The organism is Tahibacter aquaticus, assembly GCF_004363655.1.
GTDB lineage: Bacteria > Pseudomonadota > Gammaproteobacteria > Xanthomonadales > Rhodanobacteraceae > Tahibacter > Tahibacter aquaticus.
The window spans coordinates 170,917-227,327 of the sequence record NZ_SNZH01000004.1 but is presented as its reverse complement, the minus strand read 5'-3'; the positions used below and the strand labels follow the sequence as shown (position 1 = coordinate 227,327).

Here is a 56,411-nt window from a genome sequence, read left to right as displayed (position 1 = left end):
GGTGCGGGTCGGTCTTGTCGCTCAGCGGTTCGGTGATGGTGTCGTCGGTGGCGAACAGCACGCCCAGGCGCGGCGCGCCGTCGGCTTCGTGCACGGTGTCGCTGAGGTTGTGGATCAGCGGCGCCAGGTTGGCGCCGGCAAACGGCGGCACTGGCCGGGTCTGGCGCAGTTCGGCGGCCAGGCTGTCGATCTGCGGGCCCAGGCCGGCCAGGCCGAGCAGGGTCGGCACGATGTCGACATGGCTGGTCAGCGCGTCGATCTGGCGCGGCTCGGCGCCGCTATGGATATGCGGTGCCTGGATCACCACCGGCACGTGCAGGGCTTCCTGGTAGGCGGTATGCCATTTTTCAATCATGTAATTGTGCGCGGCGCCGTACTCGCCGTGGTCGGCCAGGAACATGACGACGGTGTTTTCGCGCTGGCCGGATTCTTCCAGCGCCGTCAGCACGCGGTGGATATGCCCGTCGACCAGGTGCTGCAGCCAGGCGTAGTACTGCAGGAAGCGCTGCGCGGCCTGGTCGGGGTCGCGCGTGAGCTGGAACGGAATGCCCGACATCAGCGTCGCGGTGACCGCATCCAGGCCGGCCTGTTCCTGCGCGCTCAGGCCGGTCTTGCTGGCCAGGGCCAGGCCCATCTTGTAGGCGTAGTCGTACTGGCAGGACGGCTTGTTGTGCAGGGTTTCCGCCGTGCTGGGCGCAATCTGGGCGTTTTCCTGCGGAAACCCGAGCGGATTCAGATCCACGCGCAGGCTGCCGGCAGTCGGCGGATTGCTGCGCGCACCAGCGGCGGGTACGGCCAGGGGGCCGAACTTCGGTCCGTCCGGATCCACGCCGCGGGGCAGCGCCGGATACGTCGCTATGTCGTGCGGATTGGTGAACGAGGCGACGGCTAGCCAGGGCTTCTGCGTGGTCGCCGGCGGTTCGCCCAGCGGCTTGCTCTGGTCTTGCTGCGCGAGCTTGCGGTTGTAGTCCAGGCCCAGGCCCTGGCCGCGCAGGAAGCCGCAGACCAGGTCGGCGTAGCCGACGTCGCGGTATACGCCGAGGTTGTTGATGCTGGAGCCGTGCGGCTCGGGCCAGGACAGTTCCCAGTCGTCGAAGCCGTAGCTTTGCAGGCTGTGGTCCGGCGGGTTGCTCACATGCCATTTGCCGAAGTAGTGCGTGCGATAGCCGGCGGCGCGGAACCAGTGGCCCAGGGTGGGGATGCCGTCGGCGGCCAGCCAGGGAAACGCGGCGGCGTCGCCGTTCTTGAACAGGCCGTCGGTCTGGGTGACGCCGGTGCGCGTGCCGTATTGGCCGGTCATGATCGCGGCGCGGCTGGGAATGCAGGCCGACGAGGCGATCGTATGCTGGCGCAGCACCACGGCGTTCTGGCGCAAGGCCTGGAAGCCGGGGAAGAACTTGCGCCAGGGGTTGATGCCGCCGGCGTCGCCCTGGAAGCCGATGACGTCCTTCAGGCCCGGCGCGAAGCCGCCGTCGGGGCCGTAGCTGAAACGCGGAAAGCGCAGCTGGTCGACCAGGATCAGCAGGATGTTCGGATGGCTCGTCGGCTTTTGCATGGGTTGTCCTCCGCGTGAAGTGGATTTCGCCTGTGCGACTACTTGTGCAAAATGTGCGCGGCGTGTATTCAGCTCGCTCACGCTTCGGCTGGGTGCAAGTTACCTAAGCGCGGAGCAGCGCAAAAACCTATCTGCTGCGGAGCACATTCATGCCCAGTCTTGTCTTGCGCACGGCCACCCTGGACGACCTCGCCCTGCTGCAGCACTGGGACGAACAGCCGCACGTCTGGGGTGCCGACCCGCACGACGACTGGGGCTGGCCGGTGGAACTGGCGCGGCGGCCCGACTGGCGCGAGCAGCTGATCGCGGAACTGGACGGCCGGCCGATAGGTTTTGTGCAGATCATCGATCCGGAGCAGGAAGATTCGCACTACTGGGGCGACTGCGGCCCGCAGCTGCGGGCGATCGACCTGTGGATAGGCGAGGCCGATTGCCTGGGCCAGGGCTGGGGCACGCAGATGATGCAGCAGGCGTTGCAGCGCTGTTTCGCCGCGGCCGAGGTGATGGCGGTGATCATCGACCCGCTGCTCGCCAATACGCGCGCCCAGCTGTTCTACCAGCGCCTGGGCTTCGAAGCCCAGGGCGTGCAGCAGTTTGGCGCGGACGAATGCCTGGTGATGGGGCTGTCGCGGGAAGAATGGCAGCTGTCGCAAGGCTGACCTGAGCAGTGTACTTGTGCGGAATTCCTGTGCCGCGCTTTGGCTGCCATGTGTACGAGGCCGCTCGGCGGCGCAGGGGCAGGAATGTCCGCCGGGGACATCGACGGCGCAGATCCGATTCGCGATGGCCGTCACGATAGCGCGCGAACCGGCCGCTAGCATGGACGACCGGCGGACGGGGAATGCAATCATGCGCAGAATGGTATTTGCGGCGCTGGCCCTGACCAGCACGCCGCTTTGGGGTTTGACGGCCAGCGATTTCGTCTATCGCACCGGCTCGGTCGACGGCGGCAACGCGCTGCCGCTGCCTTATCGCATCCATGTACCGGCCGCCTGTGCCAGCCGGCGCTGTCCCGTGCTGCTGTTCCTGCACGGTGCCGGCGAGACCGGCAGCAACAACACGGCGCAGCTGGGCAATCGCGCCAACGGCGCGTTCCAGCTGGCGGAAGCTGCAGCGACCGCGGGCACGCCGGTAGTGATGGTGGCGCCGCAGACGCCGGAATGGTGGGGCAACGACAATCCCACCGCCGGGCTGGCGGATATTCTCGACGACGTGCAGCGCGAGTTCGGCTTCGATCCGGCGCGTGTGTACGTGAGCGGCCTGTCCATGGGCGGCGGCGGCACCATCGGCTTCCTGCAGCGCTACGACGCGGTGGCGGCTGCGGCGATTCCGGTCTGTCCGGCCGGCGTGATCAGCTCGACGATCGACCGCGACCGTCTGTGGAATACGCCGAGCTGGTTCTTCCACGCCGCCAACGACGGCACGGTGCCGGTGGACAATTCGCGCACCAGCGTCGCCACCTTGCGAGCCGGCGGCGGCGATCCGATCTATACCGAATACGTCAGCGGCGACCATGGCATCTGGAGCCAGTCCTACGCCATTGCGCGCCTGGTGCCGTGGATGCTGGCACAGCGCTGGCGGCTGCCCATGGTGGCGACTGCGCCGGCGCTGAGCCTCAGCGCGCCGACGACGCGCGCCACCTTGTATACCAATGCGGCGAGTATCAATGTCGCCGGCACGGTCAGCGCCGACGCCCAGGCCAGCGGCGTGGCCTACGGTTTCGGCGCGCTGGCCGGCCAGGCCAGCGGCACCAGCAGCTTCACCACGCCGGCGCTGGCGGTGCCGGCGAATACAGCGACGATTTTGCGCGTACAGGCCATGGGCACCAGCTATGTGGCCAACCTCGGTGGCAACAGCACGTTTTCGCGCAGTGTGCGGGTGGTGCATCCGGCGCCGGCCAACCGCGCGCCACGCATCGCCCTGTGGCTGGAGCCGGTGGCCCGCGTCGGCCAGCCGCTGCGCCTGCGTGCCCTGGTCGATGACGACGAACAGCCGCAGGCCGTGCCGACGGTGACGTTCCAGGTGCTGGAAAGCCCGGCCGTGACGGCGCTGGACGTGGATGCGGCCAGCCCGGCGCTGGCCTGGATCACGCCCGGCCAGCCCGGCCTGTATCGCATCCAGGCCACGGCCAGCGACGGCAGCCTGCAGGCCAGCACGGTCAGCAGCGTGCTGGTGCTGGCGGCTGGCGTGCCGCGCCCGGTGCTCAGTGCCGTGAATGCCGGCGGCGCCGCCTTCACCAGCAGTGAAGGCGTGAGCTACGCGGCCGACAGCGGTTTCAGCGGCGGCGCCGTGGAGAGCCTGGGCAGCGGCGTGACGACCCTGCTGGGCACGCAGGACGACACGCTGTACCGCGCCACGCGCCGCGGCAACAGTTTCAGCTATGCGCGGACGGTGCCGAACGGGCGCTACCTGGTCGCGCTGCATTTTTCCGAATGGCGCTGGTTCACCGCCGTGGCGCGCGGCATCGACGTGGCCATCGAAGGCGCGCCGGTGCTGGCTGGCTTCGACCTGTACCGCTGGGCCGGGCTGCGCCAGGCGCTGCGCATGGGATTTGTGACCAATGTTTCCGATGGAACATTGAACATCGCCGTGGCGAAAAGCGCCGGTGCCGCGGGCGAGGCACGCCTGGATGCGTTCGAGATCATTTCCCTGGGCGCCTCGGACGTCATCATGAAAGACGGGTTTCAACCCTGAACGGCAAACGTAGAACGTATCTGCAGCGCCGGGCCGGTCGAGCCGGCGGCGAATGCGGGCAGGGTGCCGCTGCTGTCGCTGGTCGCTAGCGCTGCGGCGTCGGCGTCAGGCCGGGAGAAGACGGTCCCGCTCCAGCTGTCCCTGGTGCCCGGCACCAGATCGAAGCCGAGTACGTGGCGGCCGGTGTAGCCTCCGCGGAAATTCACCTGCCTGATCTTGGCGTGCTCGCTGCTGTTGCTCAGCGTGAGCAGGGTGCTCTGGCGCGATTGCACGGTGTAATACGGAAACAGCAGCACCTGGCCGCTGCCGTTGGGGCTGACAGGGACCGCCTGGGCCTGGTTCGCGGTCAAGGCCAGCGCGAGCGCACTCACTCAAGAAAGGGTATGGCGCATGCAAGAACGCCGCGCGGTTGCAACGCGGTGTTGTATACGCAGCCTGTCGTGGCAGGTGTTAGTCGATTGCCAACGCCGCGCCGTGCCGGTTTCTGCGCACCGGAACGGTGACGGACCGAGCGGATGCGGGGTCTGCCAATGCGCAGCGTTTCAGCGGCGCCGCACGGCCGGCAGAAAGGCGACCTTGCCGCTGGTGGCGCATTCGGCGGCGCGCTGCTCCAGCCAGCTCAGCAGTGGGTTCCAGTCGTCGCGGTGGCTGCGCGCGGCGGCACTGTCGTCTTCGAACAGGCTGAGGCCGCTGCCGGCCAGGCGTACATAGGTCTGCGAATCGCGCACACGGATCAGCGCGGCCTGGGTCAGCCGGCCCAGCGTGGCATCGAGTTCGCGCGTGGCGACGGCGCGCTCGCGCAGGCGGTTGGCGATCAGGGCGACCCGCAGGCTGCCCTGGCGCACTTCGGGCAGGCGCCGCACGATGTCGAGAAAGCCCAGCGTGGCGCGCAGGTCCAGTGGCGAGGGCACCAGCGGTACCAGCAATACGTCGGCATGGCGCGCGAAGGGCACGAACTCGTGGGCGCGCAAGCCGGCCGGCGTATCGATGAGCAGCACCTGGGTATCGGCCGGCAGGCGCAAGACCCAGCCGGGGCTGAGGCCATGGGCAGGGTCGTTGCTGGCCAGCGCACGGATCGGCGGCCGATGGGCGGGACGCAGCTGCGACCAGGCCAGGGACGAGCCCTGCGGATCGCAATCGACCAGGGTGGTCTGGCGGCCGGCGCGGGCGAAATAGCCCGCCAGCGTGCTGGTGATGGTGGTCTTGCCGCAGCCGCCCTTGCTGTTGGCGACGAGGATACGAAACACCCTTGCTCCCCCTGCCGCCGCACCGCTTCCTGCGATGGTGGCGACTGTTGCGCCGGCCACTGCCGGCGGCACCGGCGTGCCATCGTGGCGGCGCCGGGCCTTTGCGCGGGCACAGTGTAGTCCGCCGGGCCGGGCCGTGCGCATATTTTGCCGCTGCCGGGCGCCGTGCGGCGCCGGCGGGCCTGGCACAACCCGGCCAAGTGCTTGAAAAACCGTCTGCTGCGCCGCCGCATTGTGCGGCACGTCTTGCACTTGTCCTGTATTGAACAAAAGATGCGTATTGAAGCTAAGTAACTTTGGCAATTTGTGCGAAAAGAAGCGTTCGCCATGGGCGCCGTTTCGCGTTGGGGAATTGGGGGGAGGCAGACGCGTCAGGGGCGCGGGCTGCTCCGGTCGCACGGCGCGGGGCCCGCCGTGTCATTCACGTTCGCAATGACGGAGAGCAACCAATGAGATCCCTGAATACCACGGCTGGCCGCGTGTCGCGGCTGTGCCTGCTTGGCTTGCCGTTGCTGGCGGTGGCGCCGCTGGCGCAGGCGCAGAACTTCGAAACCTATTACGGCGAAAGGCCGGCGCGCGACGGCAGCGAAGATGTGAAGTCGGTGCGCTATTGCCCGAACAAGGGCAGCATCCTGGTCGGCACGCGGGTGAACGGCAGCAATGGCGTCATCGAAGTGCTGGCCACGCGCGTGGACGACAACGGCGTGGCGATCTGGCAGCGCGCGTACAACATCGCCGGCAGCAAGAACAGCACGGCCAATGCGGTGGCGGAACTGCGCAGCGGTGCGGGCTTCGTGCTCACCGGTGCGGTGCAGCCCACATCCACGGTCGCCGATACCTTCCTCTACGTGCTGCATGTCAATTGCGACGGCAAGGTGCTGTGGACGCGGCTGCTGGCCAACCAGGGCACGGGCAGCCGTGCGGTCGGCTTCGACATCGTCGAATCGACCGGCCCGGTCATCGGTCCGGTGGCGCAGACCGAGCTGATCGTGGTCGGCGACGAGAACATGCCCGCGCCGGCCGGCGCGATCCACGGCCGCATCGCGCGCATCACGTCGCTGGGCGGGCTGGTGTTCAATTTCGCCTATAGCCAGCCGGCCAATCCGCAGGGCATCCGTTTCCGCGCGGTGACGGAGAATCGCTCCAGCTCGTCCAACCTGGCGGATATCGTTGTCGCCGGCTCGGCGGCGTGGAGTACCAACTGGGTCAACGACCGCCGCGCGCTGCTGTTCCGCACGCGCTCCAACGGCGCGCCGCTGTGCAATGTGGCGATGGGCGCGACCGACAGCAGCAGCGACGACTACTACGGCATCACCGCGCTGGCAGCGAACAATTTCGCCGGCGAAAGCGTGCTGGTCGGCGCCTCGCGGGCGAACACCGCCGCGCCGCTGGTCTATCTCACGCGCTTCAGCGCCGGCGGCTGCGCACCGCTGGTGCAGTCGCAGTGGCGCGATACAACCGACGGCGCCACCGCGTTCGATGTGGTGGAATCGCCGCTGCTGACGACCGGCCTGGCACCGTCCATCGTCGCCACCGGCACCATCGCCGGTGCGACCGTGCAGGGCGACGGTTTTGCGCTGACCGCGCAGGATGGCAACCTCGGTCCGCTGGGCGCGCAGTTCCGCTACAGCACGCAGAGCACGCGGCGCGAAACCCTGCTCGCCATCGACAACAAGGGCACGCGCTTCGTCATGTCGGGCAGCACCTTCAGCGACTGGGACGGGGTTGGCGACGGGCAGGATTTCTACTTCGTGCAGACCGACCCGAACAAGAAGACCCAATGCGTGCGCGAGTGGGATCACACCTGGTCGCCGGCGCAGCTGCCGCGGGTCGAGTTCACCCCGCCGGTGAAGTCGATGCCCAGCATCAAGGAAGCACAGACGCCTGAGTTCGACGCGTTCGACCAGGGTTATTGCTGCCAGTTCGATCCGGGTTGAGGTCGTTGTGCTGCGCCGCTCAGGGACGGCGATGAGCGCAGTTGCCTGACCCCGCCGCGGCATGCCTGGCATGCCGCGGCGTTTTACTTCTGTGGTGAAGTGGATATTTTCGTAACGAAGGCGGCCAGCTCCGCATCGCCGATCGGCGTGAGCGACAGCTGCGCCTGTTCGCGCAAGGTGTCGACCAGCGCCTGCGCCCAGAGCGCGTTCCAGGCCAGGCCGGAATGGCCGTCGGCCACGACGGCACTGGCGACATCGTCGCCGACCCGTGCCTGGATGCGGCGGCCATCGGCCAGCACGGCGGCATGGTAGTCCGCGCTGCCGTCGGCCTTGCGCCCGCCCCAATGCGCGGCAAACCAGCGGGTGTCGTCGAAGAACACCAGGCGCGCATCGGCCGCGGCCAGCGCCTTCAGTGAGTCGTCGTAGCGCTGCATCGCCGTGGCGATGCGCTGCTGTGGCAGCGCCTGCGGCCAGCGCTGCGCCAGCGGCGGCCAGTGCACATTGTCGAAAATGCCGACCAGCACGATGCGCGTCTGCGCGTGTGCGGCAAGGATCTGCTGCACGCTGGCCTGGATTTCCGCGATGCAGGCGTCCACGTCGGCATCGACTTCGCGGTGCTCGCCGCGGGCGACGGCGTCCAGGCTTTCCTCGTCGCCGACATCGTTGATGCCGATGCGGATCACCACCACGCCGTGGCGCCAGCGCAGCGGGTCCAGCGCCATCAGCTGCAGCAGGTTGCCGGTCTGCCGCTCGCCGCTGCGCAGCAGGTCGTCGCAGACCGCGCCGGACACGGCGAAGTTGTAGCGGTAGTCGAGCTTGAGCGGACGCCGCTGCACGGCACCGAACAGCGTGCGCAGGCGCGCGATGGCGCCGTTGCTGCCCCAGCGGTCCCAGCGGCCCGGATCGATTTCGCTGCCGCGCAGCCGGGCCAGTACTTCGGTCCATTGCAGGGTCTGCGCACGCTGGGCGCCGCCGCGGGATTCGCCGTCGTCGGCGATGGCGACGGTGTCCTGGTAGGAATGGCTGTCCGAATCGCCGAGCACCGCCAGGGCGAGGCGGCCGTCGGCGGGCGCATCGGCGCGGCCGTCGCTGGTCACGCTGCGGTAGAGCTGCACCAGGGCGACGACCAGCAGCGCGGCGGCAATCGCGGCGAGCCAGCGGGTTCGTGCAGAACTAGTGTCCTGTCTCGCCAATACCATTAACTAATTCCGGTGTCTTGACCAGCTTCGCTGTTGAAAACCGCCGCGATACGTCGTTGCGATTCGTTGCCGTAGCGCTGCTACGCCTCCTCATCGCGCCTGGTCTCCCGGCGAAATTCATCCGGAATTTCTTTAACGTATTTACGAGACAGGACACTAGCTGCCGGCGGCATTGCGCAGCTCCTGCGGGGTCAGCGAATGGCTGCGGGCCCAGGCCCGGCGCAGCTGGCGTGCAGAGCCGAAGCCGCTGCGTTCCGCCACGCGCTCCATGTCCAGGCGAGTATGCCGCAGCAGCTCCTGCGCCAGCGCCACGCGCAGGCGGTTGATGTAGTCCGGCAGGCTCATGCCGGCGTATTCGTTGAACAGGCGCGACAGATGGCGCGGGCTGGTATGTGCCAGCTGCGCCAGCGCGGCCAGGTTCCAGCCGTGCTCGGGCGCGGCGGCGATGGCGTCCTGCACGCGATGTACGGCCGGGTGGATATGGTTGCGGCCTTCCAGCCAGGGCGACAGCTGCGGATCGGTGCCGCTGCGGCGAAGATACACGACCAGGTGCCGCGCCACCGCGAGGGCGCAGGCCGGCGAGGTGTGCTGGGCCAGCCAGTGCAGCATCAGGTCGATGCCGGCGGTGACGCCGGCGCTGCTCCAGCAGTTGCCGTCTTCGACGTAGAGGCGGTTGTCGGCAATGCGCGCGGCCGGCGCCAGTGCGCGCAGTTCGTCCTGGCAGGCGTAGTGCGTGGTGCAATGGCGTCCGTCCAGCAGCCCGGCGCGCGCCGCCAGCAGTGCGCCGGAACAGATCGACAGCAGCTGGTGGCCCGGCGCGATGCAGCGGCGCAGCCAGGCGACGATACATGCCTCGTCGGCGTCGTCGCCGGCACGCTGCGGGGTAGTGGTAAAAGCGACATCGTCCACATTGCCGCTGATCAGCACGGCCGCCTCGGCGGGCAGCCCGGCAGGCAGGGCTCCCAGGCCCGCAAGACTCAGGCCGATGGAGCAGTCCAGCTGCGGCCGCGCCGCGACGTAGTGCACGGCGAAGCGCAGCTGGTCCTGTTCCTTGTTGGCCCGGCGCAAGACTTCCAGCGGGCCGGCGATGTCCAGCAGCAGGCAGCGCGGCGGTATCACCACCCAGACGTCGAGCGTGCGGGTGGCCGGCGTGCTCATGCGGCCTGGCGTTGTGCCGGGCCGGCCAGTGCCTGGGCCACCGTGGCGATGCGGGCGAAGCGCTGGTCGAGTACCAGTTCGCTGCGTGCCTTGATCTCCGCGGCGCTCCAGTCGCGGCCGTGGGCGTCGCGCATGGCGAAGGTGAGGGTGGCCTCGCTGACGAAATCGACGGCATAGCCGAGGTCGGAGGCGTGTCGCGTCGTGGTTTCGCAGCATTGTTCGGTGCGGATGCCGCTGATCAGCAGGCGGCGGATGCCGTGTTCGGTCAGCCATACGTCCAGGCCGCTGCCGACCAGGGCGCTGTGGCGGGTCTTGTGGAATACCGCGTCGGCTTCGACGCGCAGCGGCGCCAGCGCCTTGACGAAGCCCGAGTCCAGCGCGAAGACGCCCGCGGGCTCCACATGGAAGATCTGCACTACGGCGATGCCGGCCTGGCGCGCGCCGTCGATCAGGGCCTGCTGGCGGTCAAAATACGCCGCGGTGTCGGCGTCGCTCCAGTAAGGACGCTGGCGGAAGGATTCCTGCGCGTCGATGACGATAAGGGCAGTATCGGCAAGGGACATGGGCGTGCTCCGGTGGTTGATGGTAGCCCATCTTGCGCGGCGGCAGCGCCGCTCGAAATGCCGGTACAGGACGGCGGCAGGACAGAAAACGCCATCGTGGAAAATGCCACCGCCCGGCCCGGTCGTCGGCCGCGGCGATTCCGGTAGGATGCGCTCGCCGCCCCGCAGGAACTGCATCCTGGTGAATGCCGAATCCGCTACCGTTGCCGTGCACCGGCCGCCGCGCCATCCACACGCCTGGCTGTACGGGTTTGGCGCCAGCCAGCTGGCTGGACTGGGCCTGTGCTGGGGCGCCGGCTGGGCCTGGGGACTGCTCGTGCTGCTGGGCGGCCAGGCGCTGCTGTTCTGGGCCACGCTATGGCCACAGTCGCGCTTGTTCAGTCCGGTGCTGGTGCGGCTGCCGACGGCGGCGGTCTGGCTGACTATCGACGACGGTCCTTCCGACGACACGCTGGCGGTGCTGGATCTGCTCGATCGCCATCAGGCCAAGGCGTGCTTTTTTCTGGTCGCCGAGCGCGCCCAGGCGCGGCCGCAATTGCTGCGGGAAATCCTGGCGCGCGGGCACGAGGTCGGCAATCACAGTTTCAGTCATCCCGAGAAATGGTTCTGGGCCTTGCCGCCGGCGGCGATGCGCGCGCAGATCGACCGCGCGCAGCAGGTGCTGGCCGAACTCGGCGGGCGTGCGCCGCGCTGGTTCCGCGCCGTGGTCGGCATGGCCAATCCCTTCGTGGCCGCGGCGCTGAAGCCGCTGGGCCTGGCCCGCGTGGCCTGGAGCGCGCGCGGCTTCGACGCGCGCGAAGCCGACCCGGCGCGCGTGGTGGCGCGCATCCGGCGCGGCCTGCGTCCTGGCGCGATCGTGCTGCTGCACGAAGGCGCGCCGCACGGCAACAGCGTGGCCATTGTCGCTGCGGTGCTGCAGGAGATAGCCCGGCAGGGCCATGCCATGCGCAATCCCTGAGCTTTGCCCGTCGGTGGATTAAGCGTGTTTTGCCACAATGCGCCAATTGTTGAACGGCGTGCGGCCGAACAGCGGCGAGAATTCCGCGCTCAGGCCGGCAGCGGCAAAGCGCGCGCGCAGGTCGTCGGGATCGGGATAGCGGCGCGGACCGGCATTCATCCAGCGTGTCCAGCGCGAGAAGCGGTCGACGGCCCGGGTGGTGCGGGCGCGCCAGCTGCCGTCGTCCAGGCCGGTGCGCAGCAGCAGCACGGCACCGGGAGCGAGCATGCCGATGGCCGCATCGAGCAGGCGCGATTGCGCCACCGGCGGCAGGAATTGCAGCACGTCGAGCAGGGCCACGCTGCCGCAGTGGTCGGGCAGTTGCGTGGCCAGGTCGATGTGGGCGAATTCCACTGCGTCCAGGGCGCGCCGCCCGGCTGCCTGGCGCGCGCTGGCGATCTTGCCGGCATCGTTGTCGACGCCGCGATAGGGCAGGGCAATGCCTTTCTGGCGCAGGGCATGGGCGAGCAGGCCCAGGCCGCAGCCCAGGTCCAGCAGCGGCGCCCGGCTGTGCTGCAGCATGGCGCAAATGCCGTCGTAGAGCGGATCGCTGGCCAGCTTGCTGCGCACGTAATAGTAGTTGTAGCGATTGCCGAAGCGGCTCGGGGGCAGGAAGGCCTGGGCGATGGCCGTCGCCTCGGGCCGCGTCAGGCACGGCGTGGCGCTGCTAGCGGCCATGCCTGGCCTGCGCGGGGCGGCAGCGGGTGGAGCAGGCACGGACAGGCGACGCAGTCATGGGCATTGTTGGCCTTGCGGCAGCGCATCGGCACCGCGCCGGGGCGGTTGCCGGCCTGCAGGTGGAGAGGCATCGGCCGCTGATCATAGCGGTTGCGCGCTGGCCTGCGCGCGGACGCGGCGCTGCCGCCGTTGTCGCCCGGCGTTGCGCTGCGTCGTCAATCAGTGCCAGCGCCGTAGAATCCGCTGCCGCGCCTGTGCACTTGCCGAGATGGTCCATGCCGATACGTGTCGATTCCGCGTCCGCCCTGCGCCTGGGCGAGAACTTGCTTGCGGGCGCCGGCACCGCGGCGATGAGCGTGGTGCGGCATGTGCCGCTGCGTGCCCTGCTGTGGGGCCTGTCCGGCTTCGGCGCCGGCCTGCTGGCGGTGCTGCTGTCGGCGCTGCTGGCCTGGCTCACGTTGGGCAGCGCCGGCCAGCTGTTCGCCGGCCCACGCATCGCCGTGCCGTTGCTGCTGCCGCTGCTGGGCGCGGCCCTGTTCTTCGTACATGGCCTGCATCGCGGCGTCGCCCATGCTGCACTGGCGCTGGAGGCGCAGTGGGGACTGGTGGCGCAGATCGTCGACCGCGTCGTTGCGCTGGTCGACCAGCATCTGGGCGCGCGCCTGCACAACCTGCCGCTGGCCCAGGCCGAGGCGGCGATCAAGCAGGGCGTGCAGCGCTTTCTCGGCAGCGAGGCCAGCCCGGCCGGCGGCCTGCTCGGCTGGGTCGTGGCCAAGGTGCGCAGCCTGGTCACGGCCAAGGTCGAGACCTGCCTGCTGGCGGCCTACCGCGCCGAGCAGAGCGAACAGGGCGGCGGTGGCGTAGACCTGGCCAAGGTGCGCGAGCGCACCGTAGCCGAGGTGTCGGGGCATCTGGCGGAACTGGTGCTTGGCCCGCTGCGCAGCCAGCTGATCGTGTTGCTGCTGCTGTTTTTCGGCCTGGGCATCGGCTGGTTCCATCTGGGCCTGGCCATCGTCGCGCTGCTGCGCTGAGGGCGGCCGACGCGCAAGCGCTGCACACAACGGTGCTGTGCAGGCGCAGGCTTTGCTGCCATCGTCAGGCCAACGGTTTTCTGCACGAACACGGTCATGAATGCTGCTGCCGCGCTGCTGTTTGCCGCTGTCGCCGTGCTGCCCCTGCGCGCGGCGGCCGATGCCTGTGCCGGCGTCGATCGCGGTTTGAACGACGAGGACAGGGCTGGCCTGGGCGCCGTCGTGGCGCGCCAGCTGCAGCTGCGCGGCGTGAAGCTGCTGCAGGCGTTGCGCAGCGAATCGTGGCTGGTGCTGCATATCGCCGCGCGCGATGCGGATAACAGCTACGTGTTTTTTGCCGGCGACCCGCACAGCGAGCGCTATCGCGATGCGATCGGCGAGTTCGCCCTGCCCGAAGGCGAAGCGGCCATCCGCCGCTGGCTGCAGGAAAACCTCAAGGGCATGCCACCGCCGCTGGTGGCCTGCGTCGCGGCGCTGGCGGCCAAGGCACAGTGAGGTTGAAACCAGGACCGGAATTTCAACGCGTCGCGGCAAGCGCCTGCTGCATGCACCCGAGGCAGCGCTGCATGGCCGGCTGCATGAACCCGCGCAGCAGCAGCCCGGCGAAGGGCCGGGCCAGCGCCGAGACGGGCTCGAACAGGTAGCTCCATTCGACGCTGCAGCCATCGCCGTCGGGCTGCAGCTGCCAGTCGGCCTCGCCCTGGCGCACCAGCCAGGCGAACGGCGCGCGGAAACCGCTCAGGCGATAGGCATGCCGCAGCGGTGGCTGCAGTACGTGGATGGTTTCGTCGAGAATCGAACCGTCGCTGTTGTGGATCTGGCGCCGGCTGCCGACGGCCAGCGGCCCGTCCAGCACGATGCGGCGTATTGCCGGTATCGGGCCGTAGCCGGGAAAAACGGCGGGAAAACGCTGCGCGTCGGTACACAGCGCGAATACTTCGGCTATCGGTACGGCGAAGCGCTGCCGTGCCACCAGTCGTATGCCCATCGGGTTTCGCCGCTGCGGAAGTCGCCGCGATGGTAGGCCCTGCGGCGGCCGGCGCCAATCAGCCGCCGCTGTCGAAGCCGTCGCGCAGAATGTAGTCTTCCACAATTTCTGGCGTACAGGCGCTGCTGTCGACCACCTGGCGAGCGTCGTCGATCATCTGGCGGTATTCCGGATAGGCTAGGCTGTTGATGGCCGTGCCGCCGCGCAGCATGAAGACGCCGTACAGCTTGCGCTGCCGGTCCAGCCACGGAAAGAAGCCGAACGCGCCCAGGCTGGAATGCAGCGGCAGGGCCGCGCCGGCTTGCGGATCTATCCAGTTGCCGAGGCCGTAGTGCACCTCGGCCGGCGCCGAGGGCGGCGCATAGGCAACCGGCAGGGTGGCGGTCTGGTCGGCGTACAGGGCCTGCAGCGCGGCGCTGCCGAGAATGCGCCGGCCGTTGCCGACGCCGTCGCCGGCAAGCATCTGCAGCACGCGGCCGTAGTCGCGCAGGGTGGAGCGGCCGCTGCCGCTGATGCGGTAGTTCGCCGTCGCGCCCAGGCCTTGCCAGTCGATGCTGGCAATGCCCAGCGGCGTGCCGATGTCGTCGCGCCAGGATTGCTGCCAGTCCAGGCCCGTGGCCACTTCGGCCATACGCCCGCCGACATGCATGGAAATGCCGCCGTAGGCGAACTGGCTGCCCGGCGTCCAGTTCGACGGAAATGCGATGCAGCAGGCGATGCTGTCTACTGCGGCGGCGAGCGAAGGCTGGTTGGTGCGCAGCACCGGCGAGTCTTCGTCGTCGCCATAGCCGGCGCTGTGGGAGAACATCTGGCGCAGGGTCATGCTGCCTTTCAGGCCGGTGAACTGCGGCAGCAGCCCGGCCACGGGCGCATCCAGATCGAGCCTGCCGCGCTCGGCCAGCTGCACGATGCGTATCGCCGATAGCCACTTTGTCGCCGAGGCGATGGCGATGGTCGTATTGGCGTCATAGCTGCCGAAATAGCGCTCATGCAGTACGCCGTCGGCACGGCCGATCAGTACGGCGCCGCCGTCGAGGCCGGCGTTCTGCAGCAGTTCGTTCATGCGTACGTCGACGGCGTCGAAGGTGCAGGCGGCAGCGGCGCCGCTGCACAGCGACAAGGCAAGGGCCAGCAATGCTGGGCGGCAGGATAGCGGTGGCATGGGTGAACTCCGGCAGGGGATGCCCAGACAACGCGGCATACGGCGGCCGGTTGACGCTGTATACAATGCTGTATTGTCGTGTACCGCGCCGATATTGACAGGGCGGTGGCCCTGCGGCCTGCTAGGCTTGCCTGACCGCTGTGGCAGGTCTCTGCCATCGGCAAATGCACGGCGCCCCCTTGCCAGGTTCAGCCCGAGACCATGACCGACTTCAACTACCAGCCGCCCGAAGCACGCGTCGACGACCAGCCCGAGGTACGCGCGCAGTATTTCTACGTGGTTTCGCAGCGCAAATTCCTGGTGCTGTACCTGATCACCCTGGGCCTGTACGCGATCTATTGGTTCTATGCGCACTGGAGCCAGCAGAAGCGCATGCGCAAGCTCAGGATCATGCCGGTATGGCGCGGTATTTTCAGCCTGTTCTTCGCCCATTCGCTGTTTGGCCAGATCGAGCGGCGGCTGCGGGAGGAACGCTGCGGCCATAGCTGGAATGCCAGCGGCATGGCGACCTTGTACGTGGTGCTCTATGTAGCGAACGGGCTCACGGGCTTCTTCGAGTTTTCATCGCCGCTGTACGACATTGCCGGCCTGATGCTGATACCGGCGCTGGGCATACCGCTGCGCGCGGCGCAGATTGCGGCGAACCATGCCGACCACGATCCTACCGGCAGCAGCAACGACGATTTCAGCGGGGCCAATATTGTCTGGATCGTACTGGGCGGGCTGTTCTGCCTGATGGTGCTGCTGGGGACGTACATGATCGTGGTCGAAAAGATGGCCTAGGCCGTGCCGCAGGCAAACTCCGCCCGCGAGGTTGTTTCCTGTCGACGATCGTGTGGCGAGGCCATGGCCTTGGCGAGTGGCGTTCGATTTTTCTGTCAAGGCTGCCAAAGTTCGCGGCGCAATTCGCTGCGCTCATCGCGCCTTGTGTCGCGCCCTGGGTTGCACGGCGCGCGGCCTATTCGCCGCCGGGCCTGATGCCGGCGCGCAGCATGCCCAGGCCGATCAGGCGCGACACCACCACCGTGATGTAGCCGATGCCGGCGAACTGTTCGAGCATGACCAGCGCTCGCGCCGGCATGCCCAGCGGAATCACATCGCCGATGCCGACGCCGGACAGCGTGGTGAAGCTGAGGAACAGCAATTCCATCCAGCGCCGCGGTTCGGCCGGCGCGCGCAGGCCGGTGAAGCTGTCGGGATACCAGGCCTGGCAGACGAAGAACGCATAGGCGAAGGCCCAGGCGAGCAAGGTGAAGGTTGCGCCGGCAGCAAAATATTCGTCGGTGGTGACGCGGTGGTCGCGCATCATGTAGGCGATCAGGCTGCTCGCGGCATAGAAGTACAGCGCCGATTCGAGCAGGGCCGAATAGACCAGCAGCGCATTGCTGCCCAGGACGATCGCAGTCAGGGTCACCAGCACGGCCGGTACGCCGAGCAGCAGCGCGATCCAGGTGCGTGCCGGGCTGCGGTCGACCACCCATACCGACAGCGATACCGCCACCAGGCCGATCACGCCGAACAGCACGCGGCTGTCTTCGTTGGCATCGGTCAGCGGGTAAAGGATCAGGCTGGCCAGCTGCGCGGCCAGCAGCAGGGCGGAAGGATGGCGGCGCAGCAGTCGCGGAGGTCTCATGGGCTCGGGCGTCGTTGGGCGGAAGCGGACGATAGACGTAACGGCGCCGCGCTACGAGGCCGGCGGCGCATCGTCGAACAGGGCCAGGGTGCCGACCGAGACCACTTCCACGGCGATGTCGCCGACATTGGCCAGGTCGTGATTCTGGCGGCCGTCGAAATGCAGCGAGTCGCCGGCTTCGAGCAGGTATTCCTCGCCGCCGACGCGGTAGCGCACGCGTCCACTCAGCACGTAGACGAATTCGTCGCCGTCGTGGGACACGGTTTCCGAGGCATAACCGACCGGCAGGCACATTTTTACCGCGTTGATCTGGCTGCCGGGAAAACTGCTGGACAGGCGTTCGTAGCTCTGGCCCTGGTCGACGGTGGAATAGCGCTGGCGGCGCCCGGCATGGGAGTCGGCCGAGCGCTGCTCGGGCTGGTCGAGCAGCAGGCGCAGCGGCACATTCAGCGCCTTGGCGATATTCGCCAGCGAGGACAGCGACACGCCGGACAGGTTGCGCTCGGCCTGGGACAGGAAGCCCGCGGAAAGGCCGGCTTCGCTGGCGACGTCGAGCAGGGTCTTGCGCGCCGCGCGGCGGTAGCGGCGCAGGCGTTCGCCGATTCGATCCGTGCTCATGGCGTTCCCTCGACCTGCCGCTCCCGGCGGCGACGCGGCTCAGTGTAGGTGCAAGGCCAGTTCTGGCCCATATTTTTAGCCGTACTTAAAAACCGCTTGACTCGAATTTAAGTGCTGCGTAATTTTTGCCCGCATCGGCGCGGCGGCGCCCAGACAGGGAACGAGATCATGGCAATCGGCATCGGCGGCAGCAGCCGCGAGCAGGCGTTGGCGGGACTGAGCGACATGCTGCAGGGCGCCCAGCCCATAGGCCTGGACGAATACCGCAGCCGCATTGCCCGCGCCCAGGCGCTGATGCGCGAGCAGGGCCTGGCCGCGCTGTATCTGCATGCAGGCACCAGCCTGCGCTATTTCACCGGCCTGGTCTGGCGTGGCAGCGAACGCCTGGTCGGCGCGATCGTGCCGGCCCAGGGCGAGGTGGAATACCTCGCGCCGGCGTTCGAAGAGGGCACTATCCGCGACTATCAGGTGCTGCCCGGCGCCGTACATACCTGGCACGAGCACGAGAGCCCTTACCGCTTGTTGCAGCAGCGCCTGGCCGGCCATGGCCTGGGCATGGCCGGTGCGGTGCTGGGGCTGTGCGAGAGCACGCCGTTCTTCGTCGTCGATGCCTTGCGCCAGCTGGCGCCGGAACTGGAACTGCGCAATGCCCGGCCGGTTACCGCGGCCTGCCGCATGCACAAGTCGGCGGCGGAAATTGCCCTGATGCAGCGTGCCCACGACATGACCCTGGCTGTGCACCGTGCCACCGCGAGCATGCTGTACGAAGGCATCGGCGCGGCCGAGGTCGAGGATTTCATCGAGGCGGCGCACCGCAAGGTCGGCGCGGCCGGTTCGTATTTCTGCATCGTGCTGTTCGGTCCCGACAGCGCGTTTCCCCACGGCGTGCGCCAGCCCAATCCGCTGCGCCGCGACGATATGGTGCTGATCGATACGGGCTGCCTGGTACACGGCTACATGTCCGATATCACGCGCTCGTACGTATTCGGCACGCCCAGTGCGCGCCAGCGGGAAATATGGAACAGTGAAAAAACCGCACAGGCGGCGGCGTTTGCCGCGGCGCGCATCGGCGTGCCCTGCGAAGCCGTCGACGCCGCGGCACGGCGCAGCCTGGAGGCCGACGGCCTGGGGCCGGCCTATGCCTTGCCCGGCCTGCCGCACCGCACCGGCCATGGCATAGGCCTCGACATCCACGAATGGCCTTACCTGGTCGGTGGCGACACGACACTGCTGGCCGCCGGCATGTGCTTCAGCAACGAGCCGATGATCTGCGTGCCGGGCGAATTCGGCATACGCCACGAAGACCACTTCTACATGACGGACCACGGCCCGCGCTGGTTCACCCAGCCGGCGCATTCCATCGACGATCCGTTCGGGCTGGCGGCGTAGGCGCTGCGGCGCGGCGGCTGGGGCGGCTGGGGCGGCTGGGGCGGACAGTCGACAGTTCCGCCGCGGGGATTCAGGAAGATGCTGAAGTTTTGCTTTTGATACTGCGACCCTGGTGCACCAAAGGCGCCGCCAGGCCCTTGCGGCGCGAGGGCTTGGCGAGGCTGTGCGATTGGCAGCCGAGTACAGGCGTCACCGGCGAACGATTGCCGCGCGCTTTGCCGGCGTAGCGGTGGCGGCAGGCCGCTGGGTAGAGGAGCCACGCAGCGGATACTGGCGCGGCCCTTTCTTCGGTACATTCGCGGCTGGACTCGCCATCGCCGCAGGCCGGACGTGCGCAGCTTCATCGCCCTGATCGAACTTCACGGTCTGCCGCTGGTATTCCTCTGCGTGCTGCTGGAGCAGGCCGGCATTCCGCTGCCGGCCTATCCGGTGCTGCTGGTCGCCGCTGCCTTGAGCGCAGCGACGGTCGGCGGGCCGCTCAAGGTGCTGGCGGTGGCGGCGATTGCCGCGCTGATTGCCGACCTGGCCTGGTATGCGGCCGGCCGCCACTATGGCTCGCGCGTGCTGGGTACCTTGTGCCGCCTGTCGCTGTCGCCGGATTCCTGCGTGCGCCAGACCCAGTCGCTGTATACGCGCTACGGTCCGCCGTCGCTGAGCTTTGCCAAGTTCGTACCGGGTTTCGCCTCGCTCGCCACTGCGCTGGCCGGTGCGACGCAGACCCGGCTGCTCACCTTCGTCGCCTATGACCTGATCGGCGCCAGTCTCTGGGCCGGCGTCGCCGTCGTGCTCGGCGTGCTGTTCCGCGACGCGATCGACCAGGTGCTGGATACCTTGGCCAGCCTGGGCCGCTGGGGCGGTGTGCTGGTGGCTGCCCTGGTCGCGGTCTATGTGCTGACGCGCTGGTGGAAGCGGCGCCTGCTGCTGCGCCAGTTGCGCATGGACCGCATCAGCGTGGCGCAGCTGGCGGCACTCATCGACGCGGGCACGCCCCCGCTGATCCTGGATGTGCGCCCGGCGCTGCAGCGCGAACGCGAAGCCGGCATTCCCGGCGCCGTGGCCGTCGACCTGGACGCGCAGGACATGCCGCCGGTACCTGCCGACCGCGAGGTGGTGGTGTATTGCGCCTGTCCGAACGAAGCCTCGGCCGCGCTGGTGGCGCGCAAGCTGATGCGCAAGGGCTTTCGCCGGGTGCGGCCGCTGCAGGACGGCGTCGACGGCTGGATCGCGTTTCGCCAGGAGAATGCCCCCGCCGCGAGCCCTGCCGGATAGCGCGGCCACCGCGTTGCCGCTGGCTGCGACAAGCCGCGCGAATTGCACCGTCGCCGCGGCGAGCAACCAGCCTGTGGCAGTCGCTGCTGGCAATGCTATTTGTTCCAAATGTAGCTTGCTTGGCCGTGTTGCAGCGTCCGTTGACTTGGCTGCGGCGCATCGGCACCCTGCCCGCTTGGGGCTGCATCGGCAGCCGGGGAGCGCAACGATGAACCGATTTATCCGTTGGACGGCCATGGCCGTGGTGTTGCTGTGCCCGGCGCTGGCCGCGGCGGACCAGGTGACCTGCGAGTCCAATGGCGGCAAGCAGGTGGAATGCCGGCTGGATACGCGCGGCGACGTGCGGCTGGTGCGGCAGATCAGCCGCTCGCCTTGCGTGGAAGGCGACAGCTGGGGCCAGTCGCGGCGCGGCGTCTGGGTGAAGGACGGTTGCCGCGCGATATTCGAGACCGACGGCCGGGTCGAGGCCAGGGGCAGCAACTGGGACGACGACCGCGGCCGGGATGGTCGCGACGACAGGGGCGGCCGCGACGACCGGGGCGGCCACAATGGCGGCTATATTGATGCCCGCGAAGACCGGCGTGACGATCATGACGGCCGCGACGACGATGGCTATCGCGACGGCGGCGATACGGTCGAAGTGACCTGCGAATCCCGCGACAACCGCCAGGTCGAATGTCCCATCGATACGCGGGGCGAAGTGCGCCTCGTGCGGCAGCTGAGCAATGCCGCCTGCGTCGAGGGCCGTAGCTGGGGCACCGGCCGGCGCAGCATCTGGGTCAGGAGTGGTTGCCGCGGCGTCTTTGCCACCGAGGTCGGCCGGCACGATTCGCGCGACTATCGCTGAAGCATGCAGGGCGCGAGGCGCAATCAAGCCTCGCGCCGCAACACGCCGCAAGCGTTCGGCGAGCTGCGCAGACAGCGCCGCGGCTTACTGCCGATAGAAGAAATATCCGTCGCTGATCTGCAGCGTGCTGCCGTCGCTGGCGCCCATGCTGCCGTGGAATTTCGCCTCGACCGTGTGCGCATCAGCCTGCAACAGCTGGATGTCGACCGTATAGCCGAAAGGCCCGCCGATCAGATACCGCGATGGGTCGAGGTTGGCGAGCTGGATCGCGCTGCTGCTGATGCCCTTGAGGCTCAGGGTGTTGCCGCTGGCGACGTAGTTGCCCGGGCCGGCCACGCCGAACAGGTTGAGATTGAAGGCCTGCTCGTTCTTGTCCTTGGGGCCCAGCGAGGCGGCCATCAGCACGGCGCGGTCATAGCCGGTGGGATGGAAGGCGGCAAAGAATTCGCGATCCGCCTGCCAGGGCTGGCCGCCGATGGTCATGCGCAATTGCGGACGTCCCTGCTCGGCAGGTTTGGCGGACGTGGCTGCCGGGGCTGCTGCCGTGGCGGCGGGGCTGGCCGGTGCAGCGCCGCCGGTGCTGTTGCCGCTGCTGCAGGCGCACAGGGCGAAGGCGAGAACGGCGAGGACCAGGCGCGGGACGGTCGACGGAGTCATGCGGGTATTCCTTTGAATAAAGGGAAAAGTCCGCATCGTCACGTCTGTCGACATCGTTGACGGGGCGCAAGCACAGTGCTGGCCCGCAGAAAGACGTTGCATAGGGCGATCCGTAGGCGGCCGAAGATCGGATGCGGCGCTTGCCGCATCCGATCTGCACATACGCCGCCCTGGCGCAGAACTGCCATGGCGCGACCCGGATCAATACGCGTTTCAGTTCAGGCCGGCCAGATAGCGCAGGCCGCCTATGCCTGGAAAGAAGCAGTAGATGCTGCCGCGCGTGACGATCATACGGTCGAAGCCCGTGATGGTGGTGTTGTTGCTGCCTTTGGAGCCGATGGCGGCCAGCGTGAAGGAACTGCTGGCCGGATCGTTGGTACCGAGGAATACGTCCTGCCCGCTGATGTTGTAGACCGCATTGCCGTCGGCCGAGCCGCCGGGGCCGGTGGCCGATTTGACGAAGTCGGACAGGTTGTTCCACTGGCTGGTGAGGAATTCGAACTGGTTGGTCAGGCTGGCGTTGATGAAGAATCCGACCAGGCCGCGCGGCGTGTCGTCGGGTTTGGCCGGGTCGTAGACGGGGCCGTAGGGCATGGCGCGGCGCACGATGCGATGGTGCGTGCTGTCGGTGCCGACGACGGCGCCGTTGCGCGGGTTGTTGCGCCGGATATGCGAGCCGATGGGACATTTGATGCCCAGCGTGTCGTCCTGGCCGGGGTCGGCAGTGTTGACATAGTTAAAATTGTTTAATTGTGACGACGGCAGCACCGTGCCCGGCCCATCGGGGAACAGTTCCAGCGGATTGCCGTTGCGCCAGCGTCCGCAGACTTTCGCCGCCAGGGTTTCCACGTCGATGCCGGCCTTGGCCGAATACTGCTGCAGGAAGGTCTCGAAGCCGGCGACGTCCTGCTGCAGCAGGCGGAATGCCGCGTAGCTGCTGTTGGTGCTCAGTGCCGCGGGGGTTACCTGGTAGGTGCCGCCGCTTTCGTTGGCATAGCCGAGCAGGAATTCGCCGGTCTTTACCGCTGGCTGGTCGTCGGGTACCGAGCGCTTGGTCGGCGGTGCGCCGATGACCGTGGGCTGGGCGATATTGTCGCGGTAGCCGAAATGCACGTGGTTGTCGGGCAGGGCTTCGGCGTCCTGGGCGGAAAGCTCGGTGCAGGCACCGGCAAACGCCGCGCGCAGCTGGGCGGAGACCGATTCGAGCTGGGCCGGGTCGGCATCGACCCACAGGCTCAGCACCGCATGTACCTGGCTGCCGTTGCTCATGCCGCCGATCCAGTTGGCCGGTGCGCTGCTGCCGGTGTCGCCGACGATGCCGGCCGTGGTTGTGCTGGTGGCGCCGCGCTGGAAGGCGGCGTCGAAGGTAGTCAGGTCGCCAGCGGCGACGCCGAGTGCGGCGAGGCCGGTGCAGGTGAAGCTGAGATTGACGAAGACGTCGCGGTGCGGCAGCGAGCGCTTGGCCGTGGTGATGCTGGGCAGGCCGTTCGTGCCCTCGACCAGGGCGAGGATGAACTGGCCCATCGCGGCTGCGTTGGTGATGCTGAGGATGAAATGGCGGGCAAGGTCGACGCGGTAGCCGCGCAGCAGCGTGCCCTGCACATCGGCGTAGTCGATAACGGGATCGGTCATGGCGTTTCTCCGCAGGCTGGCGTCGGAAACACAGGGACGCGCGGCACCGCAGAGTGCGGGCCGCGCGTCGTCAAGGCTGGCTGCAAAGCGTCAGAGTGCGGCGAGAATCTGCTGCACCGTGGCGGTATAGGCCTGGTACAAGCCGGTATTGGGCTGGTGTTCCGAGGCATCGTTGGCGGTGATGAAGGCCTCGAACGCGGCGACGTTGTTGGCCACTGGAATCAGCGCCGGACCGCCGACGACGAACTGCAGCAGCGCATCGAACACGGTGCCGACCTGGGAGACGAAGTCCTGGATATACGCATCGAAAGAGCCGTCGTATTCGGTGATGACGGCGATGACGTACTTGGCATTGGCCTCGAGGCCGGGCTGCAGGTTGGGCGTGGCGGCGTCCAGCAGCAGGGTGCGGGCATAGTGCACTGTGCCTATGGAGGTGAGGGCTGCGTCCAGTACTGGTTGGTACTGGGCCAGGGTGGCGGCGATGGCTTCGGGGCTGGTGCCGGGAATCACGGGCATCAAGAGAGTGAGCGGGCTGGCCATTGGAGTATCCATTTGTCCACGAGTTGAGAAAGTGCGCCGACGCGATGGCGCCGGCGGCGATGGCTGACAGGTGCGGGCTCGGTAGCGACGGCGGGCGGCGATCGGTGCTCGTCTTCGGCATCCAAATCTACATAGCGTAAATGGGAGAAGTAACTTCGCAGGCAGATGCAGACATTTTTGCGCGGCGTGCGCCGGGTCGCCGTGCGGCGCCATCGTGGCGGCGGCCAGGCGCGGGCCGGCCGCGTTCGATTTGCGCGCGCGCCGGCGTTAGCATGGGCGGCGTGGGCGGCCATGCCGCCGCGTCAGGTGGCTTGCGCATCTGCGCGTTCGTAACTCGGGGGTCTGCCATGAAAGTTCTGTTACTGCCCGTTGCCTTGCTCGTCTGTGCCGGCTGTGCGCCGGTCAACTACCGGCCTGTGGTCGACAGCGGCGTCAGTCGCGGCTACTACGAAGACGATCTGGCCGATTGCCAGCACCTGGCCGCGCAGCGCCCGGCGGCGGCTCGGGCTGTGGCCGGCGCCACGGCAGGTGCTCTGCTCGGCACCTTGTTCGGCCTGGCGGTGGGTTTGCGCGGGCGCGATGTCGCCCATGTGGCGGCCTGGGGCGCAACCACCGGCGGTATCGGCGAAGGCGTGGACGGCAGCCTGGAGCAGCGTGCCATTGTCGGTCGATGCATGCACGGGCGCGGCTACAACGTCATTGCCGACTGAAGCAGCAGCTCCGCTATGCTTGGACGCCGCCATCGCGAGTCTGGCGGCGCTTGCGCAGTGTGGGGGGCAGAGGAGCAATGGCGATAGCAGTGGAGCAGCCGCAGACGGCGGCCGACTGGTCACAGGCGCGGCTGCTGGTCGAGGCCTACGCGGCCTCGCTCGATGTAGACCTGGCCTTGCAGAATTTTTCCCGCGAACTGGAACGCCTGGCGCAGGACTACGCGCCGCCACGCGGGACTTTTCTGCTGGCCCGGGAGAATGGCGCCAGCCTCGGTTGCGTCGGCCTGCGCCGCCATGCGGCCGGTGTTGCTGAGCTGAAGCGCCTGTACGTGCTGCCGGCCGCACAGGGGCGCGGTGTGGGGCGGCATCTGGTCGAGGCCGTCGTGGTCCGCGCCCGGGAACTGGGCTACCGGCGCCTGCTGCTCGACACCTTGCCGTCCATGCGTGCCGCACAGAGCCTGTATCGTGCGCTGGGGTTCCGGGAAATTTCCGCCTATGGCCACAATCCCGTGCCGGGCACGGTCTATTTCGCGCTGGAGCTGGGGTAGGCCGGCGCGGTTGCTGCGGCGGTGGTGTGCAGGGCGCTTGACCGCGCCAGTGGTTCGATCTGTGCCGCATCGACCAGACGCAGGCGGCGTACGCGATTGAGTACGCCGGCATAGTCCTGCGGCGAGCCGTCGCCGATGGCGAGCACGATATGGGTGGAGTCGAAGTCGCCCAGGCCGGCGTCATAGCTGATCCAGCGCTGGCCGTCCCAGGCCTGTACCCAGGCATGTGGACTGAATACGTGCTGCAGACCGGTGAAACGGCTGGAATAGGTCAGCCCGGCCACGACGCGCGTGGCTATGCCGTTGGCCCGGGCCAGCGCGGCCAGCAGCACGGCGAATTCAGTGCAGTCGCCGGCGCGACTGTCGGCGGCCTGCAGGGCGCTGGCATAGCCCATGGTCTGGCGGTCGCCGTTCATATGTACTTGTACCAATTGCACCAGTTTGTGCATGCGTCCGCGCACACTGCCGCTGGCGCGTGCGGAACGCGCCAGGCTGCGCAGCTGTGCGTGATCGCTTTGCACCCAGGCGTTGGCGCTGCGGTAGTTCGCCAGTTCCCCGGCGGTCGGCGGTGCTTCGCTGCCGCAATCGGCGCAGACCGTGACAATGCTGCGATTGCCGCGCTGCACGACGCGCTGTTCGCCTGTGGCCGGCAGGGCTGCTGCATCGGCGTCGCTGGATTCGAACACATAGCGCAAGATTTTGCGCCGCGCCAGCGACGGAATACGGAATGGCGCGGCCAGGGCCAGCGTATCCAGCAGCGGGTAGTCTTCGATCGCTTCGCGCTCGCAGGCTGCGTCGCAGGTGCGGCTGGCGAATTCGCTGCCGGCGATGGTCCAGCGCGGCAGAAAATGCGCTTCGGCCACGCTCCAGGGCCGTATGCGCGGCGGCGTTCCGTCGTCGCCGAGGTATTCCTGACGCAGTTGCAACACGCCGTCGCGTACGTCGCCGTCGCTGCTCAGGCGTACCTGGCGCAAGCGTGCGGCGAACAGGTCGAGTTCGTCGTACTCGAACGACCAGGCGTGTTGTGGCGCCTGCGCAGCGATACGCCGTTGCAGACCGGCATCGAGCAGCAATTGTGGCGGCAACGGCAGCTGCAGCTGCTGGCGGCGTTCGCCGTGGCGAACCAGCAGTTGTATGCCGTTCGCGCCGATCTGGGCACTGGCTTCGCGCGGTGCCGCACCGGCCTGGATGCGCAGTGACTGGCGCAGTGGTTTGCCGTCGCTGCTTTCGGCACTGCGCGTCTCGAAGTTCATCCATTCGCGCGCGCTGCCGGTAGCGATGGCGATGCGTGCGGTTTCGCGCGTCTGTATGCCGTCGCGCGTACTGCGCCGTTCGAATTCCACGCTGCCGTGGCGGCGGCCTTCGTGCTCGATGCGGCCATCGAACGTCTGGGCCGATGCCGCCGGCGCGAACGCCGCCGGCATCGCCAGCACGAGCATGGCGAAAAAACGCCAGTTCATGCGCACTCCTCAGTTGGAAGCGGCATCGTCATCGAGAAAGGCATCGCCGGCGCGCTGCGGCAGTGCCGGAATGTGCGTGTCGGTGTCGGCGGCGCGGCGCTCCAGCTGTGCTTCGCGTGCATTGCGCACCGAACCGACAGTGACGGTTTCCATCAGTTGCGTGGGCTCTGCGCTGTTTTCGGTTTTGCGCACGATGCGCGAGCCGGTCTGGCTGCGTTCCGCCTTGGCCTGCGGCTGCGGCGATTGTGCCTGGGCGGCGCCGGCGGGGAAAGCCAGCACGGCCAGGGCGACGAGGACGCAGGCGGATGCCCGCGTGGCAGCGCAGAATGCGGACGATTGGCGCGATGTATACATGGATCTTTCTCCTGATTTTCGGCAACACTTGCCAAATGCGGCCGTGCGGACGGTCGCTGGGAATTGCCGGCGGTGCCGGCGCGGGGTGCTGTGGACGAAGACTGGTTTCTTGCAGGCCGGCAGCCGGCGCAAGCGGCGTACTATGTGCGTACGCCTGCAGCGATCGCGTGCCGACCGCCGCAGCGATCGTCCGTTTGTTCAGACGCCAACCACTGCGGGTTCGTCGCATGACCTTGCTGCACGCCGATCTACGCGGACAGTCGCGCCAGCTGAATCTGCTCTGGCGGCTGGTGGAAGACATTTCTTCCGAGCTGGCCCTGCAGCCGCTGCTGACGCGCATCGTTGCCGGCGCCTGCCAGCTGATTGGCGCAGACGACGGCACCATCGGCCTGTACGAGGCCGAGCACGACGGGATACGCACGGTAGCGGTCTATTGCATGCCTGAAGGCGAACTGGGGGCGCTCATGCGCCGCGGTGTCGGCCTGGCCGGGCATGTGCTGGCGACGGGGCAGGCTGCATTGTTGCGCTACGGCGATCTGGCCACGCTCACCTTGCCGGAGCTTGCCGACAACCAGGTCGCCGGCATTCCGATCCGCTGGGCCGGCGAGTTGATTGGTTTCTTCGGCATCGGCGCGGCGCCGCCGCGACGTTTCCGGCGCGACGATGTTGCCGCTCTGGAACTGTTTGCCCGGCATGCAGCGATCGCGATCGCGAATGCGCGACGCTACGAGGACGAACGCCGCCGCACCGACCGCTTTCGCCTTATCGCCAGTGTCGCCGCGATCATCCAGGCCGAAGCCGATGTCGATACGCTGCTGCAGCGCAGCGCCGATGCTATCCACGAACTGCTCGGCTTCGAGAACGTGGATATTCCGCTACGCGACGAAAAGCAGCCTGAGGTGCTGGTGGTCCGCACGCGCGGTGGGAACTACAAACAGCAGATCCAGGGGGAAGACCGCATACCGGTCGCCCGCGGCATCATGGGCGCAGCGGTGCGCGAACAACGCACGCAGCTGGTCAACGACGTGGCCGCCGATCCGCGCTATATCACGCCGCCGGGCCTGCGCGTGCCGCAGGCCGAACTGGCCGTGCCGCTGCGCGTAGGCGAGGAAGTCATCGGCGTGCTGAATGTGGAAGGCTCCAGCCGCTTCGACGAACTGGATGTGAGCAGCCTGGAGATCGTGGCGGATTTTCTCGCCATGGCCGTGCGCAACCTGCGCCTGGCCAGTGCATCGCGCGAGATCGCGATAGTGCGCGAGCGGCAGAATCTCGGCCGCGAGCTGCACGATAACGTGACCCAGGTGCTGTCGGCCATCGGCCTGCTGACGCAGACCTTGTCCGCCGCCTGGCAGCGCGATCCGGCCGAGGGGCGGCGCCGGGTGGAGCGTCTGCATCAACTGGCGCGTACTGCACATGGGGAAATGCGCAATCTGTTGCGCGAGCTGCAGCCGCCGTCGGCGCCGGCGCGTTCGCGCCGCGGCCGTGCGGTGATCTGCGTGGAGCAGCTGCGCGAACACGACTTGCCCGGCGCAGTGAAGCAGCTGCTCAAGGCTATGGTGCCGGAGGGTATGCGCCTGCGCCTGGATTTCGCCCAGTACGCGGCGCAGCAGATCGAAGCCGAAGCCGTGCTGCTGCGCTGCTGCCAGGAGGCAGTGTCCAACGCGATCCGCCATTCCCGCGGCAAGCGTCTGTGGATTGTGGCGGCAGTGCGCGACGCCTATTGCGAGCTGAGTGTCGCGGACGACGGCATCGGTCTGGCGGCCGCGGCTGCGCCGGGCATGGGTTTCCGCAGCATGCGCGAACGTGCCGAGGCTCTGGCCGGCGACGTGCGCATAGGGCCGCGCCGGCCCCGCGGTACGCGGGTATGCATACGCCTGCCGCGCAGGGACAGGCCACCGCCGTAGGTGCTGCTGGTGAGACAGGTGTCCGATTTGTCGCCTTGTATCGTTGTATGCCGGCGACGCAGCCGCAGCTTGGCAGGTCTGCAGGGGGACGTATGAGCGAGACGCTGGACATCATCCTGATCGACGATCACGCCGTTGTGCGCGAAGGATTGCGCGCGGTGCTGGAGGACGAGGACGGCCTGCGCGTGGTCGCCGATTTTGCCAATGCGCGCGACGCCATCGCCGCCGTGGCCGCGCTCAGGCCAGGCGTTGCGGTGCTGGATCTGAAAATGCCGGGCGGCGATCCGGTGCAGGCTATCCGCGCGTTGCGCAGCGCCTGGCCGGCGCTGGAAATACTCGTGTTCACCAGCTTTGCCGAAGACAGCCTGGTGCGTGACGTACTGGCTGCCGGTGCCACTGGTTATTTGCTCAAGGACGCGCTGAGCAGCGATCTGGTTGCTGCCGTGCGCCAGGTGGCGAGCGGGTTGCCTTGGCTGGATACGACGGTGCAGCGGCAACTGGTGGCGCGGCTGCGCGGTCCGGCCGACGCAGCCATCGCGCTGACAGCGCGCGAGCACTCGGTGCTGCAGCTCATTGCCCAAGGGCTGAGCAACAAGGCGATTGCGCGCCAGCTGTCGCTGACCGAGGGCACGGTCAAGGGTTATGTGAGCCAGATCCTGCAGAAGATCGGCATCGCCGACCGCACCCAGGCCGCGATGTATGCGGTGCGCAAGGGGCTGGTGCAGCCTTAGAGGCAAGCGCTGCATCACGTGGCGAGGGGACGGCTGTTGTGCCCGGCTGCTTGGCGGCGGCAGGTCTATTCGGCGATATAGCGCCAGGCAGCCGACGTGTCTGCACGATGCCAGATGGTGAAGAACGGAATCGGCTTGCGGCTGGTATCGGCCGCGGCGCCGTTGGGCTGCAGAAAACCCAGGGTGATGCCGAGATCGCCGCTGCCGGCGACGATGACTTCGTCCGGTGCCCAGCTCACCGGGCTGCTGTTCGGCGGCGATCCGGCCGAGACGGCAACGGCGATCTTGTCGGCTCCCACTACAACCTGCGCATCGTCCGGACCGCCGAGATTGATCGCGTCGCTGCTGCCATATTTGGCAAAAGCCGGACCCAGGCCGATCTTCTGCGCCTCATCGGAGAAGGCGCGTTCGGCCTGGTCCAGGCTGCGCGTGTATTCCTGCGTGCGCGCTGGGTCGGTGGCGGCACCGTCCCAGGGGGCCGGTAGCGCCGGCGGCATGGGTTCGGGCGCCGAAGGGGCGGCATTGGCGCGTACGCGCTTGTACGCCACGACGCGCCAGCTGCCGTCGCGCTTGACCCAGTACGACAGGTATTTCAGCGGCTGCGTGCTGTTGTCGGGCTTGTGCAGGGTCATGTAGCCGAAGGTGAAGCCATGCAGGCCGTCGGCGGAAATGCCGCCGCGCTGCGGCGCCCAGTCGATGCGCGATTTGGCATGGTCGGAATTGCTCAGCAGATAGTCGCGCACTTCGGCGATGCCGCGGGCGAAGCGGCCGGGCACTGGCATCGCGATATCGTCGGCGAACATCGCGCTGAGCCCGTCGACCAGGCCGGTCTTGGCACTTGCAGCGGCGAAGGCGCGATCGGCAGCAAGCAAGGTGTCCACCGCCGGCTGCGTGCCTGCCGGCGCCGGTTTCGCGAACACGATGGGCAGGGCGCCCAGGAGCAGGCAGGCAATCAATGCCCGGTGGCGCAGCAACGGCAACATACGTTTTCCTCAGTCGTTCAATTTGGCAGAAGGCGGTTGCGCCGGACGCAGTCCAGCCTCGAATTGCTGTATAGCAACAAGAGCTGCTGCCGGGGGGAAATGCGCTGTCAATTCGCCACCGACGGCAAATTCGTGACCGGCGTAACGGACTTGCTGCGCAGACTTGCATCGTCGGTACCGTGCTTTGCACAGAAGCCACACGGATTGCGTAAGCCGGCGTTGTAATTTCTTCGCTGATTTCACCAGCCGCCTGTACGTCGCGGTGGTAATGCGGATAACCGTTGTCGTTGCCTCGGCTGCTAAACTGCGCAATTGACTGCGGGGCCGCGCCAGGCTGGGTTCGATTCCGTGTCGGCTGCATTGCCTCCGTGCTCGCTGCCCGTTCTAGCCGCTCTCTTGTGGTGAAAAGCGTGGATTGCCGCCTTGAATCGGGGGCTGTGCAAGAACGACCAGATTCCCATTCACCTGGAGGTTTCCCATGCTGCCCGCGCTTGCGTTGTTCCTGGCTCTGCCGGCGGCGACTGCCGACCATGCGGTTGTCATCGATATTCGCCAGTCCAGCGCGGCCGAAGTTGCCCAGTACAAGCAGGGCAACGGTGTGCGCTGGTGGCTGGAGCTGGGGACGCAGCTGGTGATCGGCGGCGAGCCGCAGCAGCTCAAGGGTTTGACGGCGAAAGCTGGGGTGCTCGGCGAAGTCGACCAGCTGGACCCTGCCGACCTGGCCTTGCGCGCCGTCGGTTGCGCCGTCGACGAACCGGCGCCGGGGCAGTTGCTGGCGCGGGGCGGACGCTGGCAGTTGCGCCGCTTGCAAAGCGGCAGTGCGCTGCCTGTGGCTGCGCATGCCGCGCACGAGCGTTGGCGCCGGCCGGCGTTCAACGAAACCATTGCGCGGCAGTACCGTCTGGATGCGCCGCAGGTCGCGGTGCCGGACCCGCTGGTCCAGCCGCTGGTCGACCGGATCGATACGGCACGTTGGTTCGCCGACGTCACCCAGCTGGCCAGCTGGGATCGATCCAGCTATGGCACGACCAGCCTGAATAGCGCGCGCGACTGGATCGGCACGCAGTTGCAGGGACTCGGCCTGACGGTGACCAAGCCGGCATTCACCATGCCGGCTTCCGGCGGCGGCAGCATCAGCCGGCAGAATGTGATCGGCACCTGGATCGGAACTGCGCTGCCGGACGAATGGATCGTCGTCGGTGGCCATTACGATTCGCGCAACCAGACTGGCAGCAGTACCACCAATACGCCGGGGGCCGAGGACAACGCGAGCGGTTGCGCCGGCGTGATCGAGATGGCCCGCGCCGTGCTCGCGTTCAAGCCGCGCCGCTCGATCCTGTTCATGTGCTATGCGGGCGAGGAACAGGGGCTGTACGGCAGCAAGGGGCATGTGTCGGCGCTCACCGCGAGCAGCGATCTGGCCAAGGTCAAGTCGGTCATCATCATGGACATGATCGGCTACAGCGCAGACAACCAGCTCAATGCTGACTACGAATCGTATTCGACCTATCAGTCGTACCTGAATCGCTTTGGCGCCGCTGCGGCGGCCTATGCGCCTGCCCTGAACGTCGTGCTGAGCACCAATCCGTTCGGCTCGGACCATATGCCGTATCTGCAGGCGAACAAGGAAACGGTGCTGGCGATCGAGTCGGACTACGACGTATATCCGCACTACCACCGCAGCACCGATACGCCGGTCAATATGGGAGTCAACGCCCAGGCCATGGGCGGTGCCATTCTCAAGACCAATGTGGCCGTACTGGCCGACCTCGCCGGTGCTTCGGATCGCATCTTCGCCGATCTGCAATAGCTGATATTGCTGTGTCTGCTTTCGGGTGAGATTCGTCCGCCCGCATCGCGGGGGCAGGAAAATTGCCGCGGTGTGGCAATGCCGCCGTGGCGGCGTATTCAAATCAAAATGTGACTCAGGGCTGTACCTGTGATCATCGATTGTTAATTGATTTTCCAATTAACTTTTTTCTTTGTTCTAGCTCTTCTGATCGCGGTTTTGGCGATCCACTTTTCCGCGCTTATACGAGTATGTATGGAAGCGGACCGTTGCTGCACTCTCGGGAAAGCCCTCAGGGCAATCAGAGCAATTTTCCGGTCAATAGCGCAATTTTCGGCAACCTTTCGGCCTTCTGCAGGAACTCATATGACCTGGCCGGGTGAACGTGTGCCGGGCTTGTTGACGGTGCGTTGTAAAACTATTGCGCTTTGTTCAGTGTGAGATTTAACCGCAGTAATTTTTACAGGGGTTCACGCATTTTTACTTGTATCGGCTACTTGATTAAGTCGATATTTCCAATCAAGTTAGTTGCATACGTTGATGTATGGACGCTGGCATTCGGTGAGCGTAATGTGGCGCCGCCAGTGCCTGGCGTCGAGGCGCAGGAGAATCAATGTCCGAGGCATCAGTCCAGCCGTGGCCGACGAGTACGCAGCGCTTGCGTTTGGGCGATATCGAATTCGACCTGCGTTTTCGCAGCATTCACCGCTATGGCGGTGTGCATGAGTTGAGCCAGCGCTGTTTCGACCTGCTGCTGCTGTTCCTGCGCGAGCCGGGCGTAGTGCATACGCGCGAAGAAATTTTCCGCAAGGTCTGGGCTGGCGTAGTGGTGGAAGACGCCAATATCACGACCAGTATCTGGCTGTTGCGCAAAGCCTTGGGCGAAGACGCAAAAGGCTGGATACGTACCGTTTCCAAACAGGGTTATGTGTTCGATCCGCCGGGCGCGCCGGAACCGGCCGCCGCTGCCGACATGGCGCTGGCCGCCGATACGGGGCTGGCCGAGCCTGTGCCGGCGGTAGCCCCTGCCGTCGAGCCGCCCGTTGCCGAATTGCGCCAGACAGACCCGCGGCCCACGGCTGTCCCGCTGCTTCCGGCAGAGCGCACAACCGGCCGGCTGCATCTGGTCTTGCGTGCAACGGTCGGCGCGGCGCTGCTGCTGGCAGTCACGCTGCTGGCGTTGGCATTCCTGCCGCGCGGCAGCGGGACAGTCAGCCGCGTCGTGCTGGTGGCGCCGACCGATGCCTCGCTGGCGGTCGAGGCGCGCTGGCCGGTCGAGCTCATGCACGCTTGGCTCGATTGGCAAATGAGGAGCCTGTCGGACAGCATCGTCGTCGGTGACACCCAGTCGGACAGCAAGGACAGCGACAACGAAGTCGTCGTGCTGCTCAGTGTCGCGATGCCGGCCGAGCGCAACGGCGAATGGCAGGTCAGTGCAAATTTCCACGGACCACACGACGATGCCGACATTCATCGCGGCAGTGCGCCGGACAAACTCGTGGCGACGATCGATGAAGTCAGCCGCAAGGTCATGCTGCAGTTGTTGCCGCAGCTGCCGCCGCGTCCGCCGCTGCTGCTGAATTCGCCAGCCGCGGCTGAACTGGTGCGCGGACTTGCGGCAGAACAGCGGCGGCGCTGGAACGAGGCCGTAGTCTCCTATCGCAAGGTGCTGGAAAATGCCCCCGACTTCGGTTTCGCCCGCGTACACCTGGCCCAGGTTCTGGCCGAGCTGGGTCAATCCAACGCGGCCCAGGCCGAGCTGAATCAGGCCGATCCCTGGATAGCACGGCTGCCGCCGGGCCTGAGGCCCGCGCTGAATGCGCAGTCGCTGGCCATCCGTCAGGACTACGTCGGTGCTGCCGATGCATTCGGCGCGCTGTGGAAGAATAGTGCTGGCGAGCGGCTGGACTATCGCCTGGCCGAAGCGACCAATCTGCGCAAGGCCGGACGTTCGCGCGATGCGCTGGAGCGGCTGGCGGGCTTGATGCCGCAGGCGCCATCGCAGGCATTGCCGTGGTTGATCGAACGCGCCGAGATCGAGCTGGCCAACCGCGACCTCGCGCGTGCACGCGAAACCGCTACGGACGCGATCGAGCTGGCGCGCCAGCTGGGCTGGGATCACGAGCGCGCCTATGCCGCGCTGTTGCTGATGGACGTGCTGTACCTCAGCGGCATGGTTGTGGATGACGGTCTGGTCAACGATGCCATGGCCGGATTCGAGGCCAGCGGCGATCAGATCGGTGTATTGCGGGCGCAGTTCTACCGCGAGCTGCGCCAGCCGTTCGCGGGGCCGCGCTCGGTGCCCGAACACCTGGACCCCCTGCTGGCCGAAGCGCGCGGGGCCGGCAACGTCGCGGTGGAAATCGATACCTTGCGCCGCCTGGGTCTTTACTACTTCCGTGCCGGTGAAATTCAGGAAAGTATCGTGCACTTCAATCAGGGGCTGGCCATCGCCGAGTCGTCTGGCGACCTGTCCCTGCAGCGCCTGATCGAAGTGCATCTGCTGCGCCATGAGGCGCTCAGTGGCGATTCGGGACTGGTCGAGAAGCGCCTGCAGCGCCTGCGCTCGGACCAGTTGCAGGGCGGCCTGGCATTCTGGGTAGGCCTGGTCACGGCGCGGCACAACTTCCGTCGCGGCGAATACGACGCCGCCCTGGCGGCCATCGCCGCCACCGAGGACCAGTTGCGCGCGACCGAGGCACGCAGCCTGCCGCAGATTGCCGCCGGCCTGTCGTGCATGCGCGCGACCGTCTATGCACCGCAGGGGCGCATGGCCGATGCCGGTACGGCCCTGCAGGGGTGCCGTTCGCCGGAATTGCCGTTCTTCAGCAAGTACGCGGATATCGGCGAGGCCGAGCTGGAAATCCTGGCTGGCAACACTGTCGCTGCACGCAAGTTGCTCGACTCGGTACTCGTGGAGATAGAGCACGAGTCGATCCGGCCCGAGCGCTGGTCGCTCGCGGTGGAAATTGCGCCGATGCTGGTCCAGGTCGGCGATCTGTCGCGGGCACGCGCGCTGCTCGTGCCGTTGTTGTCGGAAATCGAACGCTCCGGCCAGCGCGTGACAGAAGGCGACGCCCGTTCGGCCCTGGCAGAAATTTTCCTGGCCGAAGGCAAGCCGGACGAGGCGCTGAAGCAGGTAAAGCTGGCCGACAAGCTGGTCAGTTCCGACGACTGGATAGGGCGGCGTCGCCTGCGTGCCCTGCAGATCCTGATCGACCAGAACCAGGGCCAAGGCGACAAGGCGATGACAGAACTGACTGCGCTGCACGACGACGCGCGCGAGCATGGCGACGTGCTGACCGAACTGCTCAGTCACAGCCTGATCGGCTCCGACACGCTGCCGCAGCTCTGCAGCATCGAGCGTCATGCCCGGCTGATGGCGCAGAGCGGCATGCGCGGGGCCAATCTGGCCTGGCTGGTTCCTGCGCTGCGGTCGCCGCAGGCGGCCTTTGTGCGCAAGTAATGCCAGAGGCAGATGGCCGGGATCGGGTCTGCCCTGCGTCGCCCTGGCAGCATCGCGACGTGCGGCTGCCGTCGTTTGCAGTCCGGTGTGTGCGCCCGCTGCAGTAGCGCGAACGCTCGTTTGATCGCGTATGCTGGCTGCACCGGCTTCCGGCCGTTGCACGTTTTCTCGCATGCTTTCCATCCTGGCGACGCCGTTGCGCGTCGGTTTTTCATTCAGCTTCATTGCGGCGAACACCGTATTGCACGCGACGCCGCTGTTGCTGCTGGCCTTGCTCAAGCTGGCCCTGCCGTTGCCGTGGCTGCGCCGCCAGCTGTCCTACGCGATCGAATTTCTGGCGCGCAGCTGGATCGATTGCAACAGCCTGATGATGTGCCGCATCGGCGGCGCCCGTATCGTGGTGCACGGACAGGCGGAGTTGCAGGCGCAGGGCTGGTACCTGGTGCTGTGCAATCACCAGAGCTGGGTGGACATACCTGTGTTGCAGCATGTGTTCAATCACCGCATTCCGATCCTCAAGTTTTTCCTGAAGCGCGAACTGATCTGGGTACCGCTGCTGGGGCTGGCCTGGTGGGCGCTGGATTTTCCCTTCATGCGCCGCTACACGCGCCAGCAATTGGAGAAAAATCCACAGTTGCGCGGCAAGGATCGCGAAGCCACCCGTCGCGCCTGCGAAAAATTCCGTGACCTGCCCGTATCGGTGATGAACTTCGTCGAGGGCACGCGCTTCACGCCGGCCAAGCAGGCGCAGCAAGGTTCGCCGTATGCGCATCTGCTGCTGCCGCGCGCCGGCGGCGTGGCCTTCGTGCTGGACGCCATGGGCAACCTGCTGCAATCGCTGGTCGACGTGACCATCGTCTATCCGCAGGGCCGCCCCGGCATGATCGATCTGCTCGCCGGCCGCGTGCGCGAAGTGCGGGTGCATCTGCGCAGCCTGCCGATTCCGCCGGAGCTGCTGGGTGGCGACTACGATAACGATGAAGCGTTCCGTACCCGTTTCCAGCATTGGCTGAATGAACTGTGGCGCGAAAAGGAAGCGACTGCGGCCGCCCTGGAAAATGCGTAGGCCAACGGCGCGAGATGATCGTGCTGGCGTTGCCTGCCGCTGTCTGTGGCGGGCGGGAAGCCGCTGCGCGGCGCCATGACCTGATCGGCCGGTCCTGTGCAAATTGTGCGGCGTATTACACCCGGGCCTGTAACGTGCGCCGCTATACTCCGGCGCCTAATGGATAGGCGTAGCTGGACCTTGCTCATGATCAGGATGTTCCTGAGTCTGGTGCTGTGCTTGCCGCTGCAGGCACTGGCCGAGGCATCGGCGCAGATCGTTGCCGGCAGCCAGGTACTGTGGCTGCAGTCGGACGGAACGGTATGGGCGAGCGGCGACGCCGATCCCGTGCGCGGCGACAAGGATCCCGAACCGCGCCGCGTTTTCCGGCCCATCGCTGGGCTGGCGCGCATCCAGAGCATCGCCATCAATCACAACTCGTCGGACTCTGCCGCGGCCGTCGACGCCGACGGCGCGTTGTGGCTCTGGGGCAACATCGGCTCGCTCGCCTGTACCAAGGAATGCCGCGATGAATTGCACCTGCCACGCCGCTACGGCGCCATCGGCCGCGTGCGTGCCGTGGCCCTGGGGGAAAACCATCTGCTGGCGATCGGCCTGGACGGCAAGGTGCGCAGCGTTGGCGCCAATGACGTCGGCCAGCTCGGCCAAGGCACAATGCAGGAAGGCGCCCGCGACCAATCGAGCCTGCCCCGGGTGATCGAAGGCCTGAGCGACATCGTTGCGGTGGCAGCCCAGGGCGACACCAGCCTGATCCTGCGGGGCGACGGCACGGTCTGGGGCATGGGCAGCTCGCGCTTCGGCCTGCTTGGGCGGCAAAGCCTGTGGAAACCGCTGGATTTCGCCGACCCGCCGCAGACCCGACCCATTCGCCTGCAGGGGCTGGAACAGATCAAGGCCATCAGCCTGGGCCGTTTCCATGCGCTGGCATTGGATGCGCGCGGCCAGGTCTGGGGCTGGGGCGGCAACGAATCGGCCCAGCTGGCGTCACCGGCGCTGGATCTCTATCCGCAAGCACCGCGTGTGCTGCAAGGTTTCGAAGGCGCCGGCGTGATCGCGGCGGGCGATGACTACAGCCTGGTACTCAAGCGCGATGGCAGCGTCTGGGCGCGCGGCGGCAACGTCTACGGCACGCTCGGCGACGGCGGCGATGAACTCGAAGGCGATCTGCGCCGGGTGCAGGCGCTGGATGGCAAGGCAGTGACGGCGCTGTTCGCCGGCGACTACAACGCCTTTGCCCGTCTGGCCGATGGCAGCATGCTGGGCTGGGGCACCAATGCGGCCAGCGTCGGCGGCTTCGAGGCCGGCAGCGCCAGCGACACTCTGCTGCCGGTCGCGCTGGACCGGCAACGCCAGCTGCCGGCGCCCAGCGCCGCCGTCAAGGCCGGCGCCGCGCGTGTCGTCTTCATCAGCGAACTAGGCAGCGACCAGGTCGACGAACATACCGAACTGTGGGTCGACGGCGCTCGCGTCGCCGTGCTCGACCTGGACCGTTCCAGTGCGCGCAGTCATCGCGGCCAGGTGGCTTTGGAACTGATGCCTGGCGTACACGCCTATGAATTGCGCGGCAGCATGCGCGTTGTCGCAGGCGGTGCGCGGAACTTCGTGGGCAAAGGTGCCATCGTCGTCAGCGCGCAGGGCGTGGAAACCGATTTCCAGGCCGCGGCGAAAAGCCAGGGTTTGTTGCAGGCCTATGCCGCGGCCGTCGAAGCCGTGCGTGCAGTGCTGCCGCAGCTGGATGTCCGCGTGCAGCTGCAGCGCGGTAATTCTGCCGATGCCGCGGCGCTGGATGCCTACGAAGCGGCGCAAGGCCGGAAACTGCCGCTGGCGTATCGCCAGCTGATCGGCGAACTGGGCGCCTTCAGCCTGGGTGAGCCGGGCAGCCGCTATCCCTCGGTTGCCTTGTATACGCCGGAACAAATGCCCAGTGTGGAAGCCTGGGTGGCGCAGGCCATGGCGCGTACTTCGGAGCTTGACGGCAAGATCAAGCTGAGCCCGCGCGATCACGACATGCTGGACAGCTTCCGCGTTCACGCCGACGAACTGGCGACGGCACGCAAGCGGCTCGCTGCCGAGTGGAGCCAGGAACGGCTGGGCGCTTTGTTCGGCGAAGCCGCCTACCTCATCGTGCCGCGCCCTGGGGAGCCCTGCGCCAGCGGTCGTGCACACCAGCGCATCGCGGATTTCTTCGAACCGGAGATGGACGAGAAAAACGGCGACGAGCGCTATTTCGCCTGGGCCGACACGGCCGAATGCGAGCTGGATCTGGCTACGGAAATCCACGCCGCCGTGTTCGCCCACTACACGGCGGCGTTGCGTGCCAGCGGCGTTGTATTCGTACGTGTGCCGCGCAACGACGACGAACGCCAGAGCCTGATCACCGAGCGCATGGACGACAGCGGCAAGGGCGATCTGCACCTGCGCCTGGGCGGTGGTGAATCGGTCGCCGAATAGGGCCTCGGCAGGGCGCGATGCGCGCAGCGAATTGCGCCGAAGATGGTAGATCTGGCGGCGCCGACCAAGAGTGCTGTTGCACTGAAGGTGCCGGGTTTGGCAGCGGGACGTCGACAGCGCTTCGGCGGAGTTTTTTGCGGGTGGCGCAGACCTCGATGTCGGGATTCGCCATTGGCTCACCGCCAACCTACGCGAGCCGTGATGCGATGGCTCGCCGCCGCGTTACCGCGCGATCAGGCCCACATCGACGCTGCGTGTGGCATCCATCATTTGCACTGCACCGTCCTGGATCAGACATTGCAGATCCATCTTGCGCGCGGCCAGCTCGCTGAGTTCGCGGCAGGTCGTTTCGCCGATCTCGAAGACGCGCAGATTGCGTATGCGGGCCAGCGCCGTCGCATGGCGTTCCCACCAGATTTCACCGGCGCGGCCATAGCAGTAGACCAGCACCTCGCCCGCACGACCACTGGCCTGGCGCAGGCGCTGTTCGTCCGGCTGGCCCAGTTCTATCCATTGCTCGATGACGCCGGTGAGGTCTTTGCGCCATAGGGCCGGTTCGTCGCTGTCGCTGAGTCCTTTGCCGAACTGCAGCGATTCCTGCGCATTGAGGGCGAATGCGAGCAGGCGCAGCATCAGGCGCTCTTCGGTTTCCGAAGGATGCCGGGCCAGGGTCAGCGAATGACTGGCGTAGTAGTGCCGGTCCATGTCGCTGATGTTCAATTCCACTTTGTATACCGTCGATCCGAGTGCCATGGCTCAGGCCAGATCCAGCAGGGTGTCGTCGATCGCGCCCAGGCGCCGGGCGACCTCGGCATCCTGGTCGAGCAGGGCGAAGCCGCGGTATTCGTAGCCTGGTGCGACGGTGCAGCCGACCAGGGTATAGGCGCCGCGCGGCCGTGCTGCCTGCCACATGCCGGCCGGTACGACGAATACGGGCGCCGATTCGCGCGATGCCGGTCCGAGCATATGGGTGGTCAGCACGCCTTCGGCGGGATCGAAGCGCAGCAGCTCCAGTGGCTGGCCTTCGTAGTAGTGCCAGATCTCATCCGCGTCGACGCGATGCCAGCGGCTCAATTCGCCGTCGGCGAGCAGGAAATAGATCGAGGTGGCCACGGCGCGCTGTGCGCTGTCGGCATAGGCGATGCGACTCGCCGATTCGTAGATGCGGCGGTAATGACCGCCTTCTATGTGCGGCTCCAGTTGCAGCGATCGAATCAGTTCTTCGGCGCGGGTATGCATGGTGCGGACAAACTCCAGAAGGGTGCGCGGCGTCGCGCACGCGGCAGCGAAACGGTCAGAGGGTTTTGCGTGCGCCCAGCGCCGTCAGCAGGTCGTTCGCCGAACGCAGGCGCTCGGTCGCACCGGGCATTTCCAGTCGCACCTTGAGCTTGTCCTGGCCATCGAGGCTGTACGTGCGCGGCTGTGCCTGGATCAGCCTGATCAGATGAACCGGATCGATATTCGGTTGCGGCGCGAATACGACACGACCGCCCTGGGCACCGAAATCGATCTTGCGTATGCCCAGTTCGGTTGCCCGCAGCTTGATCTCGGTGACTGCGAACAGCTGCTTGACCGGGTCGGGCAGCAGGCCGAAGCGGTCGATCATTTCCACCTGCAGTTCGCGCAGGCGGTCGCTGTCGCGCGCGCTGGCGATGCGCTTGTACAGGGTCAGGCGCGCATGTACGTCGGGCAGGTAGTCGTCGGGAATCAGCGCAGGCAGGTGCAGTTCCACCTCGGCTTCGTGGGCGCTGACCAGCTCGAAATCCGGCACCTTGCCGCTGCGCAATGCTTTTACCGCGCGCTCCAGCAGGTCGGTATACAAGGAGAAACCGACCTCCTGCATCTGTCCGCTCTGGTCCTCGCCGAGCAGTTCGCCGGCGCCACGGATTTCCAGATCGTGCGTGGCCAGGGTGAAACCTGCGCCGAGTTCTTCCATCGAGGCCAGGGCTTCGAGGCGCTTTTCCGCATCGGCAGTCATCTGGCGCTTGTCCGGTACCACCAGATAGGCATAGGCGCGATGGTGCGAACGGCCGACGCGGCCGCGCAGCTGGTGCAGTTGTGCGAGGCCGAAGCGGTCGGCACGGTTGACGATGATGGTGTTGGCGCTGGGAATGTCGATGCCCGATTCGATGATGGTCGTACACAGCAGCACGTTGAAGCGCTGGCGGTGGAAATCCAGCATCACTTGTTCCAGTTCCTTCTCCGGCATCTGTCCATGGGCGATGCGGATGCGCGCTTCGGGCACCAGCGCTTGCAGGTCACGCTCCATCTTCTCGATGGTGTCGACTTCGTTGTGCAGGAAATACACCTGGCCGCCACGCTGCAGTTCGCGCTGGAATGCTTCGCGCAACTGGGCCGGATCCCAGGGGGCGATCGAGGTCTTCACTGCCAGGCGATGCGCCGGCGGCGTAGCGATGATGGACAGGTCGCGCATGCCCGACATGGCCATGTTCAAGGTGCGCGGGATCGGTGTCGCGGTCAGGGTGAGCAGGTCGACCTCGGCGCGCAATTTTTTTAATTGTTCCTTCTGCCGCACGCCGAAACGCTGTTCCTCGTCGACGATGACCAGGCCTAGCTGCTTGAACTTGACGTCCTGCTGCAGCAGGCGATGCGTTCCTATCATCACGTCGATCTGGCCTGCGGCCAGCCTGACCATGGCCTCGTCGACTTCTTTCTTCGTCTTGAAGCGGCTGAGCACGTCGACGCGGATCGGCCAGTCGGCATAGCGGTCGCGGAAATTCTGGTAGTGCTGCTGGGCCAGCAGCGTGGTCGGCACCAGGACGGCGACCTGTTTGCCGGCCATGGCGGTAACGAAGGCGGCGCGCAGGGCGACTTCGGTCTTGCCGAAGCCGACGTCGCCGCAGACCACGCGGTCCATCGGCTTGCTCGAGGCCAGATCGGCCAGTACGGCATCGATCGCGTTGATCTGGTCGGGTGTTTCCTCGAACTGGAAAGCAGCAGCGAACTGCTCGTAGCTGACCCGGTCGATGGACAGGGCTTCGCCCTGGCGCGCCTCGCGCTGGGCGTAGATGGCCAGCAGCTCCGCAGCGACGTCGCGGACTTTTTCCGCGGCTTTGCGCTTGGCCCTGTCCCAGGCGTCGCCGCCGAGGGAATGCAGCGGCGCCAAGTCCGGCGAGGTGCCGGAATAGCGCGATACCAGGTTGAGCTGAGCTACCGGCACATACAGCTTGTCGCCCTTGGCGTATTCGATCGCGAGAAATTCGTTCGCGCTGCCGCCGACATCAAGCTTGATCAGTCCCTGGTAACGGCCTACGCCGTGATCCACATGCACGATGGGCGAGCCCAGACCGAGTTCGGTCAGATCGCGAATGATGGTTTCCGGATCGCGGGCGGCGCGCTTGCGCCGGCGCTGCTGCTGCACACGCTCGCCGAACAGTTCGCGTTCGGTCAGCACGGCCAGTGCTGGCTGGTCCAGCGCGAAGCCCGCCGCCAGCGGCGCTACCGCAATGGCGAAACGCTGCTCGCCGTGGGCGAACTCCTGCCACGATGCCAGCGTCTGCGGGCGCAGGCCGTGGGCGTGCAACTGTTCGATCAAGGCCTCGCGCCGGCCGGCCGAGTCGGCGGCGATCAGCACGCGGCCGGGATAGGCCGCCAGGAAATGGATCAGTTCCTGCGCCGGCGCGTCGCCCTTGCGGTTGATCGGCAGGCTGGGCGCTGGCTGCAGGCCCAGGGTTTGTACATGTTCATTATGTCCGCGCGCGACCAGCTCGATGCGCAGCTCGCGGTTGAGGCGTTCGCGCAGTTGCTCCGGTGCCAGGTACAGCTCTGCCGGCGGCAGCACCGGACGTTCGATATCGTGGGCGCGCTGGTCGTAGCGGTCGGCGGTCTGGCGCCAGAATTGTTCGGCTGCCTCCAGCGCGCCGTCGCCGAGCACGAACAGCGAGTCGCTGGACAGATAGTCGAACAGCGTTGCCGTCTGATCGAAGAACAGCGGCAGGTAGTAGTCGATGCCGGCCGGCGTGGTGCCTTCCTTGATGTCCTGGTATAGCGGACAACGCCGGATGTCGATAGGAAAACGCTCGCGCAGGCGCGTGCGGAACGTTTTGGCCGATTCGTCGGTGAGCGGAAATTCGCGCCCCGGCAGCAGCTTGACCGACTGCACCTTGTGCAGCGAGCGCTGGGTTTCCGCATCGAAATTGCGGATCGATTCGATTTCCTCGTCGAACAGCTCGATGCGGTACGGCTCGGCCGCGCCCATCGGGTAAATATCGATCAGGGCGCCGCGTACGGCGAAGTCGCCCGGCTCCAGCACCTGCGGCACATGCCGGTAGCCGGCAGCTTCGAGACGCCGCTGCTCTGCACCCAGGTCGAGCTTCTGCCCTACGTCAAGGGCGAGACTGGTGCCGCCGATATAGCTGCGCGGGGCCAGTCGCTGAAGCAGCGTCGCCACCGGCACGACCAGGATGCCGCGGGTCAGCGCAGGCAGGCGGTACAGCGTGGCGATGCGCTGCGAAACGATTTCCGGGTGTGGCGCAAACAGGTCGTAGGGCAGGGTTTCCCAATCGGGAAAATGCAAGATTTCCACGCCGTTGTCGGCAAAGCTGACCAGCTCGGTTTCCAGCGCATGTGCCGACTGCGTATCGCGCGTCACCGCCACGACCAGGCCGGAATGCTTGCGCCCCAGCTCTTCGAGTACCAGGGCCAGGGCCGAGCCGGGCGGATTCTCCCAGTAGCGGCGAACCTTGGCGGAGGTGGGAAGAGCGGGAAGCAGGATAGGGTTCATCGCGGTACAGGAAGTGCGCCGCCGGCAGGTGTGCCGGCGGCAGGACCGCGCAGTCTAACAGTTGTCGCCAAGCCGGCGTTGCGGGGCGGCGGAGTCTGCCACCGGCCTACAGGGCCAGCCGTACCCGGGTCAGCGAGGCATCGTGGAATACGCTTTCGCGGCGAAAGCCGAATTCATCGCAGAGTTCGAGCATGGCGTGGTTTTCGGTCAGCACGTCGCCCCAGATCTCGTGCACGCCGCGGTGGCGGCAACTGGCGATGACCTTGTTGAGCAAGCGGCTGCCGAGGCCTTGCCCGGTAAAGCGGCGCTGTACGATCAGGGCGAATTCCGCGCTGTCGGTGGTGGGGTCGATGTAGGCACGCGCCACGCCGTGGATTTCAGGTTCGGTCGTGTCGGCCGGGCCGACCAGAACGTAGGCCAGTTCCTGTTCCGGGTCGAGGTTGCACAGGCGTTGCGCCAACTGGTCGGGCAGTTCGGTCAAGGTGTGCAGGAAACGCATGCGCACTTCGTCAGGCTGCAATTGGGCGAAGCCCCGCTGCAGTGCAGCAACGTCATCGGGATGGATAGGGCGGATGCTCAGGCGGCTGCCGTCGCGGCTGGTGAATATTTCGCCGTCGGGCATGGGCGCGTCGTTTGCGGCACCGAAGCGCAGGCGTTCGGGCGGTCGGGTGCGGGACCGGTAAGTGCTCATGGGAAGGGTGACACTGGCGGCGGTTTTCATGCACTGCAACATGCACCAGGGTACTGGAGCAGGCCATCTAAACCGCAATGACGACGACTGCTTACGACTTTGGTCTAGTGGATGATTCGATACTCGCGCACAGCAGTGTCTGGCTCCGCAATTTCCTGCCGGACTCAGCTGCCCAGAGCCGACAGCTCGCGATTGAGCAGGGCCGGGTCACCCAGGTTCAATTCGATCAGGCGCTTGAGCTGGGCAAAGCTGTCCAGGTCGATCTTCTCCCAGCGACAGCCCAGGCGGTGCGGCATGATGTGGGCGATGGACACCCCCATGCTGATGATCACGCTGTTATTGATGCGCAGGTCCATGCGGTAGCCGCCGCCGATCTTGCCGTTCCACTCGGCTGGGCGCTCGATCAGCACGCCCTTGAGCGATACGTCGACCAACTTGGTTTCCCACATTGCAGTGCCCGAATACAGGCGCACCGTACCTTCGAAATTGAAGCGCTGGAAGCGGCGGCGTTCGGCGGCTGGATCGGACTTCATGGGCTGCGAAATGGCCTCAAGTCAATCACATAAGTATCTGCTGGACCGGGATTCTGCGCTGGGCGTGCGCGGCCGGCAAGCGTCTTCGGTCATGCGTCGCCGCAAACCGCGACGCCTGTCGCTATGCCGCTGCGGTGAGCCTCTGCACGGAAGGCAGGGCCGACAATCGGCTCGCCGCATCGGTTGCGTGGAAACCCGACATCGTCAGGCGCACTGCGATGTCGCGCAAAGCGTACTGTGGCTGTGGCAGCCCGGCCCGTGGCTTCGCTACGGCGTGCGCGCCAGCAGCAGTTCGAGCACAAATTTGCTGCCGAAGAAGGCCAGCAGCAGCACGCCCATACCGCTGAGCAGCAGGCGTACCGCACGGCGGCCGCGCCAGCCGAAGCGCCAGCGTCCGAGCAGCAAAGTGCCGAAGACCACCCAGGCGACAATAGACAGGAAGGTCTTGTGCACCAAGTGCTGGGCGAACAGGTTTTCCACGAACAGCACGCCACTGAGCAGGGTACCGGTCAGCAGTACGAAACCCGCGCCGACCAGGCGGAACATCAGTGCTTCGGTCAGGGTGAGCGGCGGCAGCACACGCAGCCAGTGACTGGCGACATTGCGGTTGCGCAGCGCGCGTTCCTGCGCCAGCAGCAGCAGGGCCAGCACGGCCGAGACGCTGAGCACGGCATAGCCGAGCAGGGCGACTATCACGTGCAGCTTGATCTGCCAGCCCATCGCGTTGGGCTGGGTCGGTGGCGCGATCCAGGCGTCGATGAACAGCAGGCAGGCGGCGAGCGGGAACACAATAACGCCCAGCGCTGCGACCGGCCGTACCAGGTTGACGACGAGCGTGGTGGCCGCGATCAGCGCCGAAACGAAGGACAACGCGGCAAAGAAGTGCAGATCCAGGCCGCCGCGATGAGCGCCAAGCAGATAGGCCGCGTGCGCGATCACGCCGATGCCGGCCACGACCAAGCCCAGCGAACGCGGCAAGGTCTTCGCGCTCAGCGCCGGCAGGGCGACCAGCAGGGCGGCGGCAAGATAAGCAATGACCGCCAGCGCGGCCAGGACGGAAATCAGCATGCCGGCGAGTTTGGCACAGCAGGAGGCGGGCTGTGGCCTTGCGCGCGCACTTTTCCAGGGCCTTGCCGTGCGAATGCAACAAACCGGTCAAACGGTGCACGCGGCGCCGCCAGCGTTCGCGCCGTCCCGGAAAAGTGCACTGGGGCGGTTTAGGTGGCTACGCAGCGGCGACAGTCCGCCGCTGCTATAATCGCCGCCCTTTTGTCCAGCGTCGAAGCGTCTCCATGTTCGAGTCCCTGAGTCAGCGCCTGTCGTCCACGATTGAACGCCTGCGCGGCCGCGCCCGCCTCACCGAGGAAAACATCCGCGAGTCGCTGCGCGAAGTACGCATTGCCCTGCTCGAGGCCGACGTGGCCTTGCCGGTGGTGCAGGCGCTGATCGAGCGCATCAAGGTGCGCGCCGTCGGCCAGGATGTATTGAAAAGCCTCACCCCGGGCCAGGCCCTGGTGCGCGTGGTACGCGACGAGATGACGGCCGTCATGGGTACGGTGAACACCGACCTGAACCTCGCCGCCCAGCCACCGGCCGTTGTGCTGATGGCCGGCCTGCAAGGCGCCGGCAAGACCACGACCACGGCCAAGCTCGCGCGTTTCCTGAAAGAGCGCAAGAAAAAGAAAGTCATGGTCGTCAGCTGCGACGTCTATCGTCCGGCCGCGATCGAGCAGTTGCGTGTGCTGGCTGAGCAGGTCGAGGTGCTGTTCCACCCCAGCAGTGGCGAGCAGGATCCGGTCGCCATCGCGCGCAGCGCGCTGGATGCGGCGAAGAAGAATTTCGCCGATGTGCTGCTGGTCGATACCGCCGGCCGTCTGCATGTCGATGCCGCCATGATGGCCGAGATCAAGGCGCTGCATGCGGCGCTGAATCCGATCGAGACCCTGTTCGTGGTCGACGCGATGACCGGCCAGGATGCAGCCAATACCGCCAAGGCCTTTGCCGAGGCGCTGCCGCTGTCCGGCGTGATCCTGACCAAGACCGACGGCGATGCCCGCGGCGGCGCTGCCTTGTCGGTGCGCTACATCACCGGCCGTCCGATCAAGTTCATCGGCGCCGGCGAAAAGACCGAGGCGCTGGAACCGTTCCATCCCGACCGCCTGGCCCAGCGCATTCTCGGCATGGGCGACGTGCTGTCGCTGGTGGAGCAGGTCGAGCAGAAGGTCGACCAGGAAAAGGCGCAGAAGCTGGCCGACAAGGTCATGAAGGGCAAGCGCTTCGATCTCAACGACATGCGCGACCAGCTGCAGCAGATGGTCAGCATGGGCGGCATCGGCTCGCTGATCGACAAGCTGCCCAGCGTCAATTCCCTGCCCGAGCACGTCAAGGCCAAGGCCAATGACAAGGAAGTGCTGCGCATGGTCGCCATCATCAACTCGATGACCAAGAAAGAGCGCCGCCATCCGGACCTGCTCAACGGTTCGCGCAAGGCGCGCGTGGCGCGTGGCTCCGGTACCCAGCCGGCTGACGTGAATCGTTTGCTGAAGCAGTATACGCAGATGGAAAAGATGATGTCCAAGCTTGCCGGCGGCGGTATCAAGGGCTTGATGCGCACCATGTCCAACGCGATGAAGGGTATGGGCGGCGGTGGTTTTCCCGGCGGTGGCACGATGCGCTGAACTGTGTTTTATACGGCCGGGTTCGCCAGTTTTGGCGCGGCCCGGCCGAAATTCCCCGGCAGGATGCAGGCAGCGCTTTGAATTTCCGCAGCGCTTGCCCTAGAATGCCGCGTTTCCCGGGGCTCGTTGCGTCCGCGACCGGCCCATCTCCATAGAGAAGATCAAGCAATGGTCAAGATTCGCCTGTCCCGCGGCGGCGCCAAAGGGCGCCCGTTCTATCACATCGTGGTTGCCGACGAGCGCTATGCGCGCGATGGCCGCAGCATCGAACGCCTGGGTTTCTTCAACCCGATCGCCGCCGGCAAGGAAGTGCCGCTGGAACTGAACGTCACCCGTGCCAACGAGTGGATCGCCAAGGGCGCACAGCCGACCGAAAAGGTGCGCGCGCTGATCAAGCAGGCATCCAAGCAGGTTGCTGCTGTAGCAGCCTGAGCCGGTGCAGACAATGAGCGCGGATGAGCAACGCCGCGTTCTGGTCGGCAAGATAGTCGGGGTTTCGGGAACGGCCGGGGCGATAAAGCTCGAGTCCTGGACCGAGCCCCGCATGCAGATCTTCAAGTACCAGCCCTGGATACTGAAATCTGCGCAGACCGAACGGGAAATTGCGGGTTGCCGCGGCCGCGAGCAGGGCAAGGGCATGGTTGCCGCGCTGCCCGGCATCGACGATCGCGACCAGGCCGCAAGCCTGATCGGAACGGAAATCTGGGTATTGCGTTCGGCCTTGCCCAAGCCCAAGCCGGGCGAGTACTACTGGGCCGACCTTGAAGGCATGGATGTCTTCACCGTCGACGGCCAGTCGCTGGGGCAGGTCTCGCACCTGTTCGCGACCGGAGCCAACGACGTGCTGGTTGCGCAGGACGGCGAGCGGCAGCGCATGGTTCCCTTCGTGCTTGAGCAATACGTCAAGCAGGTGGATCTGGACGCACGCCGCATCGTGGTCGACTGGGATCCGGATTTCTAGCCAGGTTTCGCAGCAGGATCTTTAAGCGAGGACAGCGCGGTGCGCATCGACGTCATCACGCTGTTCCCCGAGTTTGTGCGGCAATGTGCGGCGGTCGGCGTGATCGGGCGAGCCCAGGAACGCGGCCTGCTGGCGGTGGAAAGCTGGAATCCGCGCGATTTCGCCAGCGACAACTACCGCACCGTGGACGGACGCACCTGTGGTGGCGGTCCGGGCATGGTCATGCTGATTGCGCCGTTGCGCGCTGCCCTGGCGGCGGCGCGACAGGCTGCAGCCGGCACGGCAAGAACGATTTACCTGAGTCCCCAGGGCGTACGCCTGACTCAGGCCAAAGTGGTCGAGCTGGCGCAGCAGGAGCGGTTGATCCTGCTCTGCGGCCGCTACGAAGGGGTTGATGAACGCCTGCTGGCGCATGAGGTCGACGAGGAAATTTCCATCGGCGACTACGTGCTGTCCGGCGGCGAGTTGGGAGCGGCCGTGCTGATCGATGCGGTCGGCCGGCTGCAGGAAGGCGCGCTCAATGATGCGGCGTCGGCCGAACAGGACTCGTTCGCGAACGGCCTGCTCGATTGCCCGCATTACGCGCGTCCCATGCAGGACGAACTGGGCGATGTGCCCGAAGTGCTGCAATCGGGAAACCATGCGATGATCCGGCGTTGGCGCCTGAAACAATCGCTGGGTCGCACCTGGTTGCGCCGTCCGGACCTCCTGACGCGTACCTCGCTCGACAAGCAGTCGCGCGAGTTGTTGCAAGAATTCCGCCGCGAGTGGCTCGCGGCCGCTGCAGCAGAGCCGGCAACGGCGCCGCTGCAGCAAGAGCCTAGGGCCGGCACGGCGCCGGAAAGATAATTCAGACCAGATTGGTGAGTGTTATGAGCAACCTCCTTCAGCAATTCGAAGCCGCCCAGATCAAGCGTTCCCTGCCGGATTTCGGCCCCGGCGACACGGTGGTCGTCAACGTAAAGGTCAAGGAAGGCAATCGCGAGCGCGTGCAGGCGTACGAAGGCGTTTGCATCGCCAAGAAGAACGCCGGCCTGAACTCGGCCTTCACCGTGCGCAAGATCTCCCACGGTACCGGCGTCGAGCGCGTATTCCAGACCCACAGCGCCGTGATCGACTCCGTGTCGGTCAAGCGTCGCGGCAAGGTGCGCGGCGCCAAGCTGTATTACCTGCGCGGCCTGGAAGGCAAGGCTGCCCGCATCCAGGAAGACCTGGGCAAGCACAACAGCGGCAAGTCGGAGTAATCCGCCTCTGCCGTACGCAAAAAGCCGCCGCTGGGCGGCTTTTTGCGTTGTGGACTTCTCGCCGGCTGGTGGAAAGTCCACAACGTAAATCCCCGGCCGGCTGTTGAAACCCTGCGGCCCGGCCCTATACATCGCGGCGTCGTCCGAACCACTTGAGATCTTCGACCATGACCGAAACCACCGCTCCCCAGACCCGCAAGTTCGAAGCCGAAGTGGCCCAGGTGCTGCACCTGGTCACGCATTCGCTGTATTCGCACAAGGAAATCTTCCTGCGTGAGCTGATTTCCAATGCCTCCGATGCCTGCGACAAGCTGCGCTTCGAAGCGCTGGCGAATCCGGCCCTGACCGAAGGTGACGCCGAGCTGCGCATCGACATCAGCTTCGACGCCGAGGCGCGCACGCTGACCCTGCGCGACAACGGCATCGGCATGAGCCAGGACGAGGTGATCGAGAACATCGGCACCATCGCCCGCTCCGGCACGCGCAAGTTCCTCGAGTCGCTGTCCGGCGATGCGCGCAAGGACACCCAGCTGATCGGCCAGTTCGGTGTCGGTTTCTATTCCGCCTTCATCGTCGCCGACAAGGTCACCCTGATCACGCGCCGCGCGGGCAATGCCCCGGGCGAGGGCGTGCGCTGGGAATCCGACGGCAGCGGCGAATACACCCTGGAAGCGATCGAGGCACCGCGCGGCAGCAGCGTCATCCTGCATCTGAAGCAGGACGAAACCGAATTCCTCAGCGCGTGGAAACTGCGCGACCTGATTTCCAAGTATTCCGACCACATCGCCTTCCCTATCCGCCTGCCGGTGCAGAAGGACGGCAAATCCACCGACGAATTCGAAACCGTCAATCATGCCGCCGCGCTGTGGACGCGGCCCAAGTCCGAACTCAAGGACGAGGACTACCAGGGTTTCTACAAATCCCTGTCGCACGATTTCAATGACGCAGCGAGCTGGACGCACAACCGCGTCGAAGGTTCGCAGAGCTATACGCTGCTGCTGTATCTGCCGGCCAAGCCGCCGCTGGATGCGATGTTCAACGGCCGCGACGAGCGCAAGGGACTGAAGCTGTATATCCGCCGCGTCTTCATCATGGACGCGAGCGAGCAGTTGCTGCCGGCCTATCTGCGCTTCATGCGCGGCGTGGTCGATTCCGACGACCTGCCGCTCAACGTCAGCCGCGAAATCCTGCAGGACAACCGTCTCGTCGCGCAGATCCGCGCCGCCTGCACCAAGCGTTCGCTCGATCTGCTGGAAAAGCTGGCCAACGACGATAAGGAAAAGTTCCAGGCCTTCATCGACAACTTCGGCAACGTGCTGAAGGAAGGCATCGCCGAAGATACGGCCAACCGCGAACGCATTGCCAAGCTGCTGCGCTTTGCCTCGACCGCGTCCGAAGGCCAGGCCCGCACCGTGTCGCTGGACGACTATATCGGTCGCATGACGGTCGGCCAGGAAGCGATCTACTACATCAGCGCCGATGGCTACGGTGCCGCCAAGGGCAGCCCGCAGATCGAAGCCCTGCGTGCGCGCAATGTGGAAGTGTTGCTGATGTTCGACCGCATCGACGAATGGATGCTGGGCTATCTGCACGAATACGCCGGCAAGAAGCTGCGCAACGTGGCCAAGGGTGACCTGGAGCTGGACAAGCTCGGCGACGGCGGCGACAAGCAGGCTCGGGAAGAAGCGGAAAAAGCCGCCGAACCGGTACTGGCCAAGCTGAAGGAACTGCTGAGCGAGCGCGTGCGCGACGTGCGCGTCAGCCAGCGCCTGACCGACTCGCCGTCCTGCCTGGTGCTGGACGAGTACGACATGGCCTCGCACATGCAGCGCCTGATGCGCGAAGCCGGACACGAAATGCCGGCGAGCAAGCCGATCCTTGAAATCAATCCGCAGCATGCGCTGGTCAAGCGCATCGAAGGCGAGGCCGATGCGGCCCGCGCGGCGGAATTCAGCCTGCTGCTGTTCGAACAGGCGCAGCTGATGGACGGCGCGCAGCTGGACGATCCGGCCGGTTTCGTCCGCCGCATCAACGCGTTGCTGGCCGGCGTCTGATGCGCGCTGCCGGGCGCGGGTGGAACGCATGAGCGAGTCGCCGCGCGCGGCATTCGAGGCCGCCTGGGCGCAGGCGCAGGCGGCGTTGCAAAGCGGCAATGCCGCTGCGGCACTGCCGCCGTTGCAGCAGTGCCTGCAGCTGCAGCCACAGCAGCCCGGCCTGTGGCTGCAGACCGCTGTCAGCGCTTTCCAGGCGGAGCAGGGCGGTCTGGCGCGGCAGCTGTTGCAGCAGGCGGCACAGCGCTGGCCGCAGGATACGAATATCGGTTTCCACTTTGCCTATCTGTGCGAACTCGGCGGTGACCTGGCCACCGCGGTCGCGCAGTACCGGCGCACACTGGAAGGCGACCCGAACCATGCGCAAAGCCTGCACAACCTGGCCGGCCTGCTCGCGCGCAACGAGCAGCCCGCTGCGGCGCTGGACTTGCTGCAGCGCCTGATCGAACTCAATCCGGCTGACGCGGGCTTGCAGGTCGCCGCAGCCGAACTTGCCTTGCAGTCGGGTGCTGCGGCACGCGCCCGCACGCTGGCAGGCGCGGCGCTGCTGTTGGCGGCCGACGATGCGGCTGCCCTGCGCGTTTTCGCCAAGGCTGCACGTCACCTGGGCGATCTGAGCACCGCGCTGCCGGCGCTGCAGCGCGCGCTGGCGATGACGCCCGAGCGTGCCGGGCTGATGGCCGACCTGGGCCAGACCCAGATTGACGCCGGCGACTTCGCTGTTGGCCGCCGCACCTTGCAGCAAGCGGCGACGCTGGACCCTCAGCGGCGCACGCTGGACTGGCTCGCGGCGCTGGCGCTGCCGGCACTGCCGCTGAGCGACGACGAAATCGACGCCAGCCGGGCTGATTTCGCCGCACAGCTGGAACGCATCCATGCGGAACTGCGCCTCGATACGCCGGCGCAGATCGATGGTGCCTACGAGGCGATCTGTCGCGTATTGCCCTTTCCGCTGCACTACCAGCCGCGCGACAACTGCGCGCTGGGCCGGCGCTACGGCGACCTGGTCCAGCGCGTGATGCAGGCCGCTGGCGGTGCGCTGGGCGAAGCTCCTGTGCCACGCGCCGAAGCACAGCGTCTGCGCGTGGGGTTCGTCAGCGCGGAACTGCGCGAGCACACGGTCACGCGCTATTTCGGCCGCTGGCTGGAACAGCTGGACGCGCAGCGCTTCGAGCGGCATGCCTGGCATTGCGGCGCCATCGTCGATGCGACGACGCAACAGATCGCGCAACAGGTAGATTTTTTCCAGCACGCGCCGTTTGCACCTCTGCAGATTGCGCAACGCATCCGTGCCGCCCAGCTCGACGTCGTGGTGCTGCTCGACGTGGGCATGGACGCTCACATGCACGCGCTGGCTGCGCTGCCGCTGGCACCGCGGCAATACCTGGCCTACGGCCATCCGGTCAGCAGCGGCCTGCCGGGCCTGAGCGGCTTCCTCAGTTCGGAACGGCTCGAAAGCGCTGGCGCCGACGGTCATTATCGCGAGCCGCTGCTGCGCCTGCCGGGGTTGGGCGCCCTGCCGCGTCAGCCCCGCCTGCAGGCGCGCGCGTCCTGGCAGCCGCGCCGCGCCGGCGCCGCGCCGCAGCTGCTGTGTGCGCAGAACCTGGGCAAACTGATTCCCGCCTTCGATGCCACGCTGGCACGTATTGCCGCGGAGAGCGGTGCGCAGATCGCGTTCTACACCGGTCCGGCCGGCATGCAGCCGCTGGAGCAGCGCTTTCTCGCCCGCATCGGCAGCGCGTTCCGCGACCGCGGACTCGATCCGGACCAGCATCTGCTGATGCGCGCGCGCACGAGTTACGCCGATTACCTCGACGACCTGGCCCGCGCTGACCTGGTGCTGGATTCGCCCTGGTTCTGCGGCGGCGCGACCAGCCTGGACGCCTGCCATGTCGGCGTGCCCGTTGTGACCTGGGAAGGCGAATTCCTGCGTTCGCGCCAGACTGCGGGCATGTTGCGTCTGCTCGATCTGCCCGGCAGCATTGCCGACAACGAAGACGGCTACATCGCCCGTGCGCTGGAGCTGATCGACGATGCCGCCGCCAACCGCGACCTGCGCGAGGCCTTGCGCGCCCGCGCACCGCGCCTGTTCGACGCGGGCGCAGGCCTGGACGCACTGGCTGACCTGCTCGGCCGCCGCAACCGCTGAGAGCTTTTGCATGCAACAGAATTCCGCGCCGCTGGACAGCGTACGCCTCGATGTATGGCTCTGGGCCGCGCGTTTCTTCAAGACGCGCAGCCTGGCCAAGCAAGTCATCGAAGGCGGCAAGGTCGAAGTGAATGGCGCCGGCTGCAAGGCCAGCCGCGCTGTGCGTGTCGGCGACGAACTGCGCATCCTGCGGGGCGAGGACCGCTATACGATCAGCGTGCAAGCCCTGTCCGAGCAACGCGGGCCCGCCAGCGTGGCGCAGACGCTGTATCGCGAAAGCGAAGAAAGCGTTCAGGCGCGCCTGGCCGCCGCGCAGCAGCGCCGGCACGAAGCGACCGGCTACGAGAAGCCTGCGACCAAGCCGGACAAGCGCGCGCGCCGCCTGATCCGGGCCCTGGGCGACATCGACAGTCTGTAGCGCGGCGAAGCAGGGCTGACGGCGGGTCCGCAGGCACTGTCGCATCGCCACCGGATTTTTCGCGCCGCGGCCTGCGACGTCGCCGGCGGGTTCGCTACGCCTGCCCCGACCTACGTAAAATGCGCCTCCACCCGCTGCCGCCGCTGCCATGTCGACACCGCCCAATCGCCAGGTACTGGAACTGTTCGCCAAGGCCCGGGCCTATCACCGCAGCGGCCAGTTCGGCCAGGCCGAAAGCCACTACCTGCGCGTAACCAAGCTCGATGCCAGCAATGCCGAGGCCTGGCATCTGCTCGGCGTAGCGGTTTACCAGATGGGAAAGGTGGACAAGGCGATTTCGCACTATCGCCGCGCGGTGGAGCTACGTCCGCGCGCGGCCGAGATGCTCAACAATCTCGCGCTCGCGCTGCGTGCCAAGGGCGATCTTGCCGCTGCCGCCGACTACTTTGCCCAGGCCCTGCGCGCACGTCCCGAATATGTGCCGGCGGCGTATAACCTCGCTTTGCTGCGCGAGCAGGCCGGCGATGCGGCCGCGGCCGAGCAGGCCTATCGCCAGGCCCTGGTGGGCGAACCCGACGCACTGAATACGCTGACCAATCTGGGCAATCTGCTGCGCAAGCAGGGCCGTCTGGACGAAGCCGAACGCTTTCTGCTGCGCGCACAACAGTGTCACGGCAAGGACGCCACAGCCAACGGCAATCTCGCCCTGCTGCGCCTGGACCAGGCACGGCATGCGCAGGCACGCGAACTGGCCGAAGCCGCAACGCGACTGCAGCCGCAGGCGGCGCCCTGGTGGGAAGCGCTGGGCACGGCCTTGCGCCTGGCCCAGGACGCAGATGCGGCTGTGGCGCCTTTGCAGCGTGCTGCGTCACTGGCGCCCGATGTGGCCGCCATCCATCTGCAGTTGGCGCTGGCGAAGCAGGAAAGCGGCAACGCCGATGCAGCGCAGCAGTCTTTCGCGCAGGCTCTGGCCCTGGCGCCGCAGTGGGAGCGCGCGCGCTGGGAAGCTGCCTTGAGCGTGCCGGCGATTCCCGCCGACGATGCGGCAGTGGCGACAGCGTTGGCGCATTTCGATAGTGGTATCGCCGCACTGCTGCGCGATCCGGGCCGGCCCGAGGCCGCCTTCGAGGCTGCGCAGTGTGTCGGGATTTTCGGCCTGCACTACCTGCCGGGCGATCACACGGCGCGGCAGCGCCGTTTCGGCGAACTGATTACGACTGTCGCAGCGCAGGCGCGGCCGCACTACGCGCAGCCACCCGGCTGGCGCGCGCTGGCGCATGGTGGACGTCTACGCGTCGGCTTCGTCAGTGCCTATCTGCACCAGCATGTGGTGGAACGGTATTTCGGCGGCTGGATTCTCGGCCTGGACCCGGCGCGTTTCGAGCGCCATGTCTGGTATACCGGCGCCAGTGCGGATGCGCGCACGGCGGCATTGCGTGCAGCGGTAGATCACTACGCCGAACCGGAGGGCTCTTTCGACGAACTGGCCGCTGCGCTGCATTCGGCACAATTGGATGTAGTGATTTATCTCGATGTTGGCCTGGACCCGCGCCAGCAGGCCCTGGCGGCGCTGCGCCTGGCGCCGCTGCAGTGCGCTGCCTACGGCCATCCGGTCAGCACGGGCCTGGCGACGATCGACTACTTCCTATCGGCGCAGGCGCTGGAACCGGCCGATGCCGCCGCGCA

At 66.6% G+C, this 56,411-nt stretch carries 50 protein-coding genes (2 of these 50 only partly in view); 27 read left to right on the top strand and 23 right to left on the bottom strand.

Features of this window, described 5'->3' with window-relative positions:
• Positions 1-1,555 carry the 5' portion of a sulfatase-like hydrolase/transferase gene (locus tag DFR29_RS08395; RefSeq protein ID WP_133818136.1) on the bottom strand. The gene continues 440 nt to the left of window position 1, outside the view, so 1,555 of the gene's 1,995 nt are visible here — the first part of the coding sequence; its start codon is at positions 1,553-1,555; its stop codon lies beyond the left edge, outside the window.
• Positions 1,556-1,704: 149 nt separating this feature from the next.
• Between DFR29_RS08395 and DFR29_RS08390 the strand changes: the two genes are divergently transcribed.
• Both DFR29_RS08390 and DFR29_RS08385 read left to right on the top strand, forming a co-directional pair.
• Positions 1,705-2,214, top strand: a complete 510-nt coding sequence (locus DFR29_RS08390; protein WP_133818135.1) for a GNAT family N-acetyltransferase — start codon at positions 1,705-1,707, stop codon at positions 2,212-2,214.
• 190 nt (positions 2,215-2,404) lie between these two features.
• The gene (locus tag DFR29_RS08385; RefSeq protein ID WP_133818134.1) at positions 2,405-4,249 is read left to right on the top strand and encodes a malectin domain-containing carbohydrate-binding protein; all 1,845 of its coding nucleotides are present in this window, start codon (positions 2,405-2,407) and stop codon (positions 4,247-4,249) included.
• Here the strand turns inward: DFR29_RS08385 and DFR29_RS08380 are convergent.
• Entirely contained in the window at positions 4,240-4,620 is a 381-nt protein-coding gene (locus DFR29_RS08380; RefSeq protein ID WP_133818133.1) for a hypothetical protein, read from the bottom strand. The genes DFR29_RS08385 and DFR29_RS08380 overlap by 10 nt on opposite strands.
• A 171-nt stretch (positions 4,621-4,791) precedes the next feature.
• Positions 4,792-5,496, bottom strand: a complete 705-nt coding sequence (locus DFR29_RS08375) for a ParA family protein (protein ID WP_166653962.1) — start codon at positions 5,494-5,496, stop codon at positions 4,792-4,794.
• Positions 5,497-5,945: 449 nt separating this feature from the next.
• On the opposite strand from DFR29_RS08375, the gene DFR29_RS08370 reads away from it, so the two are divergent.
• On the top strand, positions 5,946-7,433 hold the full coding sequence (locus DFR29_RS08370) for a hypothetical protein (protein WP_133818131.1): 1,488 nt from the start codon (positions 5,946-5,948) through the stop codon (positions 7,431-7,433).
• Positions 7,434-7,516: 83 nt separating this feature from the next.
• Here DFR29_RS08370 and DFR29_RS08365 read toward each other — a convergent pair whose 3' ends face one another.
• The 3 genes from DFR29_RS08365 to DFR29_RS08355 form a co-directional block, all read right to left on the bottom strand.
• Positions 7,517-8,632 carry a GDSL-type esterase/lipase family protein gene (locus tag DFR29_RS08365; protein ID WP_133818130.1) on the bottom strand — a complete coding sequence of 372 codons (1,116 nt, stop codon included), beginning with the start codon at positions 8,630-8,632 and terminating at the stop codon, positions 7,517-7,519.
• A gap of 156 nt (positions 8,633-8,788) precedes the next feature.
• A complete protein-coding gene (locus DFR29_RS08360) occupies positions 8,789-9,790 on the bottom strand; it encodes a GlxA family transcriptional regulator (protein ID WP_133818129.1) in 1,002 nt (333 codons plus the stop codon).
• Positions 9,787-10,353: an isochorismatase family protein gene (locus tag DFR29_RS08355; RefSeq protein WP_133818128.1), complete on the bottom strand. Its 567-nt coding sequence runs from the start codon at positions 10,351-10,353 to the stop codon at positions 9,787-9,789. The genes DFR29_RS08360 and DFR29_RS08355 overlap by 4 nt, the downstream gene beginning before the upstream one ends.
• Positions 10,354-10,534: 181 nt before the next feature.
• Between DFR29_RS08355 and DFR29_RS08350 the strand changes: the two genes are divergently transcribed.
• Complete coding sequence (locus tag DFR29_RS08350) at positions 10,535-11,311, top strand: polysaccharide deacetylase family protein (protein ID WP_243745992.1); 777 nt, start codon at positions 10,535-10,537, stop codon at positions 11,309-11,311.
• An 18-nt stretch (positions 11,312-11,329) separates the two neighbouring features.
• Here DFR29_RS08350 and DFR29_RS08345 read toward each other — a convergent pair whose 3' ends face one another.
• A complete protein-coding gene (locus DFR29_RS08345; protein ID WP_166653979.1) occupies positions 11,330-12,001 on the bottom strand; it encodes a class I SAM-dependent methyltransferase in 672 nt (223 codons plus the stop codon).
• 302 nt (positions 12,002-12,303) lie between these two features.
• Between DFR29_RS08345 and DFR29_RS08340 the strand changes: the two genes are divergently transcribed.
• Positions 12,304-13,059: a hypothetical protein gene (locus tag DFR29_RS08340; protein ID WP_133818125.1), complete on the top strand. Its 756-nt coding sequence runs from the start codon at positions 12,304-12,306 to the stop codon at positions 13,057-13,059.
• Positions 13,060-13,155: 96 nt separating this feature from the next.
• Positions 13,156-13,554: a hypothetical protein gene (locus tag DFR29_RS08335; RefSeq protein ID WP_133818124.1), complete on the top strand. Its 399-nt coding sequence runs from the start codon at positions 13,156-13,158 to the stop codon at positions 13,552-13,554.
• Positions 13,555-13,576: 22 nt separating this feature from the next.
• On the opposite strand, the gene DFR29_RS08330 is transcribed toward DFR29_RS08335, so the two are convergent.
• Positions 13,577-14,047, bottom strand: coding sequence for an SRPBCC family protein (locus tag DFR29_RS08330; protein WP_133818123.1), 471 nt, complete (start codon positions 14,045-14,047; stop codon positions 13,577-13,579).
• 58 nt (positions 14,048-14,105) lie between these two features.
• Positions 14,106-15,209, bottom strand: coding sequence for a serine hydrolase domain-containing protein (locus DFR29_RS08325; protein WP_166653961.1), 1,104 nt, complete (start codon positions 15,207-15,209; stop codon positions 14,106-14,108).
• A gap of 201 nt (positions 15,210-15,410) precedes the next feature.
• On the opposite strand from DFR29_RS08325, the gene DFR29_RS29065 reads away from it, so the two are divergent.
• Positions 15,411-15,992, top strand: coding sequence for a hypothetical protein (locus DFR29_RS29065; RefSeq protein ID WP_166653960.1), 582 nt, complete (start codon positions 15,411-15,413; stop codon positions 15,990-15,992).
• Between the two features lie 175 nt (positions 15,993-16,167).
• Here DFR29_RS29065 and DFR29_RS08315 read toward each other — a convergent pair whose 3' ends face one another.
• Complete coding sequence (locus DFR29_RS08315; protein WP_133818120.1) at positions 16,168-16,842, bottom strand: potassium channel family protein; 675 nt, start codon at positions 16,840-16,842, stop codon at positions 16,168-16,170.
• Positions 16,843-16,893: 51 nt separating this feature from the next.
• The gene (locus DFR29_RS08310) at positions 16,894-17,460 is read right to left on the bottom strand and encodes a helix-turn-helix domain-containing protein (RefSeq protein ID WP_133818119.1); all 567 of its coding nucleotides are present in this window, start codon (positions 17,458-17,460) and stop codon (positions 16,894-16,896) included.
• 168 nt (positions 17,461-17,628) lie between these two features.
• On the opposite strand from DFR29_RS08310, the gene DFR29_RS08305 reads away from it, so the two are divergent.
• The 3 genes from DFR29_RS08305 to DFR29_RS08295 all read left to right on the top strand — a co-directional run bounded on the left by DFR29_RS08305 (position 17,629) and on the right by DFR29_RS08295 (position 20,965).
• Positions 17,629-18,849, top strand: a complete 1,221-nt coding sequence (locus DFR29_RS08305) for a M24 family metallopeptidase (protein WP_133818118.1) — start codon at positions 17,629-17,631, stop codon at positions 18,847-18,849.
• Between the two features lie 330 nt (positions 18,850-19,179).
• Positions 19,180-20,118 (top strand): DedA family protein/thiosulfate sulfurtransferase GlpE, encoded by a 939-nt coding sequence (locus DFR29_RS08300; protein WP_133818117.1) that lies wholly within the window; start codon positions 19,180-19,182, stop codon positions 20,116-20,118.
• Positions 20,119-20,326: 208 nt separating this feature from the next.
• Positions 20,327-20,965, top strand: coding sequence for a DUF3011 domain-containing protein (locus DFR29_RS08295; protein WP_133818116.1), 639 nt, complete (start codon positions 20,327-20,329; stop codon positions 20,963-20,965).
• 84 nt (positions 20,966-21,049) lie between these two features.
• On the opposite strand, the gene DFR29_RS08290 is transcribed toward DFR29_RS08295, so the two are convergent.
• From DFR29_RS08290 to DFR29_RS08280, 3 genes are all read right to left on the bottom strand, one after another.
• Positions 21,050-21,622 carry a hypothetical protein gene (locus DFR29_RS08290; RefSeq protein WP_133818115.1) on the bottom strand — a complete coding sequence of 191 codons (573 nt, stop codon included), beginning with the start codon at positions 21,620-21,622 and terminating at the stop codon, positions 21,050-21,052.
• Between the two features lie 213 nt (positions 21,623-21,835).
• Positions 21,836-23,254: a Dyp-type peroxidase gene (locus tag DFR29_RS08285; RefSeq protein WP_133818114.1), complete on the bottom strand. Its 1,419-nt coding sequence runs from the start codon at positions 23,252-23,254 to the stop codon at positions 21,836-21,838.
• Positions 23,255-23,344: 90 nt separating this feature from the next.
• Positions 23,345-23,794, bottom strand: a complete 450-nt coding sequence (locus DFR29_RS08280; RefSeq protein ID WP_133818113.1) for a hypothetical protein — start codon at positions 23,792-23,794, stop codon at positions 23,345-23,347.
• A 347-nt stretch (positions 23,795-24,141) separates the two neighbouring features.
• Here DFR29_RS08280 and DFR29_RS08275 point away from each other — a divergent pair, with 347 nt between their 5' ends.
• Positions 24,142-24,504 (top strand): glycine zipper family protein, encoded by a 363-nt coding sequence (locus tag DFR29_RS08275; protein WP_133818112.1) that lies wholly within the window; start codon positions 24,142-24,144, stop codon positions 24,502-24,504.
• A 77-nt stretch (positions 24,505-24,581) separates the two neighbouring features.
• The gene (locus DFR29_RS08270) at positions 24,582-25,052 is read left to right on the top strand and encodes a GNAT family N-acetyltransferase (RefSeq protein ID WP_133818111.1); all 471 of its coding nucleotides are present in this window, start codon (positions 24,582-24,584) and stop codon (positions 25,050-25,052) included.
• On the opposite strand, the gene DFR29_RS08265 is transcribed toward DFR29_RS08270, so the two are convergent.
• Positions 25,028-26,512 carry a transglutaminase-like domain-containing protein gene (locus DFR29_RS08265; RefSeq protein ID WP_133818110.1) on the bottom strand — a complete coding sequence of 495 codons (1,485 nt, stop codon included), beginning with the start codon at positions 26,510-26,512 and terminating at the stop codon, positions 25,028-25,030. The genes DFR29_RS08270 and DFR29_RS08265 overlap by 25 nt on opposite strands.
• A 9-nt stretch (positions 26,513-26,521) precedes the next feature.
• Positions 26,522-26,866: a hypothetical protein gene (locus DFR29_RS08260; RefSeq protein ID WP_133818109.1), complete on the bottom strand. Its 345-nt coding sequence runs from the start codon at positions 26,864-26,866 to the stop codon at positions 26,522-26,524.
• Between the two features lie 227 nt (positions 26,867-27,093).
• On the opposite strand from DFR29_RS08260, the gene DFR29_RS08255 reads away from it, so the two are divergent.
• The gene (locus DFR29_RS08255) at positions 27,094-28,770 is read left to right on the top strand and encodes a GAF domain-containing protein (protein ID WP_166653959.1); all 1,677 of its coding nucleotides are present in this window, start codon (positions 27,094-27,096) and stop codon (positions 28,768-28,770) included.
• Positions 28,771-28,862: 92 nt separating this feature from the next.
• Complete coding sequence (locus DFR29_RS08250) at positions 28,863-29,501, top strand: response regulator (RefSeq protein WP_166653958.1); 639 nt, start codon at positions 28,863-28,865, stop codon at positions 29,499-29,501.
• Positions 29,502-29,566: 65 nt separating this feature from the next.
• Here the strand turns inward: DFR29_RS08250 and DFR29_RS08245 are convergent, their stop codons facing one another.
• Positions 29,567-30,484, bottom strand: a complete 918-nt coding sequence (locus DFR29_RS08245; RefSeq protein ID WP_133818106.1) for a Cif family virulence factor — start codon at positions 30,482-30,484, stop codon at positions 29,567-29,569.
• Between the two features lie 478 nt (positions 30,485-30,962).
• Between DFR29_RS08245 and DFR29_RS08240 the strand changes: the two genes are divergently transcribed.
• The 4 genes from DFR29_RS08240 to DFR29_RS08225 all read left to right on the top strand — a co-directional run bounded on the left by DFR29_RS08240 (position 30,963) and on the right by DFR29_RS08225 (position 39,256).
• Positions 30,963-32,294, top strand: coding sequence for a M28 family metallopeptidase (locus DFR29_RS08240; RefSeq protein WP_133818105.1), 1,332 nt, complete (start codon positions 30,963-30,965; stop codon positions 32,292-32,294).
• 592 nt (positions 32,295-32,886) lie between these two features.
• Positions 32,887-35,739, top strand: a complete 2,853-nt coding sequence (locus DFR29_RS08235; RefSeq protein ID WP_133818104.1) for a winged helix-turn-helix domain-containing protein — start codon at positions 32,887-32,889, stop codon at positions 35,737-35,739.
• A 172-nt stretch (positions 35,740-35,911) separates the two neighbouring features.
• Positions 35,912-36,805: a 1-acylglycerol-3-phosphate O-acyltransferase, YihG family gene (locus DFR29_RS08230; protein ID WP_133818103.1), complete on the top strand. Its 894-nt coding sequence runs from the start codon at positions 35,912-35,914 to the stop codon at positions 36,803-36,805.
• 186 nt (positions 36,806-36,991) lie between these two features.
• A complete protein-coding gene (locus tag DFR29_RS08225) occupies positions 36,992-39,256 on the top strand; it encodes an RCC1 domain-containing protein (RefSeq protein ID WP_166653957.1) in 2,265 nt (754 codons plus the stop codon).
• A 222-nt stretch (positions 39,257-39,478) separates the two neighbouring features.
• Here the strand turns inward: DFR29_RS08225 and DFR29_RS08220 are convergent, their stop codons facing one another.
• From DFR29_RS08220 to DFR29_RS08195, 6 genes are all read right to left on the bottom strand, one after another.
• The gene (locus tag DFR29_RS08220) at positions 39,479-40,009 is read right to left on the bottom strand and encodes a YaeQ family protein (RefSeq protein ID WP_133818101.1); all 531 of its coding nucleotides are present in this window, start codon (positions 40,007-40,009) and stop codon (positions 39,479-39,481) included.
• 3 nt (positions 40,010-40,012) lie between these two features.
• Positions 40,013-40,495 (bottom strand): cupin domain-containing protein, encoded by a 483-nt coding sequence (locus DFR29_RS08215; RefSeq protein WP_133818100.1) that lies wholly within the window; start codon positions 40,493-40,495, stop codon positions 40,013-40,015.
• 55 nt (positions 40,496-40,550) lie between these two features.
• Complete coding sequence (gene mfd, locus DFR29_RS08210; protein ID WP_133818099.1) at positions 40,551-44,000, bottom strand: transcription-repair coupling factor; 3,450 nt, start codon at positions 43,998-44,000, stop codon at positions 40,551-40,553.
• Between the two features lie 106 nt (positions 44,001-44,106).
• Positions 44,107-44,721 (bottom strand): GNAT family N-acetyltransferase, encoded by a 615-nt coding sequence (locus tag DFR29_RS08205; RefSeq protein WP_166653956.1) that lies wholly within the window; start codon positions 44,719-44,721, stop codon positions 44,107-44,109.
• A 134-nt stretch (positions 44,722-44,855) separates the two neighbouring features.
• Positions 44,856-45,224 carry a PilZ domain-containing protein gene (locus tag DFR29_RS08200; RefSeq protein WP_133818097.1) on the bottom strand — a complete coding sequence of 123 codons (369 nt, stop codon included), beginning with the start codon at positions 45,222-45,224 and terminating at the stop codon, positions 44,856-44,858.
• Between the two features lie 267 nt (positions 45,225-45,491).
• Positions 45,492-46,292, bottom strand: a complete 801-nt coding sequence (locus tag DFR29_RS08195; RefSeq protein ID WP_133818096.1) for a cytochrome C assembly family protein — start codon at positions 46,290-46,292, stop codon at positions 45,492-45,494.
• A gap of 224 nt (positions 46,293-46,516) precedes the next feature.
• Here DFR29_RS08195 and ffh point away from each other — a divergent pair, with 224 nt between their 5' ends.
• From ffh to DFR29_RS08150, 9 genes are all read left to right on the top strand, one after another.
• The gene (ffh, locus tag DFR29_RS08190; RefSeq protein ID WP_133818095.1) at positions 46,517-47,902 is read left to right on the top strand and encodes a signal recognition particle protein; all 1,386 of its coding nucleotides are present in this window, start codon (positions 46,517-46,519) and stop codon (positions 47,900-47,902) included.
• A 168-nt stretch (positions 47,903-48,070) separates the two neighbouring features.
• Positions 48,071-48,334 carry a 30S ribosomal protein S16 gene (rpsP, locus tag DFR29_RS08185; RefSeq protein WP_133818094.1) on the top strand — a complete coding sequence of 88 codons (264 nt, stop codon included), beginning with the start codon at positions 48,071-48,073 and terminating at the stop codon, positions 48,332-48,334.
• 13 nt (positions 48,335-48,347) lie between these two features.
• Positions 48,348-48,863: a ribosome maturation factor RimM gene (gene rimM, locus DFR29_RS08180; RefSeq protein WP_133818093.1), complete on the top strand. Its 516-nt coding sequence runs from the start codon at positions 48,348-48,350 to the stop codon at positions 48,861-48,863.
• Positions 48,864-48,902: 39 nt separating this feature from the next.
• Positions 48,903-49,712: a tRNA (guanosine(37)-N1)-methyltransferase TrmD gene (trmD, locus tag DFR29_RS08175; protein WP_133818092.1), complete on the top strand. Its 810-nt coding sequence runs from the start codon at positions 48,903-48,905 to the stop codon at positions 49,710-49,712.
• A gap of 23 nt (positions 49,713-49,735) precedes the next feature.
• Positions 49,736-50,107 carry a 50S ribosomal protein L19 gene (gene rplS / locus DFR29_RS08170; RefSeq protein WP_133818091.1) on the top strand — a complete coding sequence of 124 codons (372 nt, stop codon included), beginning with the start codon at positions 49,736-49,738 and terminating at the stop codon, positions 50,105-50,107.
• Positions 50,108-50,274: 167 nt separating this feature from the next.
• Positions 50,275-52,161 carry a molecular chaperone HtpG gene (gene htpG, locus DFR29_RS08165; protein ID WP_133818090.1) on the top strand — a complete coding sequence of 629 codons (1,887 nt, stop codon included), beginning with the start codon at positions 50,275-50,277 and terminating at the stop codon, positions 52,159-52,161.
• A 28-nt stretch (positions 52,162-52,189) separates the two neighbouring features.
• Positions 52,190-54,307, top strand: a complete 2,118-nt coding sequence (locus DFR29_RS08160; protein WP_133818089.1) for an O-linked N-acetylglucosamine transferase, SPINDLY family protein — start codon at positions 52,190-52,192, stop codon at positions 54,305-54,307.
• Positions 54,308-54,317: 10 nt separating this feature from the next.
• Positions 54,318-54,725, top strand: coding sequence for an RNA-binding S4 domain-containing protein (locus DFR29_RS08155; protein WP_133818088.1), 408 nt, complete (start codon positions 54,318-54,320; stop codon positions 54,723-54,725).
• A gap of 148 nt (positions 54,726-54,873) precedes the next feature.
• On the top strand, positions 54,874-56,411 hold the 5' portion of the coding sequence (locus tag DFR29_RS08150; protein WP_133818087.1) for a tetratricopeptide repeat protein. Its footprint extends 673 nt past the window's final position; only the first 1,538 of its 2,211 coding nucleotides appear in the window; the start codon lies at positions 54,874-54,876; its stop codon lies off the right edge, out of view.

Excerpts from the sequence above, each read along its gene's own strand:
- DFR29_RS08390 (WP_133818135.1), top strand. The coding sequence starts at position 1,705 with ATGCCCAGTCTTGTCTTGCGCACGGCCACCCTGGACGACCTCGCCCTG.
- DFR29_RS08385 (WP_133818134.1), top strand. The coding sequence starts at position 2,405 with ATGCGCAGAATGGTATTTGCGGCGCTGGCCCTGACCAGCACGCCGCTT.
- DFR29_RS08370 (WP_133818131.1), top strand. The coding sequence starts at position 5,946 with ATGAGATCCCTGAATACCACGGCTGGCCGCGTGTCGCGGCTGTGCCTG.
- DFR29_RS08365 (WP_133818130.1), bottom strand. The coding sequence starts at position 8,632 with ATGGTATTGGCGAGACAGGACACTAGTTCTGCACGAACCCGCTGGCTC.
- DFR29_RS08360 (WP_133818129.1), bottom strand. The coding sequence starts at position 9,790 with ATGAGCACGCCGGCCACCCGCACGCTCGACGTCTGGGTGGTGATACCG.
- DFR29_RS08355 (WP_133818128.1), bottom strand. The coding sequence starts at position 10,353 with ATGTCCCTTGCCGATACTGCCCTTATCGTCATCGACGCGCAGGAATCC.
- DFR29_RS08340 (WP_133818125.1), top strand. The coding sequence starts at position 12,304 with ATGCCGATACGTGTCGATTCCGCGTCCGCCCTGCGCCTGGGCGAGAAC.
- DFR29_RS08335 (WP_133818124.1), top strand. The coding sequence starts at position 13,156 with ATGAATGCTGCTGCCGCGCTGCTGTTTGCCGCTGTCGCCGTGCTGCCC.
- DFR29_RS08330 (WP_133818123.1), bottom strand. The coding sequence starts at position 14,047 with ATGGGCATACGACTGGTGGCACGGCAGCGCTTCGCCGTACCGATAGCC.
- DFR29_RS08325 (WP_166653961.1), bottom strand. The coding sequence starts at position 15,209 with ATGCCACCGCTATCCTGCCGCCCAGCATTGCTGGCCCTTGCCTTGTCG.
- DFR29_RS29065 (WP_166653960.1), top strand. The coding sequence starts at position 15,411 with ATGACCGACTTCAACTACCAGCCGCCCGAAGCACGCGTCGACGACCAG.
- DFR29_RS08315 (WP_133818120.1), bottom strand. The coding sequence starts at position 16,842 with ATGAGACCTCCGCGACTGCTGCGCCGCCATCCTTCCGCCCTGCTGCTG.
- DFR29_RS08310 (WP_133818119.1), bottom strand. The coding sequence starts at position 17,460 with ATGAGCACGGATCGAATCGGCGAACGCCTGCGCCGCTACCGCCGCGCG.
- DFR29_RS08305 (WP_133818118.1), top strand. The coding sequence starts at position 17,629 with ATGGCAATCGGCATCGGCGGCAGCAGCCGCGAGCAGGCGTTGGCGGGA.
- DFR29_RS08295 (WP_133818116.1), top strand. The coding sequence starts at position 20,327 with ATGAACCGATTTATCCGTTGGACGGCCATGGCCGTGGTGTTGCTGTGC.
- DFR29_RS08290 (WP_133818115.1), bottom strand. The coding sequence starts at position 21,622 with ATGACTCCGTCGACCGTCCCGCGCCTGGTCCTCGCCGTTCTCGCCTTC.
- DFR29_RS08285 (WP_133818114.1), bottom strand. The coding sequence starts at position 23,254 with ATGACCGATCCCGTTATCGACTACGCCGATGTGCAGGGCACGCTGCTG.
- DFR29_RS08280 (WP_133818113.1), bottom strand. The coding sequence starts at position 23,794 with ATGGCCAGCCCGCTCACTCTCTTGATGCCCGTGATTCCCGGCACCAGC.
- DFR29_RS08275 (WP_133818112.1), top strand. The coding sequence starts at position 24,142 with ATGAAAGTTCTGTTACTGCCCGTTGCCTTGCTCGTCTGTGCCGGCTGT.
- DFR29_RS08270 (WP_133818111.1), top strand. The coding sequence starts at position 24,582 with ATGGCGATAGCAGTGGAGCAGCCGCAGACGGCGGCCGACTGGTCACAG.
- DFR29_RS08265 (WP_133818110.1), bottom strand. The coding sequence starts at position 26,512 with ATGAACTGGCGTTTTTTCGCCATGCTCGTGCTGGCGATGCCGGCGGCG.
- DFR29_RS08260 (WP_133818109.1), bottom strand. The coding sequence starts at position 26,866 with ATGTATACATCGCGCCAATCGTCCGCATTCTGCGCTGCCACGCGGGCA.
- DFR29_RS08255 (WP_166653959.1), top strand. The coding sequence starts at position 27,094 with ATGACCTTGCTGCACGCCGATCTACGCGGACAGTCGCGCCAGCTGAAT.
- DFR29_RS08250 (WP_166653958.1), top strand. The coding sequence starts at position 28,863 with ATGAGCGAGACGCTGGACATCATCCTGATCGACGATCACGCCGTTGTG.
- DFR29_RS08245 (WP_133818106.1), bottom strand. The coding sequence starts at position 30,484 with ATGTTGCCGTTGCTGCGCCACCGGGCATTGATTGCCTGCCTGCTCCTG.
- DFR29_RS08240 (WP_133818105.1), top strand. The coding sequence starts at position 30,963 with ATGCTGCCCGCGCTTGCGTTGTTCCTGGCTCTGCCGGCGGCGACTGCC.
- DFR29_RS08235 (WP_133818104.1), top strand. The coding sequence starts at position 32,887 with ATGTCCGAGGCATCAGTCCAGCCGTGGCCGACGAGTACGCAGCGCTTG.
- DFR29_RS08230 (WP_133818103.1), top strand. The coding sequence starts at position 35,912 with ATGCTTTCCATCCTGGCGACGCCGTTGCGCGTCGGTTTTTCATTCAGC.
- DFR29_RS08225 (WP_166653957.1), top strand. The coding sequence starts at position 36,992 with ATGATCAGGATGTTCCTGAGTCTGGTGCTGTGCTTGCCGCTGCAGGCA.
- DFR29_RS08220 (WP_133818101.1), bottom strand. The coding sequence starts at position 40,009 with ATGGCACTCGGATCGACGGTATACAAAGTGGAATTGAACATCAGCGAC.
- DFR29_RS08215 (WP_133818100.1), bottom strand. The coding sequence starts at position 40,495 with ATGCATACCCGCGCCGAAGAACTGATTCGATCGCTGCAACTGGAGCCG.
- mfd (WP_133818099.1), bottom strand. The coding sequence starts at position 44,000 with ATGAACCCTATCCTGCTTCCCGCTCTTCCCACCTCCGCCAAGGTTCGC.
- DFR29_RS08205 (WP_166653956.1), bottom strand. The coding sequence starts at position 44,721 with ATGAAAACCGCCGCCAGTGTCACCCTTCCCATGAGCACTTACCGGTCC.
- DFR29_RS08200 (WP_133818097.1), bottom strand. The coding sequence starts at position 45,224 with ATGAAGTCCGATCCAGCCGCCGAACGCCGCCGCTTCCAGCGCTTCAAT.
- DFR29_RS08195 (WP_133818096.1), bottom strand. The coding sequence starts at position 46,292 with ATGCTGATTTCCGTCCTGGCCGCGCTGGCGGTCATTGCTTATCTTGCC.
- ffh (WP_133818095.1), top strand. The coding sequence starts at position 46,517 with ATGTTCGAGTCCCTGAGTCAGCGCCTGTCGTCCACGATTGAACGCCTG.
- rpsP (WP_133818094.1), top strand. The coding sequence starts at position 48,071 with ATGGTCAAGATTCGCCTGTCCCGCGGCGGCGCCAAAGGGCGCCCGTTC.
- rimM (WP_133818093.1), top strand. The coding sequence starts at position 48,348 with ATGAGCGCGGATGAGCAACGCCGCGTTCTGGTCGGCAAGATAGTCGGG.
- rplS (WP_133818091.1), top strand. The coding sequence starts at position 49,736 with ATGAGCAACCTCCTTCAGCAATTCGAAGCCGCCCAGATCAAGCGTTCC.
- htpG (WP_133818090.1), top strand. The coding sequence starts at position 50,275 with ATGACCGAAACCACCGCTCCCCAGACCCGCAAGTTCGAAGCCGAAGTG.
- DFR29_RS08160 (WP_133818089.1), top strand. The coding sequence starts at position 52,190 with ATGAGCGAGTCGCCGCGCGCGGCATTCGAGGCCGCCTGGGCGCAGGCG.
- DFR29_RS08155 (WP_133818088.1), top strand. The coding sequence starts at position 54,318 with ATGCAACAGAATTCCGCGCCGCTGGACAGCGTACGCCTCGATGTATGG.